At 32.4% G+C, this 57,671-nt stretch carries 63 protein-coding genes (1 of these 63 running past the window's edge); 19 read left to right on the top strand and 44 right to left on the bottom strand.

Annotation, left to right across the window (positions count from 1 at the left end; all coding sequences use genetic code 11):
- Positions 1-414: 414 nt before the first annotated feature.
- The 6 genes from ltaS to ACJTHF_RS02365 form a co-directional block, all read right to left on the bottom strand.
- Entirely contained in the window at positions 415-2,355 is a 1,941-nt protein-coding gene (ltaS, locus tag ACJTHF_RS02340) for a polyglycerol-phosphate lipoteichoic acid synthase LtaS (protein WP_048539950.1), read from the bottom strand.
- A gap of 200 nt (positions 2,356-2,555) precedes the next feature.
- Complete coding sequence (locus tag ACJTHF_RS02345) at positions 2,556-3,560, bottom strand: biotin-dependent carboxyltransferase family protein (protein ID WP_078355503.1); 1,005 nt, start codon at positions 3,558-3,560, stop codon at positions 2,556-2,558.
- The gene (locus tag ACJTHF_RS02350) at positions 3,551-4,252 is read right to left on the bottom strand and encodes a carboxyltransferase domain-containing protein (protein ID WP_208182771.1); all 702 of its coding nucleotides are present in this window, start codon (positions 4,250-4,252) and stop codon (positions 3,551-3,553) included. Before ACJTHF_RS02350 ends, ACJTHF_RS02345 begins: the two co-directional genes overlap by 10 nt.
- Before the next feature lie 40 nt (positions 4,253-4,292).
- Positions 4,293-4,505 carry a hypothetical protein gene (locus ACJTHF_RS02355; RefSeq protein ID WP_058591631.1) on the bottom strand — a complete coding sequence of 71 codons (213 nt, stop codon included), beginning with the start codon at positions 4,503-4,505 and terminating at the stop codon, positions 4,293-4,295.
- Positions 4,506-4,566: 61 nt separating this feature from the next.
- A complete protein-coding gene (locus ACJTHF_RS02360; protein WP_232156601.1) occupies positions 4,567-6,315 on the bottom strand; it encodes a chorismate-binding protein in 1,749 nt (582 codons plus the stop codon).
- The gene (locus tag ACJTHF_RS02365; RefSeq protein WP_058591633.1) at positions 6,293-6,895 is read right to left on the bottom strand and encodes an anthranilate synthase component II; all 603 of its coding nucleotides are present in this window, start codon (positions 6,893-6,895) and stop codon (positions 6,293-6,295) included. The genes ACJTHF_RS02360 and ACJTHF_RS02365 overlap by 23 nt, the downstream gene beginning before the upstream one ends.
- Before the next feature lie 203 nt (positions 6,896-7,098).
- Here ACJTHF_RS02365 and queC point away from each other — a divergent pair, with 203 nt between their 5' ends.
- From queC to queE, 3 genes are read left to right on the top strand one after another with little or no spacing between them, the layout of a single operon-like run.
- Complete coding sequence (gene queC, locus ACJTHF_RS02370; protein WP_058591634.1) at positions 7,099-7,767, top strand: 7-cyano-7-deazaguanine synthase QueC; 669 nt, start codon at positions 7,099-7,101, stop codon at positions 7,765-7,767.
- Complete coding sequence (gene queD, locus ACJTHF_RS02375; protein WP_078355501.1) at positions 7,767-8,198, top strand: 6-carboxytetrahydropterin synthase QueD; 432 nt, start codon at positions 7,767-7,769, stop codon at positions 8,196-8,198. Before queC ends, queD begins: the two co-directional genes overlap by 1 nt.
- Positions 8,191-8,901, top strand: coding sequence for a 7-carboxy-7-deazaguanine synthase QueE (gene queE / locus ACJTHF_RS02380; protein WP_088592492.1), 711 nt, complete (start codon positions 8,191-8,193; stop codon positions 8,899-8,901). The genes queD and queE overlap by 8 nt, the downstream gene beginning before the upstream one ends.
- A 102-nt stretch (positions 8,902-9,003) precedes the next feature.
- On the opposite strand, the gene ACJTHF_RS02385 is transcribed toward queE, so the two are convergent.
- Together ACJTHF_RS02385 and ACJTHF_RS02390 are read right to left on the bottom strand one after the other, a co-directional pair.
- Positions 9,004-9,672 carry a DUF1129 family protein gene (locus tag ACJTHF_RS02385; protein ID WP_058591637.1) on the bottom strand — a complete coding sequence of 223 codons (669 nt, stop codon included), beginning with the start codon at positions 9,670-9,672 and terminating at the stop codon, positions 9,004-9,006.
- Positions 9,665-10,003: a PadR family transcriptional regulator gene (locus ACJTHF_RS02390; protein ID WP_025904753.1), complete on the bottom strand. Its 339-nt coding sequence runs from the start codon at positions 10,001-10,003 to the stop codon at positions 9,665-9,667. Before ACJTHF_RS02390 ends, ACJTHF_RS02385 begins: the two co-directional genes overlap by 8 nt.
- Before the next feature lie 185 nt (positions 10,004-10,188).
- On the opposite strand from ACJTHF_RS02390, the gene ACJTHF_RS02395 reads away from it, so the two are divergent.
- Together ACJTHF_RS02395 and ACJTHF_RS02400 are read left to right on the top strand one after the other, a co-directional pair.
- The gene (locus tag ACJTHF_RS02395; protein WP_208182770.1) at positions 10,189-10,830 is read left to right on the top strand and encodes a hypothetical protein; all 642 of its coding nucleotides are present in this window, start codon (positions 10,189-10,191) and stop codon (positions 10,828-10,830) included.
- A 51-nt stretch (positions 10,831-10,881) separates the two neighbouring features.
- Positions 10,882-11,130 carry a GlsB/YeaQ/YmgE family stress response membrane protein gene (locus tag ACJTHF_RS02400; protein WP_025904751.1) on the top strand — a complete coding sequence of 83 codons (249 nt, stop codon included), beginning with the start codon at positions 10,882-10,884 and terminating at the stop codon, positions 11,128-11,130.
- A gap of 55 nt (positions 11,131-11,185) precedes the next feature.
- Here the strand turns inward: ACJTHF_RS02400 and ACJTHF_RS02405 are convergent, their stop codons facing one another.
- The 9 genes from ACJTHF_RS02405 to ACJTHF_RS02445 form a co-directional block, all read right to left on the bottom strand.
- The gene (locus ACJTHF_RS02405) at positions 11,186-11,908 is read right to left on the bottom strand and encodes a YwiC-like family protein (RefSeq protein WP_232156603.1); all 723 of its coding nucleotides are present in this window, start codon (positions 11,906-11,908) and stop codon (positions 11,186-11,188) included.
- A gap of 85 nt (positions 11,909-11,993) precedes the next feature.
- Complete coding sequence (locus ACJTHF_RS02410) at positions 11,994-12,821, bottom strand: aldo/keto reductase (RefSeq protein ID WP_232156605.1); 828 nt, start codon at positions 12,819-12,821, stop codon at positions 11,994-11,996.
- A gap of 13 nt (positions 12,822-12,834) precedes the next feature.
- On the bottom strand, positions 12,835-13,557 hold the full coding sequence (locus tag ACJTHF_RS02415) for a pseudouridine synthase (protein ID WP_058591642.1): 723 nt from the start codon (positions 13,555-13,557) through the stop codon (positions 12,835-12,837).
- 208 nt (positions 13,558-13,765) lie between these two features.
- Positions 13,766-14,080, bottom strand: a complete 315-nt coding sequence (locus ACJTHF_RS02420; RefSeq protein WP_232156607.1) for a DUF3817 domain-containing protein — start codon at positions 14,078-14,080, stop codon at positions 13,766-13,768.
- A 3-nt stretch (positions 14,081-14,083) separates the two neighbouring features.
- Positions 14,084-15,430: a hemolysin family protein gene (locus ACJTHF_RS02425; protein WP_048539964.1), complete on the bottom strand. Its 1,347-nt coding sequence runs from the start codon at positions 15,428-15,430 to the stop codon at positions 14,084-14,086.
- A gap of 234 nt (positions 15,431-15,664) precedes the next feature.
- Positions 15,665-16,453 (bottom strand): alpha/beta fold hydrolase, encoded by a 789-nt coding sequence (locus ACJTHF_RS02430; protein ID WP_048539965.1) that lies wholly within the window; start codon positions 16,451-16,453, stop codon positions 15,665-15,667.
- 198 nt (positions 16,454-16,651) lie between these two features.
- The gene (locus tag ACJTHF_RS02435; RefSeq protein WP_084755144.1) at positions 16,652-18,583 is read right to left on the bottom strand and encodes a fructose-specific PTS transporter subunit EIIC; all 1,932 of its coding nucleotides are present in this window, start codon (positions 18,581-18,583) and stop codon (positions 16,652-16,654) included.
- Between the two features lie 18 nt (positions 18,584-18,601).
- Positions 18,602-19,513 carry a 1-phosphofructokinase gene (pfkB, locus tag ACJTHF_RS02440; RefSeq protein WP_058591645.1) on the bottom strand — a complete coding sequence of 304 codons (912 nt, stop codon included), beginning with the start codon at positions 19,511-19,513 and terminating at the stop codon, positions 18,602-18,604.
- A complete protein-coding gene (locus ACJTHF_RS02445; protein WP_107609209.1) occupies positions 19,510-20,271 on the bottom strand; it encodes a DeoR/GlpR family DNA-binding transcription regulator in 762 nt (253 codons plus the stop codon). The genes pfkB and ACJTHF_RS02445 overlap by 4 nt, the downstream gene beginning before the upstream one ends.
- A gap of 173 nt (positions 20,272-20,444) precedes the next feature.
- On the opposite strand from ACJTHF_RS02445, the gene ACJTHF_RS02450 reads away from it, so the two are divergent.
- Complete coding sequence (locus tag ACJTHF_RS02450; RefSeq protein ID WP_058591646.1) at positions 20,445-21,638, top strand: M20 metallopeptidase family protein; 1,194 nt, start codon at positions 20,445-20,447, stop codon at positions 21,636-21,638.
- A gap of 69 nt (positions 21,639-21,707) precedes the next feature.
- Here ACJTHF_RS02450 and ACJTHF_RS02455 read toward each other — a convergent pair whose 3' ends face one another.
- On the bottom strand, positions 21,708-22,616 hold the full coding sequence (locus ACJTHF_RS02455; protein WP_232156609.1) for an aldo/keto reductase: 909 nt from the start codon (positions 22,614-22,616) through the stop codon (positions 21,708-21,710).
- Positions 22,617-22,627: 11 nt separating this feature from the next.
- Positions 22,628-23,557, bottom strand: coding sequence for a CobW family GTP-binding protein (locus ACJTHF_RS02460; RefSeq protein ID WP_078355495.1), 930 nt, complete (start codon positions 23,555-23,557; stop codon positions 22,628-22,630).
- Positions 23,558-23,760: 203 nt separating this feature from the next.
- Between ACJTHF_RS02460 and ACJTHF_RS02465 the strand changes: the two genes are divergently transcribed.
- Positions 23,761-24,207 (top strand): MarR family winged helix-turn-helix transcriptional regulator, encoded by a 447-nt coding sequence (locus ACJTHF_RS02465; protein WP_025904738.1) that lies wholly within the window; start codon positions 23,761-23,763, stop codon positions 24,205-24,207.
- 95 nt (positions 24,208-24,302) lie between these two features.
- Here ACJTHF_RS02465 and cydC read toward each other — a convergent pair whose 3' ends face one another.
- Positions 24,303-25,970, bottom strand: coding sequence for a thiol reductant ABC exporter subunit CydC (gene cydC / locus ACJTHF_RS02470; protein WP_232156623.1), 1,668 nt, complete (start codon positions 25,968-25,970; stop codon positions 24,303-24,305).
- Complete coding sequence (locus ACJTHF_RS02475; protein ID WP_078355966.1) at positions 25,967-27,580, bottom strand: ABC transporter ATP-binding protein/permease; 1,614 nt, start codon at positions 27,578-27,580, stop codon at positions 25,967-25,969. Before ACJTHF_RS02475 ends, cydC begins: the two co-directional genes overlap by 4 nt.
- Before the next feature lie 160 nt (positions 27,581-27,740).
- On the opposite strand from ACJTHF_RS02475, the gene ACJTHF_RS02480 reads away from it, so the two are divergent.
- The 3 genes from ACJTHF_RS02480 (at position 27,741) to ACJTHF_RS02490 (ending at position 29,962) form a co-directional block, all read left to right on the top strand.
- Entirely contained in the window at positions 27,741-28,586 is an 846-nt protein-coding gene (locus ACJTHF_RS02480; RefSeq protein ID WP_058591649.1) for an undecaprenyl-diphosphate phosphatase, read from the top strand.
- 84 nt (positions 28,587-28,670) lie between these two features.
- Positions 28,671-29,507 (top strand): hypothetical protein, encoded by an 837-nt coding sequence (locus tag ACJTHF_RS02485; protein ID WP_232156625.1) that lies wholly within the window; start codon positions 28,671-28,673, stop codon positions 29,505-29,507.
- Complete coding sequence (locus ACJTHF_RS02490) at positions 29,507-29,962, top strand: YaiI/YqxD family protein (RefSeq protein ID WP_058591766.1); 456 nt, start codon at positions 29,507-29,509, stop codon at positions 29,960-29,962. The genes ACJTHF_RS02485 and ACJTHF_RS02490 overlap by 1 nt, the downstream gene beginning before the upstream one ends.
- An 18-nt stretch (positions 29,963-29,980) precedes the next feature.
- On the opposite strand, the gene ACJTHF_RS02495 is transcribed toward ACJTHF_RS02490, so the two are convergent.
- Positions 29,981-30,232: a hypothetical protein gene (locus tag ACJTHF_RS02495; RefSeq protein ID WP_078355492.1), complete on the bottom strand. Its 252-nt coding sequence runs from the start codon at positions 30,230-30,232 to the stop codon at positions 29,981-29,983.
- A 75-nt stretch (positions 30,233-30,307) separates the two neighbouring features.
- On the opposite strand from ACJTHF_RS02495, the gene ACJTHF_RS02500 reads away from it, so the two are divergent.
- Positions 30,308-30,877: a TIGR00730 family Rossman fold protein gene (locus ACJTHF_RS02500; protein ID WP_058591650.1), complete on the top strand. Its 570-nt coding sequence runs from the start codon at positions 30,308-30,310 to the stop codon at positions 30,875-30,877.
- Here ACJTHF_RS02500 and ACJTHF_RS02505 read toward each other — a convergent pair.
- The 10 genes from ACJTHF_RS02505 to ACJTHF_RS02550 all read right to left on the bottom strand — a co-directional run bounded on the left by ACJTHF_RS02505 (position 30,852) and on the right by ACJTHF_RS02550 (position 40,319).
- Positions 30,852-31,322: a DUF523 domain-containing protein gene (locus ACJTHF_RS02505; RefSeq protein WP_078355491.1), complete on the bottom strand. Its 471-nt coding sequence runs from the start codon at positions 31,320-31,322 to the stop codon at positions 30,852-30,854. The two genes, ACJTHF_RS02500 and ACJTHF_RS02505, sit on opposite strands and share 26 nt — an antisense overlap.
- A gap of 12 nt (positions 31,323-31,334) precedes the next feature.
- Positions 31,335-31,874: a GNAT family N-acetyltransferase gene (locus ACJTHF_RS02510; protein ID WP_058591652.1), complete on the bottom strand. Its 540-nt coding sequence runs from the start codon at positions 31,872-31,874 to the stop codon at positions 31,335-31,337.
- 68 nt (positions 31,875-31,942) lie between these two features.
- Positions 31,943-32,275, bottom strand: coding sequence for a DUF779 domain-containing protein (locus ACJTHF_RS02515; RefSeq protein ID WP_025904728.1), 333 nt, complete (start codon positions 32,273-32,275; stop codon positions 31,943-31,945).
- On the bottom strand, positions 32,276-33,796 hold the full coding sequence (locus ACJTHF_RS02520; protein ID WP_232156626.1) for an aldehyde dehydrogenase family protein: 1,521 nt from the start codon (positions 33,794-33,796) through the stop codon (positions 32,276-32,278).
- Between the two features lie 318 nt (positions 33,797-34,114).
- The gene (locus ACJTHF_RS02525; RefSeq protein ID WP_106417416.1) at positions 34,115-35,686 is read right to left on the bottom strand and encodes a Gldg family protein; all 1,572 of its coding nucleotides are present in this window, start codon (positions 35,684-35,686) and stop codon (positions 34,115-34,117) included.
- Between the two features lie 86 nt (positions 35,687-35,772).
- Positions 35,773-36,066, bottom strand: a complete 294-nt coding sequence (locus ACJTHF_RS02530; RefSeq protein ID WP_049319685.1) for a hypothetical protein — start codon at positions 36,064-36,066, stop codon at positions 35,773-35,775.
- A 68-nt stretch (positions 36,067-36,134) separates the two neighbouring features.
- Positions 36,135-36,986, bottom strand: coding sequence for an SA0632 family lipoprotein (locus ACJTHF_RS02535; protein ID WP_048541870.1), 852 nt, complete (start codon positions 36,984-36,986; stop codon positions 36,135-36,137).
- Between the two features lie 70 nt (positions 36,987-37,056).
- A complete protein-coding gene (locus ACJTHF_RS02540) occupies positions 37,057-39,099 on the bottom strand; it encodes a cation:proton antiporter (protein WP_058591656.1) in 2,043 nt (680 codons plus the stop codon).
- An 18-nt stretch (positions 39,100-39,117) separates the two neighbouring features.
- On the bottom strand, positions 39,118-39,555 hold the full coding sequence (locus ACJTHF_RS02545) for a GNAT family N-acetyltransferase (RefSeq protein ID WP_078355488.1): 438 nt from the start codon (positions 39,553-39,555) through the stop codon (positions 39,118-39,120).
- An 11-nt stretch (positions 39,556-39,566) separates the two neighbouring features.
- Positions 39,567-40,319, bottom strand: coding sequence for a sulfite exporter TauE/SafE family protein (locus ACJTHF_RS02550; RefSeq protein WP_065380982.1), 753 nt, complete (start codon positions 40,317-40,319; stop codon positions 39,567-39,569).
- A 143-nt stretch (positions 40,320-40,462) separates the two neighbouring features.
- Between ACJTHF_RS02550 and ACJTHF_RS02555 the strand changes: the two genes are divergently transcribed.
- A complete protein-coding gene (locus ACJTHF_RS02555; protein ID WP_025904720.1) occupies positions 40,463-41,146 on the top strand; it encodes a DUF1129 family protein in 684 nt (227 codons plus the stop codon).
- Between the two features lie 201 nt (positions 41,147-41,347).
- Here the strand turns inward: ACJTHF_RS02555 and ACJTHF_RS02560 are convergent, their stop codons facing one another.
- From ACJTHF_RS02560 to ACJTHF_RS02585, 6 genes are all read right to left on the bottom strand, one after another.
- On the bottom strand, positions 41,348-41,863 hold the full coding sequence (locus ACJTHF_RS02560) for a hypothetical protein (RefSeq protein ID WP_407812517.1): 516 nt from the start codon (positions 41,861-41,863) through the stop codon (positions 41,348-41,350).
- A gap of 57 nt (positions 41,864-41,920) precedes the next feature.
- Positions 41,921-42,448: a GNAT family N-acetyltransferase gene (locus tag ACJTHF_RS02565; protein ID WP_078355485.1), complete on the bottom strand. Its 528-nt coding sequence runs from the start codon at positions 42,446-42,448 to the stop codon at positions 41,921-41,923.
- 114 nt (positions 42,449-42,562) lie between these two features.
- On the bottom strand, positions 42,563-43,267 hold the full coding sequence (locus tag ACJTHF_RS02570; RefSeq protein WP_232156628.1) for an amino acid ABC transporter permease: 705 nt from the start codon (positions 43,265-43,267) through the stop codon (positions 42,563-42,565).
- 5 nt (positions 43,268-43,272) lie between these two features.
- On the bottom strand, positions 43,273-43,968 hold the full coding sequence (locus ACJTHF_RS02575; RefSeq protein ID WP_058591661.1) for an amino acid ABC transporter permease: 696 nt from the start codon (positions 43,966-43,968) through the stop codon (positions 43,273-43,275).
- 11 nt (positions 43,969-43,979) lie between these two features.
- Complete coding sequence (locus tag ACJTHF_RS02580) at positions 43,980-44,807, bottom strand: transporter substrate-binding domain-containing protein (RefSeq protein ID WP_107603059.1); 828 nt, start codon at positions 44,805-44,807, stop codon at positions 43,980-43,982.
- A gap of 10 nt (positions 44,808-44,817) precedes the next feature.
- Entirely contained in the window at positions 44,818-45,561 is a 744-nt protein-coding gene (locus tag ACJTHF_RS02585) for an amino acid ABC transporter ATP-binding protein (RefSeq protein ID WP_058591662.1), read from the bottom strand.
- 189 nt (positions 45,562-45,750) lie between these two features.
- On the opposite strand from ACJTHF_RS02585, the gene ACJTHF_RS02590 reads away from it, so the two are divergent.
- Positions 45,751-47,034, top strand: a complete 1,284-nt coding sequence (locus ACJTHF_RS02590; RefSeq protein ID WP_058591663.1) for a homocysteine synthase — start codon at positions 45,751-45,753, stop codon at positions 47,032-47,034.
- A gap of 142 nt (positions 47,035-47,176) precedes the next feature.
- Positions 47,177-47,932, top strand: a complete 756-nt coding sequence (nfsA, locus tag ACJTHF_RS02595) for an oxygen-insensitive NADPH nitroreductase (RefSeq protein WP_106417419.1) — start codon at positions 47,177-47,179, stop codon at positions 47,930-47,932.
- 53 nt (positions 47,933-47,985) lie between these two features.
- Here the strand turns inward: nfsA and ACJTHF_RS02600 are convergent, their stop codons facing one another.
- Together ACJTHF_RS02600 and ACJTHF_RS02605 are read right to left on the bottom strand one after the other, a co-directional pair.
- Positions 47,986-48,663 (bottom strand): ABC transporter ATP-binding protein, encoded by a 678-nt coding sequence (locus ACJTHF_RS02600; protein WP_048541848.1) that lies wholly within the window; start codon positions 48,661-48,663, stop codon positions 47,986-47,988.
- Positions 48,664-48,665: 2 nt separating this feature from the next.
- The gene (locus tag ACJTHF_RS02605; RefSeq protein WP_232156632.1) at positions 48,666-49,718 is read right to left on the bottom strand and encodes an ABC transporter permease; all 1,053 of its coding nucleotides are present in this window, start codon (positions 49,716-49,718) and stop codon (positions 48,666-48,668) included.
- Positions 49,719-49,899: 181 nt separating this feature from the next.
- Here ACJTHF_RS02605 and ACJTHF_RS02610 point away from each other — a divergent pair, with 181 nt between their 5' ends.
- Entirely contained in the window at positions 49,900-50,319 is a 420-nt protein-coding gene (locus ACJTHF_RS02610) for an OsmC family protein (RefSeq protein ID WP_048541845.1), read from the top strand.
- A 55-nt stretch (positions 50,320-50,374) separates the two neighbouring features.
- Here ACJTHF_RS02610 and ACJTHF_RS02615 read toward each other — a convergent pair whose 3' ends face one another.
- Positions 50,375-51,274 (bottom strand): DNA-3-methyladenine glycosylase family protein, encoded by a 900-nt coding sequence (locus ACJTHF_RS02615; protein ID WP_232156634.1) that lies wholly within the window; start codon positions 51,272-51,274, stop codon positions 50,375-50,377.
- A gap of 135 nt (positions 51,275-51,409) precedes the next feature.
- Here ACJTHF_RS02615 and ACJTHF_RS02620 point away from each other — a divergent pair, with 135 nt between their 5' ends.
- Both ACJTHF_RS02620 and ACJTHF_RS02625 read left to right on the top strand, forming a co-directional pair.
- Positions 51,410-52,309 (top strand): ABC transporter substrate-binding protein, encoded by a 900-nt coding sequence (locus ACJTHF_RS02620; RefSeq protein WP_232156636.1) that lies wholly within the window; start codon positions 51,410-51,412, stop codon positions 52,307-52,309.
- A gap of 324 nt (positions 52,310-52,633) precedes the next feature.
- Positions 52,634-53,191 carry a TetR/AcrR family transcriptional regulator gene (locus tag ACJTHF_RS02625; protein WP_058591667.1) on the top strand — a complete coding sequence of 186 codons (558 nt, stop codon included), beginning with the start codon at positions 52,634-52,636 and terminating at the stop codon, positions 53,189-53,191.
- 81 nt (positions 53,192-53,272) lie between these two features.
- Here the strand turns inward: ACJTHF_RS02625 and ACJTHF_RS02630 are convergent, their stop codons facing one another.
- Entirely contained in the window at positions 53,273-53,602 is a 330-nt protein-coding gene (locus ACJTHF_RS02630) for a hypothetical protein (RefSeq protein WP_048541837.1), read from the bottom strand.
- Between the two features lie 63 nt (positions 53,603-53,665).
- Complete coding sequence (locus ACJTHF_RS02635) at positions 53,666-55,099, bottom strand: sucrose-specific PTS transporter subunit IIBC (protein ID WP_106417421.1); 1,434 nt, start codon at positions 55,097-55,099, stop codon at positions 53,666-53,668.
- Between the two features lie 236 nt (positions 55,100-55,335).
- On the opposite strand from ACJTHF_RS02635, the gene ACJTHF_RS02640 reads away from it, so the two are divergent.
- Both ACJTHF_RS02640 and ACJTHF_RS02645 read left to right on the top strand, forming a co-directional pair.
- Positions 55,336-56,277: an agmatinase family protein gene (locus ACJTHF_RS02640; protein WP_058591670.1), complete on the top strand. Its 942-nt coding sequence runs from the start codon at positions 55,336-55,338 to the stop codon at positions 56,275-56,277.
- Positions 56,278-56,305: 28 nt separating this feature from the next.
- Positions 56,306-57,529, top strand: a complete 1,224-nt coding sequence (locus ACJTHF_RS02645; RefSeq protein ID WP_058591671.1) for an Nramp family divalent metal transporter — start codon at positions 56,306-56,308, stop codon at positions 57,527-57,529.
- A 61-nt stretch (positions 57,530-57,590) separates the two neighbouring features.
- On the opposite strand, the gene ACJTHF_RS02650 is transcribed toward ACJTHF_RS02645, so the two are convergent.
- Positions 57,591-57,671: the final stretch of an AAA family ATPase gene (locus ACJTHF_RS02650; RefSeq protein WP_078355478.1), read on the bottom strand. The gene runs 504 nt beyond the window's last position; the window shows 81 of its 585 coding nt (coding positions 505-585); its start codon lies beyond the right edge, outside the window; it ends in the stop codon at positions 57,591-57,593.

Here is a 57,671-nt window from a genome sequence, read left to right on the forward strand (position 1 = left end):
AGGGTTGGAGGTATGGGCGTTGTGTAGATTGGGTGAATTAGAGATGTCGATGATTTTGGGAATGTCTTGGCTTTATTCAGGCGTTAAGCTAGGACATGGGCTATCTCTTGGCTTTATTCAGGCGTTAAGCCATGACTTGGATGATCTCTTGGCTTTATTAGGAAGTTAAGCTATGACTTGGATGTTTTTTAAATAATCAAAAGTGTTCATTTCTATATAATCATTTTATATTTTTGAAAAAGATGTGAGTTTACTACAACTTTAACTCACCTCTTTACCAATCTTGTGAGTTTACTACAACTTTAACCCATATTCCTCACTAAAAAGTATATTTTCAGACTCTCACATCTCCCATTTCCAACATAAAAAAGTACCACAAAATCTCATGATTTTGTGGTACTTATCTACTCATAATTATTTTTCTTGATAACCGTTACCGGATTTGTATTCATAGTTTGATGGCTTAACTTTCTTGAAGTCAGGGTTATCATAGAACCTGAATAAGTCTCCGTGTAATAACTGGTCTGATAATTCGAGTTCTTTTTCGACGTTATTTTTATTTTCTTCTAAATCTTTAGGTTTCGTCTTCATAGGTTTATTAGTCTTATTGTCGTACACAGTGCTACCGATTGATTTATATTCTGGCGTTATAAAGTCACCATTTCTAAATGCAACTGTTTGATCGTGTCCTTTAGCTAATAAGTCTGTACCAAACATAATGTAGTTGTTTGACTTAATACCTAATACGTCTAATAGTGTAGGCATTACATCTGTTTGGCCACCGTATGTTTCATCGACGCCACCTTTAAGACCTGGTACTTTCATAAAGAATGGCGTTCTGTTTAAGTCCATGAATTTAGCTGGAGTGATTTCATCTTCACCAAGTAAATTAGCCATTGCTTTATTATGGTTCTCAGAAATACCATAGTGGTCTCCGTATATGATGATTACTGAATCATCATATAAACCTTCTTTTTTAAGTTCTGTCATGAATTTTTCTAATGATTCATCTAAATAACGAGCTGTTTGAATATAACCATCTAATGTTGCACTTCCTGTGTCTGGTTTCTCGATTGTTGCATCTTCTTTACTCAATGTGAATGGGTAATGGTTAGTCAACGTAATTAAATGAGAATAGAATGGTTGTTTTTGTTCTTTTAGATGTGCAATAGATTCATCAAAGAATACTTCATCTTTTAAGCCTAAGTTTTCAAGGTTTTTTTGTTGCATATCATAATAAGTTGCATCATAGAACTTATCTACACCAAAATGCTTGTACACTTGATCTCTGTTCCAGAATGTTTTGTAATCACCATGCATGACTGATGTTTCATAGCCACCTTGTTGATTTAAAATTGCTGGTAGTGATTGATAAGTGTTGTCACCTTTTAATGAGAATGCTGAACCTTGTGGTAAACCGAAAATACTATTATCCATCGTTAACTCTGAATCGGCTGTTTTACCTTGTCCCGTTTGATGGAAGAAGTTTGGATAGTATTTGTAACCTTTATCACCTTTAGCTAAAGAGTTTAAATAAGGTGTTACTTCTTCACCATTAACTTTGAAGTTAATTAAGAATGATTGGAAACTTTCTAAGTGAATTTTAATAACGTTCTTGTCTTTAGCGATACCAAACGTTTCTTTGTTAGGTTCTTGATACTTCTGTTTTGTATAATTTTTAACTTGTGTTAAATCATCTTCACTTGCCAATGCTTTTTGCGAATTATTTTGAATCGTTTTAACCCCATCATAAACCGTAAAGTTATAAGGTCCTAAATATTTAACTAAATATTTATGGTCAAATGTACGTGTTAATAATTCTGGTCTATCTGATTCAGCAAATGCTAAGTTTAGGAAAAATAGTGCTACTGCTACACCCATAACAACTGGGACAAATTTCTTTGGAAATGCTTTTACTGATAAATTATTTCTCTTAAAGATCAACACAAATAAGAATATGATCGTATCTGTGAAATATATAAAATCGTACCAAGAGAATGAACTATATACCGCACCAGACATTGATTCTACGTTGCTTACTTGATTCAAAGTACTAAATGTTAAGAAATCTGAAAAGAATCTAAAGTACACGACGTTCGCATATAGTAAGAACGATAGTACAAATCCAGCGATAAAAATAAACCAGAACGACTTTCTTCCCTTAAAGAATAAGAATACGCTCAATATTAGCGCAATCAAGCTGTATGGGTTCATTAATAAAATTAAATTCTGTACGAGTCCCTTTACCCCGAGTGACAAATCTACATAATAGGCAAAATAAGTCTTTAACGCTATTGCTAAAATCGTTAGCAAGAAGAATGTAAAGACGCCTATCTTCCTATTTTTAGTTTTCATACCGTTCCTCCGTATCTCAACTCATATCAATTTTCATTATTATTTCATTACATATTATTGAAGGTTGTAATATTCTTGTAATATTTAATGTACAGTATTATAATTTATACTATTTTACAATAAATTTCAACTAAAAACCTAAAATACAAATAAGAAATGTGTAAAAAGTGCACACAATAGACACAATTCACACATGAAAATTACTTGTTTAATTCTTCATTTAATTTATATCTGATGCCGGTTTTAATTTGCTTAACGAATTGAGCATGTTTTCTCATATTGCGTTCCGCTTCTTGTATTGTTATTTTCTTAAAGATGAGTTTTGAACCTTGCTTTTTTTGTGCTAATTTATCGATATGATAAGAAGCAATTGTTCCAATTTGAGGATAACTGGATAATGATTGATGATCATTCAACATCACGACCGGTTGATTCCCTTCATTTAATAGAACAGTACCTTTTTTAACACTTAAAAATGACTGATCGACGATTCTACGATTAATAACGGAGTTTCCTTCTAATGTTAATCCTGTTCGATTAAAGCGATTAGATACTTTATAAACTTGGCTCTCAAGATGCTTAATCTCTGCTTCATTAAAGTGTGTCATACCTTCTCCCGATATAACATGGAATATATCTGTTAAATAATTTAAGGCTAACGTATATTGGTCTACGCCCCATGAAGCTGTTTTGCATTCTTCTAGATTTTCAAATAGCTTTTTTTGTAAAGGGGTGTAGTTACGGCAAATTTCGATTTCATCGCCTGCTTGTAAAGTACGACCGTGGTAGCCACCCATTTCTAAGCGGATACTCGTAGATTTTGAACCTAACCATTCTTCAGCAACAATACCACCTGCAATTGCTAAATAACCTCTCGTACCTTTTGAAGCTTCGCCAAATTTTAATACTTCACCTTTGTCCATCAAATGAATTTTATATGGTGCTATTTTCTTACCATCTACAAATGCTGGGAAGTTAGCCCCTGTAAATGCAATTAAAGTTGGTTCTGTAAATTGAATAGATGGCAACTTAATCGTCATTTCGATTATAGCTTCGCCTTCTTCATTACCAACAAGCATATTAGCGAGTCTATGGTTTAATTGATCGATTGAGCCATTTTTAACAATACCAATATGTTGCTGTTTTTGCCTTCCTAAATCTTGAATCGAAGAGTATAGTCCAGCTTCTCGAATAATTAATGACATGGCTTATACCCTCCATCCTTGCTTTGTAGTTGATCTACAATATTTAAGATGACATCATCACCAAAATTAAGCTTACAAACATTATTTTGTCTATCGTATATTTCAATATTCGTCCAACCAATGACTGGCCATTCACCACTTGTATCAGTTGTCGTAATAAATAATTTATTTCTTTCAATACACAATGATCCTTTAGGGATAAAATGTTTGAACTGTGCATTACCTGAATGCAATCGATGACTTAATCCAGATAAATAAGGACATCCTGGTGTATGACCTATCATTGAAACAAAATAAGTTCTAGATTCCAGCACTTGACTTTGTTCTTCTTCTGACAAGTCAGTTAAAGTATCGAAATCTGGACCATATTCGCCACCCACAATAACATCTATCATAATCGATTCCTTTATAACTTCTCTATCATTAATGTCTTGTTTTTTCTGATAAATAATACGTTCTACAAATTCAGTCATATATTTAAATGGCTCATTAATATTGTGATTCATCATCATGCTATATGGATGATACACAACCATCAAACTATTTTCGCTTGGTATAACCTCATCTATAAAAGGCATATCTTGATTTAATATTTCTAATCTAAATTCATTAATTTCATGCGTTAGCTGTCTCGAAGGTTCACGATCGCTCATTACAGTTAATGCAGAATCGCCCTTAGGATATATGCGCATTTAAGACACCTCATTCTATTCTGCTATATATAAAGCATCATTATTTACGATAAAATACATCTGTTAAATCAATAAATACATGTGTTAATTGATTTACAAATAAGCCTACAAAAACAATTGTAACGGCAAATCCAATATATAAATACGCAAAACTTTGCTTATTTTTCTCTTTTCTCAATTCACCTAAAACGATTCGCTTTAAGTAAAATACAATAACAATCACTATTACTAAATATAATAATGTTAAGAACATCTTTATTCACCCGTCCTTATATGATGTTTACTATTTTACTATTTGTATCTTTATATTGCCATCATAATTTTAAATCTATTTTTGTCCATTCTCGCAAACTGTTAATCATGTATATTTCACAATTTAAACTTTCGATATCGTTGATTAATTTTTTCACAGTAATATTTTTTTCTTCAATGAGGTTATCCTTTAATAATGCTTGCCTCATACAACCGTTTAAAAATTGTCCATGATATGGAGGTGTGATATATGCATCACCTATTTTAATAACGACATTACCAATATCAAATTCTGTTATTTCATTCTCTTCATTATAATACAATATGACATCTGTATCATGATTATGTTGAAAATGCTGACGTTCAGTTGTTTTGTGTATCGTATAAATAGAAGAAACTGGTGTACTCGGTAACAACTGAGCGGTTAAAGATTGAGATGAATCAGTTATTGGTGAAGCTTCAACATTAAATGTACCATCTGAATTTAATTCTACTCTTAATTTATATGTGCCATCTACATAATGATTAACCATGTCATTAAGCATAATATCCCACTTATCTTTATTGAATTGAATATTTAAAGCTTCAGCACTTGTAGAAATTCTGTGCGTATGTTCGTGACTTCTTTGGACTATTCCATTTTCTAATCTCATCGTTTCAATAAGATTTACATGTCTGCTTTCTAATATTTTAGATTTCATTTTGAATTCCTCAATTTCAGCTTCAGCATTTGAATCTATTGTGATACCAGCTCCAACACCATAAACTGCTCTTTCTGAATTTGAATGTATCGTTCTGATTGGAACATTAAAAATCATTCTGTTATCAGGTAACAACAAACCTATCGCTCCACAATATATACCTCTTGGTCTATTCTCTAATCGTTTGATAATGGCCATCGTTGATTCTTTTGGTGCACCCGTTATCGAGCCACATGGGAACAGCGCTTGAATTAGATTAAATAATGAATGCTGTGCTTTCAATTGACTTCGAATCGTGCTGGTCATTTGATATACCGTTTGATAAGGTTCGATTTTAAATAAATCAATGGCATTAACCGTACCAACTTCAGAAATTTTACTTAAATCATTTCTAAGTAAATCTACAATCATGACATTTTCTGCTCTATCTTTTTTAGAATGCTTAAGTTGTTCATAATTTGTTTGATCTTCTGCTTTATGATTTCCTCTTGAAATTGTACCTTTCATTGGTTTCGTTAATATTGTGTTTGGCCTTTGTTGATAAGGACCATATTGAAAGAAAAGTTCTGGTGAAATCGACATAATAGTTTCATCTTCAAGTTCAATATATGCTTGATAATCTCCATTAGCATCCTCTGTGAGTGATTGGTAATATGCATATCCATGACGAATCGGTTCTGATTCAAGTTGTGTCGTATAATTAACTTGATACGTATTTCCTACTCTAATTTCATCTTGAATAGCAAGTATATTGTTTGCTAAACGTTCATCTGAATCTGTTCTTCGCCATTCAATATGTTCATTTATATATGTATGATACGTTTTATTATTAAAGTGTGAGACGGGTTGTTCGAATACTTGAATACTCCCATAATGATGAGACGCTTTATAAACATTTAACGCTGAATCAAAAGCAGCTGCGCTTTCATATGGTAAAGTCATGACTACATAGTATCCTTCCTTTTGATAGCGCTCTGCTTCATGTACAAGGTCTGATACTTCTTCAATCGTTCTTGCATATTTAATAACAACAGGATTCTCAAATTTATAATCTAATTTCTCTTCTATTTGACTGTCTGTAATATACTTAAATTGTATATGTGTCTTCAATCTCTACACCTGCCTTTACTAAGAAATTCGCAATTTGTTCTAATCCATATTCACTTAATATTGCTTCCGGATGATACTGAACCGCTTCAATAGGTAAATGTTGATGTCGTATAGCCATCGGGATACCTTCTTCTAACCATGCCGAAACCTTAAACCCTTCAGGTATATGGTGTTTATCAGCTATTAAAGAATGATATCTTGCCACTTCAAATGATTCAGGCAATCCTTCAAAAATACCTTTCCCATCATGTTTAATCGTAGCCGTATGTCCATGTACCGGACGCGGTCCTTTTACGACTTTGCCACCAAAAGTAGATATTAATAATTGAAAACCAAGACATACACCTAAGATGGGGACATCTGTATAAATAGATTGAAGAAATGCCTTTAACTGTACATAATCATCTGGATGACCAGGGCCAGGTGAAATGATCATCGCATCTGGATTGATTGCATGTACAACATCAGAAGTAACCTCTTCAGATTTCAAAATTTTTATTTGTTCATTTTTTGTCAGTATATTAATATACTCGATAATGTTATATGTAAATGAATCGTGGTTATCTATCATTATAATCATATGTTTATTCGCTCTTCTTTCCTTAATTTCATGTCAATCATACCATATACTAAACTTGCTTTTACAATTTGATTATATTATCATTTGTATATTCAATAAACTAAGAGGTTACTAGCTTACACCCTCTATAAAAAACTAGACACCTACGTCTACCTTTTTATAGAAGGCAGGCTTTTTTTATGCCTTTATAAAGGAGAAACACTATGTCAGAAACATTAAAAAATGAAAAAGCAGTTGTTGTGTTCAGTGGCGGACAAGATAGTACAACATGCTTATTCTATGCGAAAAAACATTTTAAAGAAGTAGAATTAGTTACCTTTCAATATGGCCAACGCCATGATTTAGAAATTAAAGTTGCTGAAGACATTGCGAAAGAACAAGGATTAAAGCATCATATTCTAGATATGTCACTACTTTCACAACTATCTCCTAACGCACTAACAGACCATTCAATGCAAATTGAAAATGACGAAAATGGTATACCTAATACATTTGTGCCAGCACGTAATTTGCTATTCTTATCATTTGCCGGTGCATTAGCATATCAAATTGGTGCTAAACATATTATTACAGGTGTTTGCGAAACAGACTTTAGTGGGTATCCAGATTGTAGAGATAGCTTTATTAAATCTATGAACTTGTCACTTAACTTATCAATGGATAAAGATTTCGTCATTCATACACCGCTTATGTGGTTGAATAAAAAAGAAACTTGGGCACTAAGTGATCAATTAGGTGCATTAGACTATGTTAGAGAAAAAACATTAACGTGTTATAACGGTGTGATGAGTGATGGTTGCGGTGAATGTCCTGCTTGTAAATTAAGAAAACAAGGATTAGACCAATACCTAGAAACGAAAGGAAGTTTATAATGTTACAACAAATTTATCCGAGCGTTCAACACCCTTATGCTTTCGAACTGAATAAAGACTTTAATTTTTCAAGTGCACATTATATTCCATACGAAGAAGCCGGTAAATGTATGAATGTACATGGACACACATATTTTGTTAATTTAACAATTGCTGGCGACGAATTAGATAAAATGGGATTTTTAGTAAACTTTAGCGAATTAAAATCATTAATCCATAAACGTTATGACCATCAACTTTTAAATGACTTTGAAGAATTCAAAGATTATAGTCCTTCAACTGAACAAGTAGCTCAAACAATTTATAATATCGTTCAAGCATCTCTAGATAAGCGCGATAACAAACCTAAATGTGTACAAGTATTTGTGAGAGAAACACCTACAAGTTATGTCGTTTACCGTCCAACTAAGAAAGGTGACAACAATGCCTAAAATACCAGTGTTAGAAATCTTCGGTCCAACGATTCAAGGTGAAGGTGCAGTCATTGGTCAAAAAACGATGTTTGTTAGAACAAGTGGTTGTGATTATAGATGTAGTTGGTGCGATTCAAGTTTCACATGGGATGGCTCAGCTAAAGATGATATTCGATTACTTGAACCAGAAGATATTATTTCTGAATTAGATCAACTCGCTCCAAATAAATATCAACACGTTACGATATCAGGTGGTAACCCTGCTCTGATTAAAAATATAGGTCCGTTCGTAGAAGCTCTTAAAGCACGCAATATAAAGACCGCACTTGAAACTCAAGGGTCTAAATTCCAAGAATGGATGACGCTAATCGATGACTTAACGATTAGTCCTAAGCCACCAAGTTCTGGTATGAAACCTAATTTAATAATTCTAGATGAAGTTATCGCACAATGTGTAAAAGAAAGTCTTTCACTTAAAGTTGTGATTTTCGACGAAGATGACTATCAATTTGCTAAAGATATACACAAACGATATCCTTCTATCCCGTTCTATTTACAAGTAGGTAATCCGTATCTAGACGATAGCGTTTCAAACCATACTGAGAAATTACTCGAAAAATATGAACAACTGATTGATAAAGTAACGAATGATACTTTAAATGATATTTTTGTTCTACCACAGCTACATACGCTGTTATGGAGTAATAAAAAAGGTGTTTAATATTTCCTAGGAAATATTAAACACAGTATAAAATAAGCACGTCACTAACTTGAAAATGCTCTTTAAGTGATGTGCTTATTTATTTTGGTTTATTATTCTTATTTATACAGCTTTTGGCTGTCTTTTCATGACTTTATATATAGCATAAATTGCTATACCTAATATTAGAAAGATCCACCAAGGAATATAAACTTTCATCATATCTTTAAATACAAGGTTAGGTACTAATATTAGAATTGCTGGTATAACACCAACTAATAGTCCAGCATATGCTGATTCTTTTATCTTCTTATATTTAGATTTATCAAAGATATATCTTTGGATAATATTGAATAATGCTTTAACAATAAAGAATCCACCTATTGGTACGATAAGTAAAAGGAAAAGTGTAGATATAAGTGGTGTCTTATAATCAACAAATATACCTACTATACCTGTAATAACAAAATATACACTATAGAAGTAAGCTACACCCATTCCTACCATTTTTAAAATTGCTTTATTAGATTCATTCGGTAGTTCATTTAATATATCATCAGCATGACCTTTAACATCATGACCGAAAAATTCAATTGCAGTAGTGCCATTCGAAACAGCTTCTAATAAATGATCAAGGACATCCATTAATATGACTTCTGATTCATGTTCATTTACTCTTAAATCCGTTCTAACATATAATAAGAAATCTTCATAAACTTCTAAATCTGCTTCATTTAGCTGCTTTCTCTTCTCGTTGTTTTCTTTGACCAGTTGTTTAGTTGTTCTAGACATCTTCATTGCTCCCTTTTAACAATTTAGTAATAGGATCTTTAATTTCAAGCCATTCTTTTCGTACGATTTCTAATTCTTCGCGACCTTTATCTGTAATATAATAATATTTTCTTTTAGGTCCTTGTTCACTATGCTTAAACTCACTATAAATAAAATCCTTCTTTAATAATCTAAGTAAAATAGGATATATCGTTCCTTCACTTACATCGGTAAATTGATGTTCATTTAATTTGCGAGATAATTCATAACCGTATACTGGTTGAGATTGTATGATAGATAAAATACAAGCATCTAATAAACCTTTTCTCATCTGTGTCTTAATTGTCGACATCTTAATAACCTCTTCCAATTTTCACAGCTATATTGTATTACAAGATAGCTTGCTTTTATACTATTAAAGTTTATTCCATTTGTCAAAGGGTCTTTAAATTTTTCTTCTAAACATATATTTAGTGATTATATGTTTAGAAATTGTTATAATTCTTAGATGAGACTATTTTAAGGCAGGAGACAGATATGGCATTCCTCGTTTCAATTAATATCATTCTGTGTATCGTCTTGATGTCATATAACTTTGTAGTAATGAATAAGAAATCGCGTATCAATCATTACGCAATTTCAATCACAATTGCTTTGAATGGTTTAATATCCTTTATAATCATCAAAGAAATCAACTTCATCACGATTGCAGTAACGACTATGTTACTTATATGGGCATTTTTACATACATGGATTCAAATTAAATACTTTCCAAACTACATTAAAAATCAATATTTCGTACTTTATATTATTACAATTGTATTTAGTATGTCTTTAAACATTGTTTACTTAGATAGTACACTTTCAATTTATCAATCAGTACCTTATTTAGGTGTCAGTTTATTTATATTTGGACAAATCATTGCTTATTTATCGTTATTCACAGAACCTATTGAATCAGACGGTAAAAGGCTCGCAAAAATCTACCAAAATGGTATATATCGATACTTTATTCACCCACGTTTAGTTGGTGAGATATTATCGATTGTAGCATTAATATGTATGATTGTCCTTACGCCTCATTGGTTTCTATTAATACCAGTGTTCCTTTTTTATATTATGTTTATTTTATGGCAAAAGTTATTCAAAACTTCTTATTATGTTTCACATAGCGAATAACAGGGTACTTAAATATAGTAATGAGAAATATAATTAAGGAGGTACACTCAAATGGGCTTTATATTAATGTTAATCGTAGGTGGACTAATAGGTTGGCTAGCAGGTGTTATATTAGGTAAAGATATACCTGGCGGCATAGTAGGTAATATTATTGCCGGTTTAATTGGTTCAGCGATTGGTGGTTCTTTACTTGGAGATTTAGGTCCAGTATGGGGTGGCGTCGCAATCATACCAGCACTAATCGGTTCAATTATTTTAATTCTTGTATTATCATTTATTTTGAAATTGATCAAAAAATAATCAATCTTCAATTAATAGATAAAGTTAAAGCAACCATTTGCGGATGGTTGCTTTTTTAATATAAAAATATAGATCCTACTACTAATACAAATACTGAATTAGCTATTTCAATTAAGCCTACATGCATAATTTTTATTTTCTTACCATATAAAACGACTGATCGTATTAAACTCGGTATATACATCAACATAACTAGTGGATGTATAAAGAACCCTACAACAACTATACATAAGTGATAAATCCAAGATGACCATTTATATTTTACGGATTTTTTCTCTCTAATCATCGTCTTAACGTATAAAATTGTACCGAAGAAATATAAGAAACTTAATATAAAGACTCGTAACCAAGATTGTACATCTGTTATAGATACATTTAATAACGCACTGATCACACCAAATAAACAAAATATCAAAACAGCTATTAAATCATTAGTAAATGCTCTTTCATTTTTCTTTTTAGCAAAATAGGCATTAAATAATGATGAAGGTACCATCAGTAGAAAAATCCATATCGTAATAGGTTTATGTAATACGATTGGTATAAAAGATATGACGACAATCAAAGCAAATATGCCTGCCGTATAAATATAACCTATTGTTTTCTTCCTTTTCTTTAAGTAGAAGAAGATTTGATCACTCATGAAATAAGATGCTAGTACACCTAAATACAATAATAAATGAAAGTATGTAAAACCAGTTGCTGCAATTCCGAATGCGATTGGTAGTACAATCATTGACCATACACCATGTTGATTTGGTTTTTTAAATTTAAACAAATAAAGCACCTCCACAGTTTCATTTTACTAAAAGATGCATATGAAATACATCTTAATTCAAACAAATCTGTGAAGGTTCTATATTTTACTTCATATCTCCAATTTTAACTTCATCTGGATCTCTAAATTGTCGTTCATCTGTATTTAATTGGTCGATTTTGTCTAAATCTTCATCACTCAATTCAAAATCAAATACATCAAAATTCTCTCTGATTCTATTATCGTTTTGAGATTTTGGAATAACGAGTCTACCTTTTTGTAGATGCCATTTAATAATAACTTGTGCAACAGTCTTATTATACTGATCTGCTATACTTTGTAAATCTGCGTTTTTTAACCATTCGCCACCTCTCATTAGAGGACTCCATGCCATTAATTTAATACCTTTACTTTCACAATATGCTTGTAATACTTTTTGATTAAATAATGGATGAAATTCAACTTGGTTAACTGCAGGTACAATTTCAGTTTCAGCTAATAATTTATCTAAATGATGTTCTTTAAAATTACATACACCAATCGCTTTAATTTTACCTTCTTTATATAACGTTTCTAATGCTTTATACGTCTCAATAAATAATCCGTCTTCAGGACATGGCCAATGAATTAAATACATATCGATATACGTAAGTTGCAATGATTCTAATGAGTCATTAAACGCTTTAATAGTCGCATCATAACCTTGGAAGTCATTCCATAATTTAGTTGTAATAAATAAATCTTCTCGATTGATATTTAATGTTTTTAAAGCTGTGCCTAATGCTTTTTCATTTTTATAAAACCAAGCTGTGTCTATCGCTCGATATCCTGCATCAATTGCTGTATGGACAACTCTTTCAACATCAGCATTTTCGATTTTGTATACGCCTAAACCTAATTCTGGTATCTCTACATTGTTATTTAATTTAACCATTTTATTATCCCCTTTATTTAGATGTCATACGGTCTCTTTTAGGTGTATAAGCGAGCGAACGTGTCAGTTCTTCAAATTCTTCTTTCGTTAAATCACGCCATTCACCATATTTAATACCATCTAGCTTAATGTTCATGATACGAATTCTTTTTAATTTTTTAACATTATATCCTAACGTTTCACACATACGTCTAATTTGACGATTCAAACCTTGTGTTAAAACAATCTTAAATGTTCTATCATTAATTTGTGATACTTTCGCTGGGAGCGTCTTTTGATTTAAAATTTCAACACCTTCAGACATTTGCTTTAAGAAGTCTTTCGTTAATGGCTTATCTACTGAAACGACATATTCTTTTTCATGATGATTTTCAGCACGTAATATTTCATTCACTATATCACCATCACTTGTCAGGAGTAATAATCCTTCTGAATCTTTATCTAATCTACCAATATGAAAAATTCTTTCATGATGATCAACGTAGTCTACAACGTTACCTTTAACATGTCTTTCAGTAGTAGATGTGATACCACGTGGTTTATTAAGTGCTATATATACATAACCTTTATCAATTGTAATAACTTCACCATCAACCTTCACAACATCCGTACTTTCAACTTGAGACCCTAGTGTCGCATATTCGTCATTAATTTGAACGCGATTAGCACTTATCCATTTATCAGCACCTCTCCTCGAACATACACCAGCTTCACTTAGAAATTTATTTATTCTCATAAAAATGGTTCCTCTCTCAATCTATCTACTATATTCCCTATTTTACATGATGATCTTCATTAAAACAAAACAGTATGCGTCTATTTTGGACTTCTGACGACATTTGTATGGGCGGCGTTAGTTACACTTCCATCGACTTTTGTAATTCATGCAATAAAAAAAGAGCACAGGAACTAAATATCTGTCCCATGCTCTTAATATCAATTTATTATTGCGTTATCTTTTCATAAGATTTGCCATTTACAAAGAAATGATCAAATATAAATGTTCCAAAAGGAATAAATGCTACTATAAAAGCAATGACTGGCCACTTTATATGAATTCTAACAATAAGTGCCATTACCAATATCATGATGACATAAATTGAAAATAATCCGCCATGTATCATGCCTAATACTGAAACTACATTTGGATTACTCAACATATACTTGATAGGCATTGCTATAAATACTAATAACAGTAATGATCCACCTTCTAAATATCCTGTAAACCTAAATAATGATGTTAATGTAGTTTTGCTCACTTTTTAATCCTCGTCTTCTTCGTCTTCGTCAAATATACTTTTTCTTTCTTTTATAAAATCTTTGTGTAAAGCAACTGTCTTAATTTGATGATTTTCAACATCAATGACAACCCATTTATCAAATTCTGTATCGACATAGTCGTCTTTTTCAATTTCTGGGTTATGCGCTTGTAACCAACCACCGATTGTATCAATATCGTCTGAATCTACGAAATCAATTCCAAATTTTTCTTCTAGTTCTGATAAAGTTACACGTCCATTAATTTGGTAAGTATCTTCACCAGTTTGAATGATATCATTTACTTCATCATCATCAAATTCATCACGAATTTCACCAACGATTTCTTCTAATATATCTTCCATCGTGATGACACCAGCTGTACCACCATATTCATCAATAACTAACGCCATATGCACATGATCTTTCTGCATTTTTACTAATGCATCACTAATTCTTGTAACTTCGTGAATAAGCGGCAAGTCATGTACGTAGTTATTAATTTTAATTTGTTCACCTGAAGCATATTCTGTTAAAAATTCTTTAACATTTATAAATCCTTTAATATGGTCTTTATCACCATCTTCAGTAATTGGGTAACGTGTATAATGATGCTCATTTATAATTTCTAATAATTCTTCAATATTAAATGGTTCTGTTAATGTAACCATTTGTGTTCTAGGTACCATGATATCTTTTGCTAATCTTTCATCGAATGAGAAAATATTTTGCATATAAGCTAATTCAGTGTGATTGATTTCACCACTTTGATAGCTTTGAGTCATGATAAGCTTTAATTCTTCTTCTGACATTGCTTGTTCTTCGTTAGTAGGTTGAATACCTATTGTTCTAACTAGAATACGTGCTGCACCATTCATTGACCAAATTAACGGTTTCATAACAATACCGAAATAATATAATGGTCGGCCGAAGACAAGTGTAAGTCTTTCTGCCTGTTGAATTGCTACCGTTTTTGGTGCTAATTCACCAACTACTACATGGATAAACGTTACAATTAAGAAACTGATCGCTATGGAGAAAGTTGTTGTTAATGCGTCTGGTAAGTTAAAGAAGTCTAATACAGGATGTATTAATACTTCAAATGTTGGTTCACCAATCCAACCTAATCCAAGTGATGTTACAGTAATACCAAGCTGACATGCAGATAAATAATAATCTAGTTCTTTGATCATTTTATGTACAATTTTAGCTGATTTACTTCCTTCAGAAATTAATTGTTCAATTCTAGTTATACGCACCTTTACAAGTGCGAATTCAGATCCTACAAATACCATTGTAAATGCAATTAATATAAAGAATACAATAAAGTTTATTATGGTCGAAATTTCCAATTAGTTCCCTATTTCTAGGGATTCACCTCCAAATATTTTGCGGTGACGCTATGGCCACCTTTGTATGATTTTTTTCAATAAGTTTATTTACGGTATACGTTTTCAAAACTAAATCCTTCCCATTTAGCGTCACCTCCCCCGATATTAGCATATTATTTTTAGTGTAGCATATTTTTATCACAATTTAAATGATATAAGAAAGAATGTAAATGTAGAAGTCTACACATACATTCTTTATATAGCCGTAGTTCCAACATGTTGCATGATAAATTTAGAACTAATTTTATTAAAAGCATCAGGTTGATCAATATTACATACATGACCAGCTTGCTCTATTATTTCTATTGAAAAATTTTCATTCTCTTTAACGAGTCTTTCAACTGGAGGCATAAACAAATAATCTTCTTCCCCCATGATAAAGAGTGTCGGAATATCTCTTGTTGCAACTTGTAAATGTGCTAAATAAGGATTTACAAGCTTCGTTAATTTAACCCATTTGATAAATTGTTTTTGAGACACTTTCTTAGCTTCATTCACAAATCTTAAGCGAGATTCTTCATGAGCTTTCCTAGGCATAATAATGTAAGCAAATAATTTATAAAGCAACATATACGGCACAAAATTCATAATTGTACGGCCGATAGCTAACAAGAATTTAGTCCTTAAATTTACATTAATGATAGCGCCACCTAACACCAATGTCGTAATTCTCTCTGGATATGATTGCGCCATTGTTTGGCCAACTATTGTGCCAAGGCTCATGCCAATAATATGAGTCTTATCTATTTTCAAATGGTCCAATACATCTACAACTTCTTTTGCTAAATGTTCAAACGAATCATTTTTCTTCCATTCTTTATTCGCAGATTTCCCGTGCCCCCTCAAATCTACGAGTAATATATTAAAATGTTTCCTATAATATCTCATTTGTTTAAACCAAATCGAAGAACTACCACCAGCTCCGTGTATCAACGTAACCCATTCTGCGTCATTTGATTTGATAATTGTCTTGTAATATAACATTGTTCACATCTTTCCCTATGTTTACCATTTTCTACATATTATAATAATTTAATCATATAAAAATTTCCCCAACTTTTCAATTTTAAACATGTTAAATCAGCATCATACTTTTGGCCGAGGATTTAAAGCACTGACTAAAAAAGCTGTCTACAAAGTCACAACTCTGTAGACAGCTTTTAATTTAACACGATATATTGATTATTCTACTTCTTCTGCGATTTCAAGTTGCTCTTTCGTTAATTTAGGTTTAATAACACCATAAATAATTGCTGCAACTAATGCACCGACAACTACTGCTAGTAATGTTTGTAACACATGACCGAAGTCAGTTGCAAATATAACAAAGATACCGCCATGTGGTGCTTGAATTCTTGAACCTAATCCTAAAGCTAACGCTCCACCAATACCTGAACCAACCATCATTGATGGAATGACACGTAATGGATCTGCTGCTGCAAATGGAATAGCACCTTCTGTAATGAATGATAACCCCATCACATAGTTTGGAATAATAGAACCTTTTTGTGCTTTAGTAAATTTCTTTCTAAATATTAACATCGCTGTTGCTATTGCTATTGGCGGAATCATACCACCGACCATAGCTGCAGTAATTGCTGCTGCGTTTCCTTCAGTTAACGCTGCTGTCGCAAATACATATGCCGCTTTATTAAATGGACCACCCATATCAATTGCCATCATTGCACCAAGTACTAAACCTAATAACATAATATTAGAACCAGATAAGTTATTTAATCCGTCTAATAATAAATTGTTTAACCATGCTGTTGGTGGATTTACCACATACACCATAAGTAACCCAGTAAGTGATACTGATAAAATTGGATAAATTAATGTAGGTTTTAAACCTTCAAACATTTGAGGTAAGTTCTTAAATACATATTTGATACCTTCTGTTAAGTAACCTGCAAGGAAACCAGCGATAATACCACCTAAGAATCCTGAACCACCTGCTACTGCTAGCATACCACCGACTAAACCAGATGCAAAACCAGGTTTATCTGCAATACTTCTAGCGATGAAACCTGCTAAAATAGGCACGATTAATTTAAATGCACTTTCACTACCAATCGACCATAAATTAGCTGCAAATTCGTTATATTGTCCGCTCTTTGGATCGAATGAGTTTTCACCAAATAAGAATACGATTGCCATCAAGATACCACCAGATATAACAAGTGGTAACATATTAGAGACACCATTCATTAAGTGTTTATATATCGTCTTAGACACACTTTGTTTTTCATTGCTAGAAGCACTACTTTGTTTCACACCTTTAGCTACGAATGGTTTGCGTGATGTGTCTTGTGCCATATTGATTAATTCTTCTGGGCGTTTAATACCATCAGCAACCGGAACTTGAATCACATTCTTACCATCGAAACGATCTGTTTCAACATGTACATCTGCTGCTACAATGATACCTGATGCTTTTTCAATTTCTTCATCAGTTAAATGATTTTTAATACCACCTGAACCATTTGTTTCAACTTTAATAGGTACACCCATTTTTTTAGCTTGATTTTTCAATGCATCTGCAGCCATATAAGTATGTGCAATACCTGTAGGACATGCTGTTACAGCTAATACAAGTCCTTTTTCTGAATCCGCTTCTGCATTCGTTACAGCTGCTTCTTCTGAAGATTCATCTGAAGCTTCATCATCATGCTTATTAATGATATTTAACACTTCTTCTTTACTTTTTGCTTGTAATAACTCTGCTCTTACATCTTCATCCATCAAAATGCCTGAAAGTTTAGCAAGGGCATCTAAATGTGTTTGTGCACCACCAGCTGGCGCTGCAATCATAAAGAATAAATGAGCTGGTTGCATGTCTAATGATTGATAATCTACACCTTCAACAGATTTACCAAAAGCAATCGCAGCGGATTGTACAGCATCTGTTTTAGCATGAGGAATCGCAATACCTTCACCAATTCCTGTTGTACTTTGTGACTCTCTTGCATGAATCGCCTGTTTAAAAGTTGCTTCATCGCTTAATTTCCCAGCGCTGTTTAATTGCGCAACTAACTCATCAATGACTTGATCTTTACTTGTTGCAGAAAGATCCATTGCAATAGTTTCCTTCGTTAATAGTTCTGTAATTCTCATTTTAATAACCTCCCTATTTTAAACATGTTTAATGATTACTTTAGAAATTATTTTTTCTATATCTTCTATATTAGCTAAGTCCGCATTAAATGCTGTTGCTGTACCACAGCTTACCGCTAATTTAAATGCTGATTCTATGTCTTTGTCTGCTTCTAATCCTGCTACCATACCAGCAACAGTACTGTCACCTGAACCAACTGTATTCACAACTTGACCACTTGGTACGATAGCTTTTAATCGTGTTTGTTGATCCACATAAATAGCACCTTCTCCACCGAGTGAAACGATGACTGCTTGAGCACCTTCATTTAATAATTGCTCAGCACATTCAATGACTTCTTGATCCGTTTCAATTTGTGTATCAAATATTTCTTCTAATTCATGTTTATTTGGTTTAACAAATTTCGGATTATATGCTAGTACTGATTTCATCAAATCTTTCTCAGCATCCACGATTAAATTCGCACCAGTCTGTTTAAGTATTTCTGCTACTTCTTGATATACTGGATTTTGTAGTGAACTTGGTACACTGCCCGCAATTATAACCGTATCTTCTGATTGCGTATTTTTCATTTTCGTTAAAAATTCTTTGTAGTCATGAGGTTCAATATTTGGCCCCGGTCCATTGATTTCAGTTTCTAAACCAGATTTCAATTTCACATTTATTCTTGTATCATCTTTAACTTCTACAAAGTCAGTTAAGATGTTTGCTTGATTAAGTGCATCTTTAATAAAATCTCCAGGAAATCCACCTATAAAACCTGTCGCTGTGCTTTTGATATCTAATGTTTGAAGTACTCGAGAAACATTAATACCTTTTCCACCAGCAAACTTGTTTGTTTCATGTGCTCTGTTTAATTCACCTACTTCAAATTGATTTGTAAACATTACATAATCAATTGATGGATTAAACGTAACTGTATATATCATTTTAGTCCTCCGTTAATTTTATATTTTTCTTTAAATTGATTTAAATTAGTTAATGTTTGAATCGCTTTGTGAGAAGTTAATATTTCTATTGATTTCTTATATGTCACTTCCGCAAACGATACTTCATTAAATTTAGAATGATCTATCAAGACATATACTTGAGATGCTAAATGAATAGCCTTTTCTTTCATTTCAGATTCGTACGGGTCTGGTGTCGTTAACCCATAGTTCAAATCAATGCCATTCATACCAATAAAAGCTTTGTCAAAACGATATCTTTCAAGGGATTTAACTGCATTGACGCCTATATTCGCAAATGTCGTTGCTTTTACTTCTCCACCTGTCATATAAACCGAAATGCCTTTTTCTAATAACGGTCTTACATGTGTTAAACCATTTGTTACAACGATAATATCTTGTTGTGTAATAAATGGAATCATTTCTAAAGTAGTTGTCCCAGCATCTAAATATATCGTATCTCCGTCTGAAATTTGACTGACAGCTAATCGTGCAATCTCTTGTTTTTCATCTTGATGTCGCGATTCTTTATCTGTCATATTACGCTCTTCATGGCGCTTTGCAATTTGAGTTGCACCACCATGAACTCTTTTGAGCAAACCTCTTTCTTCAAGTTGAGATAAATCTCTCCTAATTGTTGATGTACTTGAATTCGTCAAATTAATAAGTTCTTGTAGAGATACTGTTTCCCGTAAATTAATCTCTTCTAATATTAATTGGTGTCTTTCAGTCGTTAACATACAATCTCCCCTATTCCTCTACATAATAAAACGTTTTCATTTCAATGTCAATCACTTTCGTTCACTTTCAACCAAAATCAACCAAAAATTTTTAGTTGTTTTATAAGTGCAATCATTTTATACAGTAAAAGATTACTGTTATACTTTTCTAGTATAATTTTAGGAGGTAAATCATGAACAATTTAAAAGAAAAGCTTTTTAACCTAATTGAAAAGAAAGAAAGTGACATGATTGATATTAGAAGGCATTTGCACCAACACCCAGAACTCTCATTTGAAGAAGCGCAAACTGCTGAATATATTAAATCATTTTACGAAGGCAAAGATGTTAAAGTAACACAACCTTTAGAAAAAGAACATGCTATTATTGTAGAAATTAAAGGTGGTCAAGAAGGTAGAACGATTGGTTTAAGAGCTGACTTTGATGCTTTACCTATAACTGAAGAAACAGATGTTCCTTTCAAATCACAAAATGAAGGTGTTATGCATGCTTGTGGCCATGATGCTCACACTGCTTATTTAATGGGACTTGCAGATGCACTTATTGAAATTAAAGAAGAATTACCTGGCACAGTTAAAATCATTCATCAGCATGCTGAGGAGAAACCTCCTGGTGGTGCTAAAGCACTTGTAGAATCTGGCGCACTTGATGATTTAGATGAAGTTTATGGTATCCATATCGTTCCAGTAGCTGGACCTGAATTTATTGGTTACAATAAAGGACCATCATTCTCAGGAAGTTCAACATTCAAATTGACGATTAATGGTTTAGGCGGACATGCAGCAAGTCCACACAAAACACATGATGCATTAGTTGCTGGGACAAACTTTGTAAATGCTATTCAAACGATTGTATCAAGACGTATCGATCCATTAGATATGGGTGTCGTTACGATTGGCGCATTCGAAGCACCAGGTGGATACAACGTTATTCAAGATAGCGTTACAATCAAAGGTACTGCTAGATATTTAAACCCTGAATTAGAAGAAACAATGTATCAAGAAATCAAAAAAATTGCAGATAGTGTTGCAGTTGGATTCGATATTGAATATGACTTAGATTATCAATTTGGTTATCCTGTACTTTACAACCATCCAGAACAAACTGATAAAGTAGCAGAAATATTATCAAATAGTAACGGCGACTATTTCCAACAGTTAGTTGAAATACCTCAAGTTACAGGATCAGAAGACTTCGCCTACTATCTACAAAAAATTCCTGGTTCATTCTACATTGTAGGCAGTAAACCAGAAGGCGTAACAGAACCATATATGAATCACCACCCTAAATTTGATGTGAATGAAGATTGCTTGCAAGTAGCAGCAAAATCTTTAGCAGAAATTACATTAAATAGATTAGAAAAATAAATATTAATATAAAAAATGAGGCTGGAACCTGTATATTGGTTCCAGCCTCATCTTTATATCATTATCATACTATAGTATATCTTCACCACGTGATGCGACATAAATATCGAACCACTCTTGATCTGTTAATTGTAATTTCGTAGCATCTACAGCTTCGTCGACTCTTTCTATCTTACTTGAGCCTACAATTGGCATTACTTTTGATGGCAATCTGAGTAACCAACTGTAAATGACCGTGCTTACTGATACGTTATATTTTTCTGCTAATGGTTGTATAACTGCCATAATGCGTCTTGCTTTTTCATCAGTTTGATCAAATAATTTACCGCCAGCTAATGGACTCCATGCCATTACTTTAACATCATGTTGCAACATTCTATTTAATGTACAATCTTCAATATTTTCAAGTTGATATGGTGATACTTCAACTTGATTGACTGAGATATGAGACATTTCTTTCTTCAAACTTTCATTTAATAATTCATATTGATTGCATTTAAAGTTTGAAACACCGAACGCTTTTATTTTTCCTTGTTCAACTAAATGCATCACTGCACGCGTCATTTCATCTGGATCCATTAATGGAGATGGACGATGAATCAGTAGTGTATCTATGTAATCTGTCTTAAGATTTAAAAGCGATTTATCAACTGATTCAATAATATGATTATAACTTTGATCATATCGATGACCAGTATTTTTAGCGATTTGATCATTCGGTAAAATAATACCGCATTTTGTGACGATTTCAATTTTCTCTCTTAAATTAGGTGTTAATGCTAATGCATCACCAAATAATGATTCACATGTATAATTACCATATATATCAGCATGATCCATTGTTGTAATGCCTCTATCAACAATTTCATGTATAAAATCATTTAATTGTTGATTGTTATAACCCCATTCATTCAATCTCCAAAAACCATGTACAATTCTAGAATAACTAACATGTTTATTTATACGAATTCTTTCCATCCCATCATCTCCTAAGAAAAATTCAACATATCTAACTTGTTGCGAATACTTGCTTTATCTATAGATTCACCTATTATGACAATTGTTAAAGGCATATTCATTATTTCTGGTTCATATTGAGGTACCCCAAATGCATATTGAAATAAATAGGTTTGTTCTGGTTCTTCCCTAAATTTGAGAAATCCTTTAATTCTAAGAATCGAATCAGGTAATTGTCTTAAGAAATTCATTAATAGTTTCATTTCTATGGGACCACTAAATGTATAATTTATGGATTGAATACCGTGATGATGACTATGTTTAGCTTGAAGTGACAAAACTTCATTTACAGGTATTTCAACACCATCAATATTTGAAAACTGCGTAAAGTGTAGCACTGGTTGATGTTTGATTGTTTGTAATGACGTTTCTAATGATGCTTTTTCTTCAGCAGATAATTCATCAGACTTATTAATAATAATCAAATGAGAATATAACATTTGTTCTTCCATTAATTGTTTCGTCTGAACGGTATATCTCGATCTTTCTAAATATCTTTTCCCGTCCATTACACCAATAATTGTTGGCATTTCAACTTTATCTACTAATGTAGGGTTTTGACATGCATCCACTACTTCTACAGGATGCGCAATACCAGTAGCTTCAATTAATACAAGATCAGGCTGGTCTTTATGATATAAATTATGTAATACAACTTCAATATCATCTTTCAATGAGCAACATATACAACCATTTAATAAACTTTGAGTAGAGACATCATCACCTAACAAATTACTATCAACATCAAAAGAACCAAATTCATTCATAATGATTGCGACCTTTTGGCCAGAGTTTTTTGCTTTCATGATGAGTCTTTGAAGTAATGTTGTTTTACCACTTCCTAAAAAACCTGTCAAAATTGTTACTGCCATTTTATTTTTATTCTTCATACTTTGACTCATATTCAAACCACCTTTCTGTAATTATATGATATAAGTTCAGAAACTACAAAGACTTAAAGTTCATCCTATAACTTATACTTTAAATATTCATAAATTACACATCACTAAAATATTTACAAAATAAAAATATTCATTATATAATGAATTAGGAGATTTCAAAAAAAAATAATGAACCATTGCATTTGTAGTTTGGGGGAAAGATTATGCCGGATAAATTAGATATCCAAAACCAATTGTGTTTTAATTTGTATAATGCGCAACGACAAGTTAACCGCTATTATTCAAACAAAATTTTCAAGACGTACAATATTACATATCCACAATATTTAGTATTAACGATTTTATGGGAAACTGCACCGGTCAATGTCAAAAAGCTTGTAACAGACTTAGCCCTAGATACAGGTACTGTATCCCCTTTATTAAAAAGAATGGAAAATTTAGATTTAATTAAACGTGTACGTTCTGAATTAGATCAAAGAGAAGTGTTTGTTCATCTAACTGAAAAAAGTGAACAAATGAAACCACATTTACACCAAGCTTCACATTTAATTCAAGATGTATCAGAGTTAAATGATGAAGAAACCAATCAATTAAACAACTTATTACAAAAATTGATCAATAATGTAGATAAAATCAATCAAGAAAAATAATACAGCAAGCCTCTATCATCTTGCTCAAAATAAATAAGCATATCACGCAACTGAATTCTCAGTTTAAAGTGATATGCTTATTTTTTATCTATTATTTAATCTAATTGCTCATTATATTGAATGACTTTATATAAATAACCTTGTTCTTTAATGAGTTGTGTATAACTACCTTGCTCTATGATATGTCCTTCATTCATAACGATTATATAATCGAAGTATTGTAAATATTTCAAGTTGTGCGTCACAATTACAATCGTATCGTCTTTATTTAATAAGAGATTCATAACATTTTCTTCATTTTCTTCATCTAATGAAGCTGTTGGTTCATCAAGTAACCATATTTGTGCTTTCCTTAACAACAATCTTGCTAAAGATAAACGTTGGCGTTCCCCACCTGAAATATTCTCAGCATTTTTAGTTAGCTGCTGATCTAAGTTTAAATGCTTTAAATTCACAGCAGCAAGAACGTTAGTCATAAGTTCATCTTCCACATCAATTAATAAATTCTCTCTTACTGTGCCTTCGAAATAATGATTATGTTGCAACATTGTATTGATTCCATTCACATAATCTTCCTGAATCATATGAGACAACTGTTCACTTTTATAGGATAAACTGCCATCATTCACACTATATAATCCCATTAATATATTGAGCATCGTTGTCTTACCTGAACCTGAAGGACCTATAATAGCTACATGATCCCCTTTATTTATTTCAAAGTTAATTTGAGATAACGTTTCTCTTTCTTGGAAGTCATATTTAAACATTACATTCTCTGCTTTATACAATGCATGATTTTGAACTGAACGTTCTTGAGGCACCTCAAATGATTGATTGATGACTTCTTCAATATTTTTAAGACTTCGCTCTGTATCCGCTTTGTAAAATGCAACATTAGTCATCGGGATAGCTTGTTCAAATAACGTAATTGTAATCATTAATATACTCGCAAAGAATACAGCGTTTAATACACCGTCTTGTATTTGCCAAAGACATAAAATGGTCATACACCAAATACTCACCATAGATGATAAATTCAGCATAAAGTCATAAGAACTTAAAAATTTCTGTTCTTTATATTTTCTATCTTCATATTGGTATTGTTTATTTAAAACTTTCTCTTTAAATGCACGATATTGTTGGAATCTTTTTAATTCTGAACGTCCTTTTTCAAAATCAAAGTATTCAGCCACATATGCTTCTTCACTTTGTTGAACAGCTTCAGCTAAGCTTTCAGCTCTTTTAGCTGATAAATAAGGGATGACTATGACTGACATTAACATTGAAAGTCCTATAATCACACCGACATATATATTGAAATTAATCATCACGAGTATTGTTATAAATGTCGTAATGATAATAACAATTGGTGGATAATATACTCTTAGTAAAATATTTTGTAATCGTTCAACATGGTTTACCATTTGCGTTAATAAATCACTCGAACGGTATCTTCTAAATACGTTTGGAACAATTGGGATGAGTTGATTAAATAAGTTAACACGTATATCCCTCAACATTGTAAATGTAGAACGATGCGAATATAATCTTTCGAAATATCTAGTAATTGCACGAACAAAACCAAATAACTTAATAGATACAATTAAAATCATTAATGCATATAAAGGTGTTCCAAGTGCACTTTTAGATATCATATATCCACTTAATGCAAACATTCCAAGTGCAGTTAGCATGCCAAAGACGCCTATTACAATAGAAAGATAGAAGTCTTTATCAAATTTAATTTTTATTTTTTTCATGACATACCACCACCTTTTTGAGATGCGTCATATGATTGAACTGTTCCATTATGAATTTCTATAAAATCAGTGGCATATCTCAACACTTCTTTTCGATGCGCGATTGTGAGAATAGTCTTTTGATGCGCAAATTGGTTAACAGTTTGCACGATAAGTTGTTCGGTTTCAATATCTAATCCAGTTGTTGGTTCATCAAAAATAACCACATCTGGATCAAGTAATAGTAATCTGGCTAGTTCTATTCTTCTCATTTCTCCACCAGACAACATTTCATAACCATCACCAATCATAGTATGCATACCTTTAGATAATTGTTTTACTTTTTCAAGTAAGCCCACTTCAGTTAACACTTCATTAACACGTTTTTCATCATAATTTTGGAACATCGTGACATTTTCATACAAAGTTGCGCTAAAAATATAAGGTCTTTGAGATAAATAACCCATTTTTAGTGGTTTTTTATAAATAATCTTACCTTCATTGAGATTTAATTCATTTAACATAAGTTTGATTAATGTCGATTTACCAGCACCACTCGGTCCAATAATTGCTGTATGATGATTTTCTTTTATACTTAAATTGATTTGATCAAATGAAAAATCTTTACGCTCTGGGTAAGTGAATGATACATGATCAAATTGAATGAGATCTTCATCATTAATATTTGAGTCAATATGAATGTTTGAAGCTTGTATAGATTCTTCATTACTCATTTCTTCAATCAATTCAATATAACCTTCACTTTGTTTACCCGTATGGAAAGCTTGTCCTAGGTCTTTAATCGCATTATAAAATTCTGGTGCTAATAATAAAGTAATGATGGCAACTACAAAAGATACATCGTGAAATACGATTAATCTTAGGCCAACTTCAAGTGCCACAATACCTATTCCAAGCATTGAGATAAATTCCAACATTAAGCCTGATAAGAAGGCACTTTTCAAAATTTCCATTGTTAAATCTCTAAATGACGTACTTGATTTATAGATTTTTTCAGTCGTTTGATGTGTTCGATTGAATAGTTTTAACGATACGAGACCTTTTGTTAAATCTATAAATTCTGCTGCAAATTGATCTAAAGATTGCATTTGGTCTTTCGCTTTATCACGAGTTCTTAGTCCAAAGACAATATAGAACAGTGGAATAAATGGCGCTGTAATCATCATAATTAAAGCAGCTGGCCAATGAATAAAGAGTAATGTAATGATAATCGTTACTGGGATAATGGTTGATTTGAAGACTTGAGGCAAATAAGATTCATAAAAAGGATGTATACCCTCAACCACTTCAGTAATCATTGTTATTTTAGTTCTATCTGTTTCATTATTTATCAATTGATGTCTAACATCTCTTTTAACTTTATAAGAAAGTTTTTGTCCTGATAATTGATTAAGGTAGTTAAAGCATGCTCTTAAAAGCAATACAATGAGCAAGATTGCTAGCCATAAATAAAGTTGTTGACCATTTGATTTTACGACGAGCATTTGGTTAATAATTTTCCCTAAATATATATTTTGAAATACGACTGTTATACTTAATAAAAACGAAGCGAGAAACATAAATATTTGCAACGTTTTATAATGCATACTATACTTTGTTAAATCTTTCACAATCTCACCACCTTGTTCCATTATAACGCCTTTATGAAAAAAATAAACTAAAATGTATTATTAAATATTAGCATATTACATTGTAATATTTGGTACAATAATGATACGGTGATTGTCTCTAGATAACCACAGACTTTCATAAAAATAGAGGAGCAAAGCTATGTTTATATTAGAATTAATAAAAGCCATTATATTAGGTATTGTTGAAGGTTTAACAGAATTCGCACCTGTTTCATCTACAGGACATCAAATTTTAGTAGATGATATGTGGTTAAAGTCTAAAGCCTTTCTTGGAAGCGAATCAGCATTCACATTTAAAGTTGTGATCCAATTAGGTTCGATCCTTGCAGCAGCATGGATATTTAGAAATCGATATTTTGAAATGTTACATATTAAACAAAACGAACAGAAAAAAAGAAAATTAAAATTGTCACATATTATTGTCGGGCTTGTACCAGCTGGTATTCTTGGACTATTATTTGATGACTTTATTGAAGAACATTTATTTAGTGTTCCAACTGTATTAATCGGTTTATTACTTGGGGCTATATATATGATTGGTGCGGATATGTATTCTAAACGCGTCACAAATCCACACAAAGTAGATGATATGAACTATCCAAAAGCATTTGTAATTGGTCTATCTCAAGCAATTGCATTATGGCCAGGATTTAGTCGTTCAGGTTCAACCATTTCGACAGGTGTCTTCTTAAAGTTAGATCATAAAGCTGCTTCTGACTTTACGTTCATAATGGCAGTACCCATTATGTTTGCAGCGAGTGCAAAAGCATTACTTGGAAATCTACAATTTATAACATTGGATCAAATACCTTTCTATATTGTAGGGTTTATCGCATCATTTATATTTGGACTTATTTCTATTAAATTATTCTTAAAACTGATTAATAGAGTTAAATTAATACCTTTTGCGATTTATCGTATTATTTTAGTTATTATTATTGCCATTGCATATTTCGGTTTTGGAATTGGTCAGAATATCGGCTAACGTATCGTACCAATCGTTTGAAGATTATGATATAGGGTATTGGAATAAGATATATTATAAGAAATGACTACGGAGGAATGACTCATGAATGATAAAGTTAAATTAATTGTTAACACATTACCACTTGTATTAGTTCCATTAATTAGAGAACGCAAAAAAATAAAAGAACATCCAGATGTTAAACATGTAACTGAAACGACTGTTGATTTTTCACATAAAGTAAAAGATAAAACAATCGAAACGAAAGATAAAGTTGCAGAAAAAACACAACCTGTAAAATCATATGTTGTTCAAAAGAAACGTTTATATGAATATAACAAACAAATGAAACAACCTTTTAAAGAAGAACAAAAAGAAGCAAAACAACAACAAAAAGAAATTGATCATTTAGATAAAAAACTTCAAAAAAATATCGATGCTCGTAATAAAGAAGAAGAAAAAGCACAAAAAGAAAATAAAAAAGCGCGTATTAAAGAATTGACTCATTACCAAAAAGCTGAAGAACAACAAGCTAAAAAAGGTGAAAAACTTCAAAAAGAAAACGAAAAAGATGTGACGAAGTTAGATAAAAAGTTACAAAGTAATATCGAAGCGCGTGAACAAGAAGAACAAAAATTAGAGCAACAAAACAAAGAAGAACGTATTAAAGAAATAAAGAAATATGAGGGACATCAAATGAACACAGCAACTACACAAAGCAGTAATGCAAAATCAATCAACGACGTAAGCTCTAAACAAGCAAAACCAAACATTCAAGAATTAGTCAATGAAAGAGTTAGAAATGAGAAAAAAGAAAAATCTAGTCATCTTCTATTTAATCAACATAAATCGTCAATGTCTCAACATATCAGTCAATTTCCATATGATGAACATACGACTGAACACCAAAAATCTAAGAAAAGATTTCGTCGCAATAAATGATTAACAGAATTATTATAGATGGAGATGCTTGTCCAGTTACGGATGATATCATTCGCTTAACTCAACATACAAGCATCTCTGTTCTTATTATTAGAAGTGTTAACCATTTCTCACTAAGGGAATATCCCGATTATGTTTCAACAATATATGTTGATCATGGTTCAGATAGTGCAGACTTTAGAATTGTCAAATTGACGCAACCAGATGATATCGTTGTGACGCAAGATTATGGACTAGCGAGTCTTTTATTAAATAAAGCCCTTCATGTTATCCACCATAAAGGTTACGAGTATACGCCTCAAAATATTGAACAACTGTTAACACAAAGACATATTTCTGCTCAAGTACGTCAACAAGGTGGTAGAACGAAAGGACCTAAAAAACTCACACAAGATGACCATAAAGTTTTTTCAGAATTTCTATCAAAATTAATAAAAAAACATTCTGGACAATGATAATCGTCCAGAATGTTATTATTCTATCATTTGTTTTTTAGCTTTTTCTAAATTAACTTTATCTATTTCTTTCATTTGTTCTAATTCTAAACGCATCTTATCCGTCTCTAATAGATAGTTCTCATGCTTTAATTTTTCAAGCTCTAATTCATCTTTAACACGTTGGGATTTAATTTTTTCTATTCTAACCGTTTTACTTTGGTGGTTTTTTATAAGACCTGCTACTGATGAAATAAGCACAATAAGCACGACCATTAAAAATATATTCACAGTTATACCCCCTTCTTAAATAAATAGAAGTATCTTTTAAGTTATTATACTACATATGCGAGAGGAGTAATATATATGAAGAAAATTGCTGTTTTCTGTGGCGCAAGTAAGGGAAATGACCCAATTTATACAGAACAAGCTTATGTGTTAGGTAAATATTTAGCCGAAAATAAATATGAGTTAGTATACGGTGCCGGATCAACTGGTATGATGGGAGCAGTTGCCAATGGTGTCATTGACCATGATGGTATTGCTATTGGCGTAATGCCAAGATTTTTAGGAGAACGTGAAATCGCTCATGAGAATTTAACAGAATATCATGTTGTCGAAACAATGCATGAAAGAAAACAAATGATGTCTGATATGGCTGATGCATTCATTATGTTACCTGGTGGTGCTGGTTCTTTAGAGGAATTCTTTGAAATTTATACATGGTCTCAAATAGGACTACATCATAAACCAATTGGTGCATTAAATACTAAACAATTTTTCAATCCATTAAGTTTAATGATTGATCATTTAATATCAACTGAATTTATCAGTTCAGATTATAAAAATTTAGCGATTATTAAAGAAAATATCGATGATTTATTTAGTGCTATGAAAATGGCACAACCCGTTAAACTTCGTGATTATCAAAAATAGTTAAAAATGTTTTTTCATCATAGACGTTAATACCATTTAATGTAAAGAGGGCTGTCGTAACACCGACACCTTCTTTTTTATTTCCCGTAAATGTACCATCGTATATAACAGTACTACCACATGAAGGACTGTCACTTTTCAGAATAACTGTATCGGCATTTAAATCTTTAATAATAGAGAGTGCACGTTTAGCGCCTTCTTTAAATTGTATTGTGACATCACGACCTGCAACAGTCATGACCTTTGCTTGATCATTCCACACATCATAACCATCTCCTCCGATGATTTCTGCTGGTTCTCTAGGAACTTGTAAGCCACCTAATATTTCAGGACAAATACTAATTGCTTTCTTCTCATCTATTAGATTCTTATAGAACAAATCTAACTTATGGTTGCCATCATACCTTACTTTTTCTCCAACTAAACATGCACTAATAACGATCATATCATCTACTCCTTACAATACTTTATGATATAAAACATGTGCTGCTAAATCATCATCATATATGACTTTTGGATGTAAGAAATTCCTAATATGGTTCATTTCTAATTTTTCCATGACTCTTCTGGAAGGTTTATTAATTTCCGACGTAAAACTATACACTTCATCGATACCTTTTGATTTAGCATATGTTAATACTGCTTCCGCCGCTTCTGTTGCTAACCCATTACCCCATACATCCTTATCCATGCGCCAACCTATTTCATAAAAAGGTAATTCTGGGAAACTTAATTCGCTACCTTCTGGAATATAATTCAAACCTACCATACCAATAAAGCTTTTAGTTTCTTTTAATTCCACAGCAAATAAACCAATTTCATGTTGATCGATGACCGATTTCATTTGGTCAATCATATTTTCAGTCGCACGATAGCTCAATATATCTGGAAAGTACCTTCTCACTTCAGGACTTGCATTCATACTTTGAAATAATGCAACATCCTCATCTTTCCAATTTCTAAGTATTAAACGTTTTGTTTCAATGTAATGTTTCATTTCATTCACCCAACCTTTATCATATTCAAAAAAGGATGTACTAATATTTTAGCACATCCTTCAAAAAATTATGATCTTACTGAACTCCTAATGTGAAATCTCTTCCCAGTTGGGCCTTCTATACTAAACATACCGCCTCTTCCATCAACAACATCGACTTCTAAATTCGTATGTTTCCAATATTCATATTGCTTATTATTCATATAGAATGGGACACCTTCAATTTCACCTAATTTCACGTCAACATCTCCAATAATTAATGTTCCTTCAACAAATAACATTGGAGAGCTACCATCACAACATCCACCTGATTGATGAAATATAAGGTTTTCACCATGTGTTTTCTTTAATTCTCTAATGAGTGATTTGGCTTTTTCAGTAGCAGTGACTTGTTCAGTCATTTAGAACAGTCCTGCAGGCTTCTCGTCATAACTCACGAGTAAGTTTTTAGTTTGTTGATAATGTTCTAACATCATCTTATGGTTCTCACGGCCAATACCACTCATTTTGTAACCACCGAAAGCAGCGTGAGCTGGATAAGTATGGTAGTTATTCACCCATACACGACCTGCTTGGATTCCTCTACCAAAGCGATAAGCTTTATTTTGGTTTCTAGTCCAAATACCCGCACCTAAACCATATAAAGTATCATTCGCCATTTCTAAAGCTTCTTCATCATCTTTAAATGTCGCTAATGATAATACTGGTCCAAAAATTTCTTCTTGGAATATTCTCATATTTTGTGTGCCTTTAAATATTGTTGGTTCAATATAGAAACCATTTTCTAATTCTCCAGCTTCTTCTCTTACATTACCACCAACTAATACTTCTGCACCTTCTTGTTTACCAATATCTAAATAACTTTTAATTTTTTCAGCTTGTTCTTGTGACGTTTGTGCACCCAGCATTGTTTCTGGATCTAGAGGATTACCTGTCTTAATTTGTTTTACACGCTCGATGCATTTTTCGATAAATTTATCATAAATATCTTCATGTACCAATGCTCTTGATGGACATGTACATACTTCACCTTGGTTAAGTGCGAACATCACTAATCCTTCAACAGCTTTATCTAAGAAGTCATCATCTTCATCCATAATATCTTTGAAGAAGATATTTGGTGATTTACCACCTAATTCAAGTGTTACTGGAATTAAGTTTTGACTCGCATTTTGCATGATGATACGACCAGTAGTTGTTTCACCCGTAAATGCAACTTTATTAATATTTTCATGTGTCGCTAAAGCTTGTCCTGCTTCCGCACCAAAACCATTTACAACATTAATCAAGCCTTCTGGTAATAAGTCTTGAATCAGTTCAATAAAATGTAAAATTGAAACAGGTGTTTGTTCTGCTGGTTTAAGTACAACAGCATTACCTGTAACGATTGCTGGCGCTAACTTCCAAGTAGCCATTAATAATGGGAAGTTCCATGGAATAATTTGACCAACTACTCCAATAGGTTCCTTAAAGTGATACGCTACTGTATTGTCGTCAATTTGAGAGATTGCCCCTTCTTCTGCTCTGACAACTCCAGCAAAGTATCTAAAATGATCTACAACTAATGGTAAATCAGCTGCTAGACATTCTCTAATAGGTTTACCATTATCAAATGTTTCAATAACTGCTAATTCTTCTAAATTTCCTTCAATACGATCTGCTATATCTAAGAGTAATTGCGAATGTTCAGCTGGCGACTTTTTCGCCCACTCAACTTGTGCTTTATGTGCTGCTTTAACTGCTTCATCTATATCTTCTTTTGTAGAACGAGGAATTTTTGCATATACTTCACCAGTTACTGGCGATCCATTATCAAAGAATTCACCATTTTTAGGATCCACCCATTTACCACTGATAAAGTTCTGATACTTGTCTTTAACTTTGTATTTTGCATTTGCTGCAGTTGGATATTCAAAAGCCATATTAAAACGCCTCCCTTAAATTGATTACAGTTTAATTTTAATCTACGGAAACGCTTATATCAACTAAAATGCATTTTACATTATTAATAAAAATTTAAATAAAAAGTTACAAATAACTATATATAAATAGCGTCTGGAGCATAATCATATGCCCAGACGCTTTAATGTCGTTATATGAAATTTATTGAGATACTGCTAACTGCCAAAATTCCAAATTATGGTAATTAGAATGCTGTAACTTCCATTATTCTGAATTGTGGTAGTTAGAGAGTACTCATTAAGGGACATTTCTCAGAATTATGTCCCTAACGACACCTGTTATTGTATATTTAATGTGGTTTTAGCTATCACGTTGCCGCCTGATAAGACTTCAACTTCTACTTCGTTGTCTGCTTCGTTTGCTATTTTGGATTTAAAATACCAATCTGTTACACCGTTTTTAATTTTTGGTGATACTGAACTTGAAACTCCTGGTGCTTGTCCGTCGAACATACCTACTTCTCGCCCGTCTTTATTTTTGATCGACATTTGGAATTTATTATTTACTAATTTCGATTCATCGACATGGACTGTTATTTCAAATTTCTCTTGTTTTTGAACGGATGATGGCATTTCAAATGTACCTTGTTCGCTATTGGATGTTTGATTATTATTTTGTTGCTTAGAACTAGACGTCGTTGATTGATCAGCTTTATTATTTTTACTTTCTGCTTTTGCACCATAGCTTCCAGATGCATAAGTTGAGGAATCATACCATTTATAGCCTTGTTTAGGTGTTCCCCAAGGTTCTTTTTCATTTTCTCTACTATTCTCAGGTTGTTCAAAATTCAATAAATCAGTCTTTTCATCAAGTTGAACATTCATGGATGATAAATCTTGGTCATCATCTTTTTTATTTAACCAATCTACAATTTGCATAATCATTTTTTGGTTATCTTCTTCTTTAAATCCATCATAAGTCTTTTTAGTTTCTCCGTTGTCTTCACGTTTATACTTTGGTGACTTGTCTTCTACCATTGAAGAATCGCCTATAAATGCGCCTTTACCTTTAGAAACTTTACTCACAGCAATATATGGACCTTCATTGCGGCCACCACCATTGTATATGCCTTGGTCTACTGCATGATTCCATGCATCATCTTTGGATAATTTAGGAACAAAAGCGACACCTTTTGCTTTATCAGGATCTGTAATAGCGATTGTTGAACCGGCATGCATCGATACTGCTTTAACACCTTTAGTAATTCCAAAACTATCTTTTTCATCTGCCAAATCATCAACTTTAATGTTACCTAATGCATTGTATCTAAATCTCAAGCCAAACACTTCGTTTAAGAAATCTCTACTTTGAACATCTTTCATCTTATCTGAGGAGCTTTCTTCAGCGTTCATGCCTTTTGTAGGATTATCAAAAGCACCTCTTCTATAACCATTCATCACTTCTGAAGAATCATATCGATTAAAGTTTCTATCGGCATTATAATGATCACTAATCATTAATATACTTCCACCAGACTTCACATATTGCTCTATAGCATCTTGTTCACTCGCTTTAAGTGGATTATTAGCCTCTGGAATAACAACGACTTCATAATCTTTCATCTTATCATAATTTAATAATTGGTTATATCCTAAATCTGTTACTTCATAGTTTTCTTTCGTTAATGCATCAGCAAAATCAGAAAAGCCACCATTAATGACCCAATCTGCACTGCCTGCTGTTTGACCATGTGCACTATCAAACAAGACTTTCCCTTTAATGTCATCACTTTTAGGTGATAATACAATTTTTCCTTCTTTGCCTTCTTTCTCAGTTACGTCATTTGAACAACCCGCAATAACAAAGACAAGCAATGTTATTAAACTCCAGATCGACAGTTTAGACCTCATTATATTTCTCCTTATGTATAAAATATGGAGCGAGTGAGAAATCTTTTATACTTAAAAGATTTCATCATCCCGCTCCGTTATGTGTACTATGCTTTTCTAATATATGTTAGCAGTTTAATTGTTACAGGATCAGTATCATAATTTTTAAAGCCTCTAGGAACTTCAATCGTTGCATCAATCAAATCATTAACTTCGTTAAAACGATATGTGACTTGATTAATATTAGATTTGCGATTAAAAATTACTGCTTCTGATGGCCAACTTCTAACCTCACCTGTTGTTGATTGTAATGTTCGACCTGTGATTGTTTCGATTTCATGACCTAATTCTAATAATGTCATTTTTCCGCCTTCAATCAGAACAAATTCTTTTTCGTGCACGATGACATCCCTCTTTTCAAATAATCCTTTGTTGTTTATTCCCTAATACAATTCAATCTAAACGCGACCTATAAATCTAATTTAAATGATTTTACTTTATCAGTTGCATCATCAAATGTAGCAGTTTTACTTACGCCACCGTGTATATTGAAAGTAGCACGGTTATTTTTAAGCGCTTCATAGGCTTTTTGAGAAATTGGAATAGATTTTAAACTTTTTGTCTTTTCTCCTGGCTGATATTCATCTGTATTTTCTTTAGACTTTTTCATGTACTTTTCATTGTGAGAGTCTGGTATAAATGATGCATAATCAGATCGTTGTTTATGACTACCATCTTGAATAGACGCCGTATTATCATAGTATAACTTATGATTAGAAGTATTTTCAGTTAATACTTCATACATCACGACATAACCATTTTTTGCACCATTAAAAAGTAAGACCTGTCCTTCAGGCATGTTATGCACTTGGAAAATTTGCAAATGATCAATATTGACTTTCATGCCACTGTCTTCAAATTGAAAATGTTTATCTCTAAGATCATGAATGAGTTCAACATCTCCATTTGTTGATGTTCGAATTGTATTAGGAAATGGCTTTTTTGCTGAGTCCTCTTTACTTTCAGTACTTGAAGTTTCTTTTTTATCTTTAGAATCATCTTTGCTTCTTTTAGATTCTTCTGTATCTGTTTGGTTGCTTTTCACTTCATCTTCAAGCTTTTTTAATTGTTCTTCTTTATCTTTAATACTTTCTTTTAACTTTTCATTTTCTTTTTCTAAAGACTTTTTATCTTTTTGATAATCTTTAGTCGATTTCTCTAAAGATTTAATTTCTTGTTCTAGATTTTTCTGTTCATCATCATTGCCACACGCTGCTAGAATAATTGATGAGCTCACCATAAGTAAAAGTGCCTTCTTCATAGGTGTCGCCTCCTATATATAGTCTTAAACATTTTACCACACAACATGTAAGCTATCTATTGAAAACAAACTATATGCTGTTACCGAGAACGATCATTTCATCATAATTAACAGATTCTCTTAGTTTGATTGCCATTGAACGACTGACTTTACCTTCTTCTGTTAACTGATTAATCATTTCTCTTTGAATTCTTAATGCGTAAATTTCCATTTCTGTATATACAGCAGTGTGATTGCCTTTGAAGTAATCAGGCGTTAATCTTTCAACTTTGTTCAAGTAAGAATCACATACGATGCTAATTTCAAATTCGTTGTTGTCATTCATTTCTTCTGTTAATCTTTTAACAACATTGAAATGCACTTCTTTACTTATAAATCTCATCTCTTTAATGTTACTTTCAATTGAAAGTGAACTTGTAGCACTGATGAATGTTTTAATTTTTCTACGTCTAATAAACAATTTCAACATTAATTTTGCTTTTGTATATAAAGAAGCATTTTTAAATGTTGATGAACGTTCTGTAATTTGTCTGTAGTTATCAAATGTACTTTGAGATATTTTATTTTCTTTAATGAGTTTATCCAACGTATTGAATTCTGTATCAATCGCAATGCGTTGCATACGTTCTAACTCTTTAATATCTTCATCTTTTTCTTCATTTTCTCTTAAGAATGATAATTGCATATGATAACTGCGTGTGATTTTACCGTAAATATAGCTTGTTTCTTTACTGTAAAATTCTTGTAGATTTTCTAATGCACTTTCAATTAATAAAATTTTAGCTTCGTTAAATGTTAGTAAACTTTGATCTTTCGGTTTAGCTTTTGGTGTAACGAGCGGTAATATTAATTGTGCGAGTACAAGACTGATTAAAATAACACCTGTTGCGATAAACAATAGATGATCACGATAAATAAAATCAGTGTGTTCTGACAATTTAAATGGCAACATCAATGCAATTGCTAATGAAATGGTACCGTGAACACCACAAACCGTCATAATAAACGCATATTTAAAGCGATTTGGTTTATCTACTTGAGATTCTGGGGCAATATCTTTACCCGTATTTAACATTTTAGAAAATCGACTTTCTGGTAAATAGAAATATGGATATGAAATAAGCACCCAAATATATCTAAATAGATACACTAATGCAGCTACAAATAATGTAATACCTATCACATGCATAATTTCATGTTGTGGTTCTTCTAATATATTAATCATGACTTCAGGTATTAAGAAGCCTAATAAAATAAATACAAAACCGTTTAATAAATAACTCAGTAAATCCCAAGTATGATTATATGTTACTTGCTCTTTCGTTGTTGCTTGAGCAATTCTATCTTTTTCGACACCGTGAATTAAACCTGCAATAACTGCAGCAATAATACCTGATGAATGGAATGTTTCAGCAATAATATAAACTAAAAATGGTGTAATAACCTGGATGAACGTAAGCATATTACCGTTATTAATACCATTTCGTGTTAAATAAACACGTAACTGTACAACACCATAACCAATGATTAGCCCGACAATTGCGCCACCGATTGCAGTTATAAAGAACTGTCCAACTGCACCGGTTAAGGAGAATGAACCACCTACTAATGCGGCTAATGCAATCTTAAATGATAAGATACCTGCAGCATCATTTAGTAAAGATTCACCTTCTAATATGGTCATAGCTCCTTTAGGCAATAATTTACCTTTCGCAATAGCTTGAACTGCTACCGCATCTGTAGGTGAAACAATTGCACCAATCGCGAAACATGCAGCTAATGGTAATTCTGGCCAGATAATATGTAATAAGAAGCCAAGACCAATAACTGTTGAGAATACAAGCACTAATGCCATTGACATAACGGGTTTCAAATACCTCGCTAAATGAACACGCGATACCGAAATACCTTCTAAAAATAGCAACGGTGCAATAATACCTACCATAAATACTTCTGACTCAAAATTTAATTCAACTGGAATTGGAGATAAGAATATAACAAAACCAATTATAATTTGAACAAAACTTAAAGGTATTTTAGAAATATAATGATGTATGATTGAACTTAGGATAATACCCATGATGAACCATAAAAAACCTTCAAATATGGCCATAAAATTCCTCTCTTCTGTTTAAAATAGCTTTTTACGCATAATAACTTTTTCAACTTCGTAGTCCATTGATTCATTTAAATGAATCATTGTTTTATTGTGAGCATGGACTGTTGAAACGATGGTATACGCACCCATATCTTTCGCCCACTTTTCTATTTCTCGTTTCAAAGCGGTTGCTATACCTTTATTTCTTTGACTTTTATCTACGAGAAGGTTGTATATCTTAACCTCTCGATCATGAACATTATATTTCGCCCATATAAAACCGATACATTCATCTTGAATTAAAGCACCTTTCAAAACACTCTTCTCATATTCAAGAGACCGCTTTATCGCCTCATATTCCAATGATGTAGCAAGTTTCAAACTTTGATTTTCCTCTTTAAATGATGAAGCAGCCATTTCACTAATGTTATAAATCATTGCGTCATCTTCTATATTTTTTATGACAACCATTTTTAACCTGCCTAATTATTCTCGATTAGTAACTTAATTGCTAAAATAAATATGATAATAAACATCACAATTTTCAGTTTCTTTTCAGGTAAAGAAACCGTTAAACGACCACCAATAAAGCCACCTAGACCTGAACCAAGTGCTAAACTTATGGCAAATGGCCAATTAACATAACCTTGAAAAATAAAAACAAAGGTAGATAATGATAAGTAAATCGTTATAACTAACGTCTTCATACATTGAACTTCTGCATAAGTCAGTCTTGGCATAATTAAATTTAAAGCGATAATAAATAAAAATCCTACAGCAGCTTGAACAATGCCACCATAAATACCAAGTGCTAGAAAAACAATAATAAGAAGGAAAATTCTAAAGGTAGATAATTTTTCAGATTGTTTTTGTGTATCTTTCCATCTGGTAGGAATAATCATAACGATTAAAACGAGAAGCATAATAATACCTAACATGCGGTTAAAGACAGCATCCGGGAGATTTATAGCGTAATGAACGCCGATAAAAGAGCCAATTATAGCAGGCACACTTAACATCAAACTCAACTTAACATTTTTCATGCCTTTTATGTAAAACACATATAAGCCTAATAAATTTTGAACTAAAATCGCAACCCTGTTCGATGCATTCGCAACAGTAGTTGGTAATCCAAAAAATATAAGTAACGGCAAGACAATTAACGAGCCACCAGCCGATACAATATTAATCGTTCCTGCAAAAATCCCTACTAAAAAGATAATAAATAATGTCATAATCTCCAAGACTACACCACCTGTTACATTTAATAATATCGAAAAATTAATCATCTGTAAAAAGTATAAACCTCAAATTTGTAATGTTTTATTAGAAAATACTTGTTAGAATAAAATTATTGATAACAGAAAGGAAAACGCTGATGAAAAAATCAACACGCGACCTTATAATAGAAAACAACGTAAAACGATTAAGACTCAATAGTCACGATAGAGAAGTTTACGAAAATTATATAACATATGTACGCGCAAATTTGAGCATCAATGAATATGACTCAGAGAAAATGCTGCTCAATATACTCAATCATTTATTAAGTGCCGAAAAAGATGGTATGCATGCCATGGAATTTTTTGAACACGATCCAAAAAAACATGCCGACACGATGATTAGAAATATGCCAAATAGAACATTCCAGAATATATTTAAATTCATCGGATTACACATCCTTATATTGTTAGGTGTCTTCTCATTCATAAGAGGATTCACAGGATTCTTCACACAAGTTGAATTCACTTATCTTTACACATTCCTCATAACCTTTGTAACAGGATTTACGATGATTTTTATATTTATATGGATGATATTTAAAGTCGTTCAAATACGAATATATAGCGAATCCAATTGGACAACCATGATTACTAATATATTGATATTCGGGACATTAGTTGTGACGATACTAGCCTTTTATTTACCAGGCGTCTATTTACAATTAGGACCTAAAATATATACATCGAATTGGGCATATATCATACTTTCGTTCATACTAACACCACTCGGATTATATATAGATCACCACAGAAAAATAGACCAGCCCGATTCAAGGTAGGTAAGACAATAGAGCAGAGCAAGCGGAACCATCTTTGGATATGGTTCCGCTTGTTTCATTTAATGTGGTATTAGGAAATTACCAGGCCGATAATTTATTTTATCGGCCTGGTAATCTCGTTTCTGGACCGGTAATTTTATTTATCGGTCCACATTTCTTATTTCTGGACCGTAAATTTTTTTATCGGTCCAGAAAGTCACTTCATATAATAAAAGTACCTATATATAGAATTAAAAATATCAATAGTGTTTCAATATTTATAAAAAATACATTTGGAATAATACCTTTTTTGTATCTTGTTACATAATATATAAGTATGCCAATATAATAGACAATCAATAATCCCCATATTAGAAATAATAAGCCTATCCCATATTCATTATTTTGAATTAAATGTATACCAAATAGTAATAGCCAAACTGATTTCAGTATATTACCTACTACTTCTAATGGATCAGACACTATTTTGAACATTTTATCTATAGTTTCTGCTCTAAACAAATTCGTATAAGATATTAAATCACAAATCACTTGAAGAAACATGGATACACTCATCAGTATTGTAAACATCAATCCAAATACCAATACAATGCCATTTAAGTCCCCATCAAGTTTTGCATAATAATTTAAAGGAATTTGGCTAAAACAGATAAAGATTATTGTAAACATCGTATGAATAATATAGAATTTTTCATTTTTAATTAAGTAATTAGCCAATAATAACAAACATATATAAACGCCCAACCCTACTACCACCATATTACTGACCTATCTTTAATAGTTTTCATTTACGATGGCATATAGGTAATGATCTTTCCATTCGCCATTTATTCTTACGTTAGATCTGTTTAGTCCTTCGCGAGTCATACCTGCTTTTTCTAATACTCTAACTGAACCGATATTTGTTGGTTGTACGCCTGCTTCAACTCTATGAAATCCTAACTCATTAAATGCGATACGAATGACTTCTTTTGCTGCCAATGTTGTAATACCTTTTCCGTTGTATGCTACGTCTAATGCATAACCCATCATACAGCTTTGAATATTGTGTCTGACGATTGCAAATAAATCTATCGTTCCGATTACTTTATTATCTTCTTTATGTACAATGACATAGTGATAGCCTTTATCTTCTGTCATATCTTGTAAATGTTTATCTATAATTTTTCTATAATTATAGAGTTGATAGTCTGAATCTTTGCGATCTGCTGCTGAATACGATTCAAATAGTGCTCTATTACGTATATCTATATCTAACAATTCATTTGCGTCTTTCATTTCAACTGGTCGGATTTCAATCATGATGCACCCCCGTTATTTATTTATCTATTAGTATACACTTATACGATGTAAAGTTATAAAAAATAAGGTCATAGATTAAATTTCCTAGGAAATGATAATCTATGACCTTGCGCTTTATGTTTGATATAAATATTTTCCAACTCTGTTTTCCATCTTGCCAAAAATCCATTCGAAAATGATAGCCATAATCCAATATATTGCACTTGCTATAATATATACTTCAACAAAACGATAACCGTCGTTAGCAATAATTTGGCTGATTGCGAGTATTTCTGTTACTTGCACCACAAACGCGATTGCTGTCCCTTTAATTAAAGCAATAAATTGATTACCTAAGTTTGGAATTGCATAACCTAAAGCTTGAGGTATCACAATTCTCATGAGTATATGTCGCTTTCTAAGTCCAACTGTTAGTGCCGCTTCTATTTGTTTATCATCAACACTTCGTAAACCGCCACGCATCACTTCTGTCAAATACGCAGCTGAATGTAATGTAAATACAAATAATACGATTGCTAAAGGATTGATACCATCAGGATCAATGTTCCAGTGCCACATTTTGTTTAACCACTCTATTACTACAGGTGTTCCATAATAAAAAGCAAACAACTGAACGATGAGTGGTGTTGATCTGAAGAATGAAACAAATATGACAATGAGTTGATTAATAACTGGATACTTAGCTTGTCTTATTAATGCAAAAGCAGTACCAATCACTAATCCAAATACCATACTGACAACTGCTATTAATAACGTTGTCGGCACACCTTTTAAAATATCTCCAACATGTTCATACATAAAAGGAAAATCTATCGTCAAATTGCTCACCTCATTTGTTCAGTTTGATATGGAATATTGTATTTCTTTTCTAAAAGCATCACGATAAACTCGACTATGATACAGATGACCCAGTAAATGATACAAATCGCGACATATACGGGAAACATACCTAGTCCGTAGTTATTACCGATAATTAAATTCACTTGTCCCATCATATCGATTAAACCGATTGTAAATGCTAATGATGTGTCTTTAATCAGTTCTATAACTTGATTACCGATGTTCGGTAAACTATTTCTAAATCCTTGTGGAATAATAATTCTTAATAAAATTGTACGATCATTAAGACCAACTGTTTTCCCTGCTTCAATTTGTCCTTTATCAACAGAGTTATAACCAGCTCTCATCACTTCTGATAAATATGAACCAGTATGTAGCGTGAATGTCAAAATAACAAAGAAAAGTCTACTAAAATGATTAATATCAATGTAAACCCACTGCAATATGATCGGTAACGCAAAATATACTAAAAATAGTTGTAATATAAGTGGCGTACTTCTGACAAAGGATACATATAATTTTACGATTTGGGATAGTGCAGGTACTTTTTTGATTCTAATAACTGCTAATACTAGCCCCAATATCATCGCAAATAAAAGAGAAAGAACAGTAATAAACAATGTAATTGGTAGTTTATCCAGTATTTGCGCAAACAAATCTGGCCAAGTGGTAGTTCCCATATGTCTCCTCCTTATAAGCGGTCTTTAATATCATTTAATGACTCTTTATCATCAAATATATTAAATCCAAACCATTTTTTAGATAAGTTCTCTAGCGTACCATCTTCTTTTAATTCTTTAGTTGCTTTGTCTATATCTTTTTGTAATTGCGTATTTTTCTTGTTATATAAAATATGAACAGATTCTTTTGAAACAACGCCACCAACTTTCACGTCAGCATTGAGTTCTTTTTGAATTGCTTGGTAAGTTGTTAAGTTTAAGAACATGGCATCTCTTCTTTGAGATTCAATCATTTTGAAATTTTCACCATTTGAAACTTTATGGATTTCATCAATGTCGATTTGATTTTTATGAGTCTTGTTGTAACCTGTTAAGATTGAATATAAGCCGCCACTCGGTGACATAGGCGTTAGACTTTTATGTTGTAAATCATCTAAAGTTTCAATATCATTTGTATCATTATGTACAATAAGTGTTGTTAAAGAATAAACATAAGGCTCCTTCTGATACAAAAATTTCTGTTCTCGCTCAGGGGTTTTGAAGAACCAATTAATGCCCATATCAAATTTACCAACACCAATACCAACAACGTTAGATTCTTCTTCTCCAAATTCATATTGGAAATCATATTGTGGTAATTTCTTTTCAAGCTCTTTCATATAATCCATATCGTATCCGACTGGTTTATTATCACTATCTGTATATAAATAAGGCGGATTGACTTCAGCAGATAAAGCCACTTTGACAACTTTTTTGCCGTTATTTTCTTTCGTGATTGTGCCGCAACCAGATAAAGAGATGATGAGCATCATCAAAATCAATAATTTAATATATTTCATTCTTTACCTCCTACAATCCGACTGGTGTTAAACGACTTAAGAATCTTCTCGTACGCTCAGACGCTGGATTATCAATAACGGCTTCCGGTGTCCCACTTTCAATAATTTCACCTTTATCCATAAACACAACTTGATCAGATACTTCTTTCGCAAATTGGATTTCATGCGTTACGATAACCATCGTTCTACCTTCGCTTGCAATTTCTTGAATGATATTTAACACACCTTGTACAGATTCAGGATCAAGTGCTGAAGTTGGTTCATCTAATAACAACACTTCAGGCTCGATACTGAGCGCTCTCACAATACCAACTCGTTGCTGTTGTCCACCTGACAGTTGAACAGGATAAACATCCGCTTTATCATCTAAAGATACTTTTTTAAGATATTTCATAGCTTTCTCTTTAGCTTCTTTCTTCTTCATTCCTTGTCCGTATATCAAACCTTCTGTAATATTTTCTAAAATTGTACGGTTTTTAAACAAATTATAGTGTTGAAAAACCATTGCAGATTGACTTCTTAAGCGTGTAACATCCTGCTTTTGATAATTTTCTACATTGAACTTACAATTCCCGAGTTCGATTAATCCTTTATATGGTGTTTCAAGCATATTTAAACTTCTTAGTAGTGTCGTCTTCCCCGATCCACTTGGTCCAATAATTGTTGTGACGGTACCTTTTTCTTGTTCAAAATTTATATTCTTCAAAATTTCTTGTGTACCAAATTTATGATACAATCCTTCAACTTTAAGCAAGTCATCCACTCCCGAACATAATAATATGTTGAATTTATCACAACTATTCTTATAAGTAAAGTCGGTTTTAATTCAAATACGCATTTTAACAGCCTTAATGAATTTTTCTTAGCTTTTAACTCGGATTTAATTGAATTTTTTAAATTGTCTGACTATAATGGCATATATAACTTAAGGAGGTAATTATGAATGACACAAGAAAATTGGAATAAAGAGACATTAGCAATTCACGGTGGTCAAGTACCTGATCCTGTAACAGGTTCTACAGCTGTACCTATTCATCAAACAACTTCATATACGTTTAAATCTACTGAACATGCGAAGAACTTATTCGCATTAGCTGAAGAAGGGAACATATATTCTCGAATTATGAACCCAACGAATGATGTATTCGAGAAACGTATCGCTTTATTAGAAGGCGGACTAGCAGCATTAAGTGTTGGTAGCGGTCAAGCAGCCATTACTTTGAGTATATTAAATATTGCAGAAAGTGGCTCTGAAGTAGTCGCATCTACTAACCTATATGGTGGTACATATAATTTATTTGCTGTAACTTTAAAGAAATTCGGCATTAAAGTACACTTTGTAGATCCAGATGACCCAGCAAATTTTGAAGCAGCAATCAATGAAAACACGAAACTTATTTTCGCTGAAACAATTGGTAACCCACGTATCGATGTATTAGATATTGAAGCTGTTGCTAAAGTGGCTCACGATAATGGCATTCCATTAATCGTTGATAATACATTTGCTACGCCTCACCTACTACAACCAATTAAATTTGGCGCTGACATCGTTGTTCATTCTGCGACTAAATTTATTGGTGGGCATGGTACATCAATTGGTGGTGTGATTATAGATAGTGGTCAATTCAACTGGGATAATGGCAAATTCCCTGGATTAGTTGAACCTGATCCAAGTTATCATGGTGTATCTTATGTCAATGACGTTGGTGCAGCTGCATACATTACGAAAGCACGTGTACAATTGCTGCGTGACATTGGACCAGCACTATCACCATTTAATGCACAACAATTCCTAATCGGACTTGAAACTTTACATTTAAGAACAGAACGTCATTCTGAAAATGCTCAAAAAGTTGCAGAGTTTCTAGAAAATCACGAAAAAGTAAGCTGGGTTAATTATCCTGGACTTAAATCTAATCAATATCACGAACTCGCAACTAAATACTTACCTAATGGCCAAGGCGCTATCTTAACATTTGGTGTTAAAGGTGATTCAGAAGCTATTCCCGAATTTGTTGAAGCACTGAATTTATTCTCTTTATTAGCAAACGTTGGTGATTCTAAATCACTTATCATACACCCAGCAAGTACGACACACCAACAATTAACAGACGAAGAACAACTTGCATCAGGTGTTACGAAAGACTTAGTACGCTTATCAGTTGGTACAGAATCTAGTGAAGACATTATTAAAGATTTAGAACAAGCGTTAAATAAAATTAAATAAGCTTCACTTAATAAGCGTTTGGGATGTCATATGATATCCTAAACGCTTATTTTTCTACTCTTTAAAGCACCTTATATGAATATTTTTAATATTTTTGATAACATTTATATATCATAAGTATTATAAAGGAGCACTGAACACAATGAATCAAAGCGTATTTGACTTAACTCAACAGCATCGATCTGTTAGACAGTTTAAAGATGAACCTCTTTCTAAAGAGACTGTAGAAAAATTAGTAAAAGCAGGACAAATGGCTTCAACTTCAAGTTACGTTCAAGCTTATTCTATTATTGGTATTACAGACCCAGAAATTAAACAAGCATTAAAAGAAGTATCAGGGCAACAACATGTTGTCGATAACGGTTATTTATTTGTGTATGTGATAGATTATTACCGTCATAGTTTAATTAACCAAGAAACACAAGGCAATATGCAATCTAGTTTTGAGTCAGCTGAAGGCTTGCTCGTTGGTACGATAGATGTTGCACTTGCTGCACAGAATGTTGCTTTAACTGCTGAAGATATGGGACTAGGTATTGTTTATTTAGGATCATTACGTAACGATGTTGGTCGAGTGAGTGAGATATTAAACTTACCTGAGCATGTCTTCCCACTATTTGGTATGGCTGTCGGTGTACCGAGTGATGACGATCAAGGTTCACCTAAGCAACGTTTACCATTTGAACATGTCTTCCACGAAAATCAATATAATGCCGACAAAGAGCAACAACTTACTCAAATTAAACAATATGACAAAGATATCCAAGAATATTATGAAAAACGCACACAAGGTAAACGCTCAGAATCTTGGTCAGAACAAATTAAAAATATGATGAGCAAAAAAACAAGACCAGATATTCTAGAAAAATTAAATCTCAAAGGTTTCATTAAAAAATAAGCACACAAAAAGCGGCTGTGAGATGATTAACATTCTCCAGCCGCTTTTCCTAATTATGATACTTGTTCCTCAATTCTTCCGTCACTTAATTTAATCACTTTATCTGCAAATTCAAATATTCTTTCATCATGTGTAATCATAATACCAATCGAATTATTTTCTTTCACACTATTTTTAATCATTTTTGCTACTTCTATTGCACGTTTTGAATCTAAACTTGCAGTAGGTTCATCTGCCAAAATCATTTTTGGATGATTCATCCAAGCTCTCATAATTGCAACACGTTGTTTTTCCCCGCCTGACAATTCATTTGGATATGATTTGAGTCTATGAGATAAACCAATTTGTTTTAATAATTTTTCAGCTCTTTCTTTAGCATCTTTCTTACGCATGCCAGCCATTTCTCCAACATAAACAAGTTGATCTGTAACATTTAAATATGGTATTAAGTGTGATGATTGAAAGATAAACCCTATTTGATTCAATCTCATATCTGTTAATTTTTTATCTGATAAGTCTACATAATCTAAATCGTCTAATGTTATTTCTCCTGAGCTTTTGCCAAGTAATCCACCAATAATAGAAAGTAATGTAGATTTCCCTGAACCAGAAGCGCCATTCAAAATAACAAGCTGTCCTTTTTCTGCTGTAAACGTAATATCGTTTAATACTTGTGTTTTTGCTTCTTTTTCTCCGAATGATTTTGTAACATGTTCAACAACTAATCCCATTATTATTCTCCTCCTATAGCTTCAAGTGGTTCGATTTTTGTCACTTTAATCAGTGATAGTACGGCGCCGATTAATGAAACAACGATGAATACGGCTACCATTAACATCATTAAGTTTGCGTCAATATAGAATGGCATTGAAACTGGCATCACACTGTTGATGATGAATATAACGGCAATGGATAAGACCACGCCCACTAATGTGATCATCAGAATTTGCAACATTAATGATGCGATAAGTGATTTGTTTTTTGTACCGATTGCTTTTAAAATACCAAATTGGCTTGTTTTTTGAATTGTCATAACATAGAAGAATGCCGTGATAACAATAGCTGAAATAACGAATAAGAATACAATCATCAAGTTCAATGGTTGTTGTTCAGCATTATAACTTGGAATGGCATTTAACATGTCATCTTGTGAAATGACTTTAACATTGTCTACATCGTTGATTTCATTTTTTTGATGATCATTCAAGTTGTCATATGCAATGACTGAAATATGATGACCTTTCAATGTATCCATGCCATTTTTATTTACATAAGCCATAGATGTATGTGAGAACATGATATTATCAATAAATCCTGAGATTTCAAATGATTGATCGCCTTCTGATAATTTAATTTCGTCCCCTACTTTAAAGCCTTCTGATTTTAATTTCTCATTCAATAACACTTCGTTTTTATTTTGAGGTAAATGTCCTTCTGTTGGTTTCGGTTTAATGTTATTTGTCATTTGTGTAAACATTAAATTCGTTTTTCCACTTTTAGTATCAATTTTTTGCATTGCTGTTTTGACTGTGTCGCCTTTAGCTATTGTATTAACAGCTTCATCAGTTTTCGTCGTAATATTAGACTGACTTAAGTTATTGTCAGCATCACTGGCTATTACGTACGTACTTTTATTCCATTGTTCAATTCCCGATACATTCTCTTTAGCCAATCCTTGTGCTAACGCTGATATAAATAACACTAAAAATGCTAATAAGAATAAAATTAATGTTACGAGTAAATATTTAAATTTGTAATAAGTAAGTTCTTTAAGTGCTAGTTTCATGTCTATCCGTTCCTCTCTCTTTAATGTATATATATATCATAACGAGGCAATATGAACTGAATATGAACAAAAAGACATAAAAACAAATTTTTTTATTTTAATGAATAATTATGGGAAAGACGATTTACTAGTCTATATTATTTGAAGTTGATACAATTTTAAAAAAGAGGAGGAGAGCTTAATGATTAAGTCTACTTGGCAAGGTAAGAAAACTTTTAAAGCACAATCCAAATTTGGCCACGACATCATTTCTGATGCACCAACAGAATCAGGTGGAGATGACAATGGACCATCTCCTGTTGAACTTATGTTAAGTGGTTTAGCTGGGTGTACTGGAATTGATGTTACCAATTTAATGAAAGAACGTTTAGCTCAAGTTACGAAATTGGAAATCACTGTAGATGATGAAAGAGAAGATACAACATCTCGATCAGTGAAACATGTCACATTAACATTCGATGTTGAAGGTGAAGTGGATTTAAAAAAATTAAAGCGTTCCATAAAACTGAGTGTCGATAAATATTGTACGGTTGCACATTCTTTAAAAGCAACAATTGAACCAAAACTTATCTTTAATGGTGAAGAACAAACTTTAGACTAAAAAATAAGAGTTGGATGAAATACCCTATTTATCGTAGAGATTTCAATCCAACTCTTTAATTTTGATTATATGGTGCTCGCCATATATAAAATGTTGCATAAGAACTCCACTCATGCCAACCTTCATTTAAACTTAACATTTGTTCTTTAGATGGTTTCTTATCTAAATTCAAGATGTCTTTCAATGCGTTTTGTAAACCAACATCTCCGATTGGAAAAGCATCCTGAACACCTAATGCACGCATCATAACATAATGTGCAGTCCATGGACCAATCCCTCTAATTTTAATCAGTGAACGCTCAATTTCATTCGTATCCTTAATATCCATCAACATGTCTTTAGATAACATTTGAGAATGCATTCTTTTGGCAATATCTATTAAATATTCTGCTTTTCTTCTTGAGAATTTCAAATCCATCAACTCTTGTACTGAAACATTCGCAATCACTTCAACTGTTGGATGGATATAATACGCTTTATGATTATACGTGATTTTCTCGCCATAAGTTTGAACAAGTCTCTTTTTAAGTTGGTATGCAAATGTTAAATTAATTTGTTGACCAATTATGCCCCAGGAAATAGCTTCAAATAAATTTGGAAGTCTAATCAATCTTAAACCATATAATTTACGGATTAATGGCTTTAATATTTCATTTTTCCTGCCATATTGGTAAAACGATGATAAATCTGCTGAGAAATCAAACCATTCTTCTATATATGCAATTATTTTTTCGGTAAGTGCTGGATTTACAGAAACATCATTTAAAACCTCAACAATTAAGTAATGACTATGATAATAAATACATATCAACAGTCTCTCGCCATCTAAATTAATTGCACGATAAATTTTATGATCTTCAACTTCAAATAACACTTCATTCTCATCTCTTTTTAAATAATCTAAGCATTTTTCATAGTCGAATATTTTGGGACATTCTATTCTAATTTCATGCATGATACATCACCTCCATCGTTAAAGATATTATGCGTTATTTACAATTAATACACAAATTTAAAATATAAAAATTGATACTATTTAAAGAAATAACATGTTATAATTGAAAGTAATTATCAATTAGGAGAGAGAAAAATGACCAAAAAATTACTTGTATTCCTCGCTACATTGTTACTTGTATTAGCAGCTTGTGGCAACAAAGATGATGACTCATCTAAAAACAAAAGTCACAAATATAAAACAGATGAAGGTAAAACAGTTGAAATTCCTAACAATCCAAAACGTGTAGTCGTATTAACAACTAACCAAGGTAACTTCCAAAAACTTGGTGTTGATCCAGTCGGAACAGATGCTGATTTCCCTAAATCAAAATATGTTGACGATAAAGACGGGAAACGTGTTGGTTCTGAAGATGTTGAAGCTGTTACAAAGCTTAAACCTGATTTAATCATTACTTATAATGCTAACCCACAAATAAAAAAATATGAAAAAATAGCACCTACTGTACCATTCGACCACAGTAAACGAACTTTTAAAGAAGTACACATCGAAATCGGGAAATTATTAGGTAAAGAAGATAAAGCTAAAGAACAAATTAAAGAAATAGAAGATATCATGGCTAAAGATGGGAAAGAAGTCAAAGATAAAATCGGCAAAGACAGCACAGTTTCTATAATGGAAGTTGGACCTAAAGAACTTACATTAATCGGTAAGAACTTTGGTAGAGGTTCTGAAGTTATTTATCAAGGATTTGGATTTAAACATCCAGAAGCAGCACAAAAAGACATTCCTAAAGAAGGTTGGTTATCAACTTCATTCGAGAACTTTAATAAATACACTGGTGATTATTTATTAATCCCAACTGAAAATGGAAAAGCACCAAACTCTTCATTAACTAAAGGTAGCATTTGGAAAAATACACCGGCAGTTAAAGACGATCACATATACTACTATCCAAGAAATGAATTTATGTATTCAGATCCAATTTCAGTCGAAAAACAATCTAAATACTTTAAAGATATGTTAACGAAATAATAAAGCAGAGACTAGGTCATAACGACCTAGTCTCTTCTATTATATAAGTATAAGTTATAGAAACTGTTGTGAACACTTCTGGCTAAACTTGTTCATAACGATGGCCTTGTGAACACTTCTGGCCAAACTTGTTCATAACGATGGCCTTGTGAACACTTCTGGCCAAACTTGTTTGTAACGGAGTTGTTAGTTACAAAACTACTGAGAATTGTAATTACTGGTCTCCTTATTTGCACTTCTAGCCAAAACTGCTAATAACGCACTCAGTATTTGCATTTCATGAATTTTATGCATACACTGTATATTAAAGGAGTGGAATTTATTTTGACTAAACAAACGGATTTACGTGTGATTAAAACTAAAAAAGCTCTCACAGAAACATTAGTCTCAATACTTAAAGAGAAGAATTTCTCAGATATTACTGTAAATGAAATTTGTCATGCATCTCTTATACATAGAACAACATTTTACAAGCATTTTATGGATAAGTTTGATCTTTTACAATATGCATTAAGCGAATATACGAAAGATTTCTTTGAATTAGATTTATACGATCGTCTGCACCATCCTTTTCAATCGATGGAGAAGGCATTTATCAGTGAGCTAAGTGACGTATTTGAAAAGCAAAAAGATAATAGTGATACTGCATTTATGGATGAACTTATTAAACACTTCATTGAAGTATTTAGTAAAGATTTCAAAAATAATATTGATAAAGTTACGACTCCTACCCACCTACCTCAATCTTTACTTCCGTTTATTTATGGATCTAATTTAGCGGCAATTATACATTGGTCTGAATTAGCAGATGGTGATATAGACTTTGAAAAGCTAGATAAAATATTTAACGAAATCAATATAATTAGCATGAATAACGGTTAATCAATTTCATCATTTGTATATAAAAAACCTTTCAATTTAGACCTGTTATGGTCTTCATTGAAAGGTTTTTAACGATGTTATTTATTGTTGAACGAGATTGTTAACGTAATCTTTGAATGCTTCTTTGTCGCCTTCTTCAATATCAATCATTGCAACTTTTCCTTGTGGGAATTCAATAAATAATACACCTTTATCTTCTATTGTAACAGCTTTGATGTCTTGATAACTAAATACTCTTTTATAAGGTTCACCGTTCATATCAACGCTCATAATGACACGTTCGTTTGTTGTAATATATGCCCCTTTAAATTGGCTTTGTTCGCCTACTTTATAAATGATTGTTCCTAATACACTTGGACCAACTTTTTCTGTAGGATATAATTCATTTTCATCAATTTCATTTAATTTCATGTTCAATACCTCCATTTAATAACTACTTCTATTGTACGAAATAATGAGAGGTCGTAACAAATATTATGATTGCACATCTCTATATGCTTTTCTTCTAGATAATAAAATTGTGACAACAAATGCGACAACAATTGCGATCGCCATACCGATAATATAGTTAAACCAACTACCTGGAGCTATAGAGATAAATCCTGGTAATCCCGCCGTGCCGAGTGCAATGGCTTTTACTTTTGTTGCAGCTACATAACAAGAACCGGCACCTGATCCTATTATTGCACCGATAAATGGATAACGTAATTTTAAGTTTATACCAAACATAGCTGGCTCTGTAATACCTAATAATGCAGAAATACCTGCTGCTGAAGCAGTACCTTTCATTTTAAGATTCTTCACAATAAAGAATGCTGCGAGTGTTGCTGCCCCTTGTGCTACGTTAGACATTGCTGCAATTGGGAATATAAATGATCCGCCTGTATTTGCTTTATCTGCAATCAATGTTGTTTCTATAGCGATAAAGCTATGATGCATACCAGTAATAACAATCGGTGCATATAGTAATCCAAATAATAATCCACCGATTGCGCCACCCGTTTCATATAACCAAGTTAAACCGTCAGATAAGAATGTCCCTGCAGTTCGTGTAACTGGTCCAACTACTAAAAATGTAACAAATGCTGTAAAGAATAATGACAGTAATGGTGTTAATAAATTATCTAAAGTAGAAGGAATGACTTTTCTAAATCCAATTTCTAACTTAGCAAGTATGTAAGATGCGACTAATATAGGTAACACTTGTCCTTGATAACCAACCATTTTGATAGAAAGTCCAAATATTTCCCAAGTTGGGATTTCGTCGCCTTTTACTAAAGCTTTAGGATAATCATAACCATTCATTAAACTAGGATGTACAAGTATCATACCAAGTGCTGCACCGAGAAATGCGTTTCCTCCAAACCGCTTCGCTGCACTAAACCCTATTAGAACTGGTAGAAACACAAATGGTGCATTCGCGAAAACATTAATCATATTGGCTAAACTTGCAAACTGATCATGAACATCAATAAATGACGCTTTATCATAAAATAAATCTTTAGCAGTTAAAATATTGTTAAGCCCCATTAATAAACCACCTGCTACAATTGCAGGAATAATCGGAACAAATATATCTGATAACATTTTTACAAATTGCTGAATCGGATTTAATTTCTTAGTCGACTTTTCTTTTACTTCTGATGTCGTAGATGCCTCTAATCCAGTTAAAGATTCCATTTCCGCAAAGACTTTATTAACCGTTCCAGAACCTATAATAATTTGATATTGCCCACCCGTTGAAAAAGTCCCCTTAACAATATCCATATCATTTAATTGGTCTTCATTTACTTGAGACTCGTCTTTTAATACAAGTCTTAATCGTGTGGCACAATGCGCAATAGCTTCAATATTATCTTTACCACCTATTGCTTCAGTAATATTCTGAGCTTCCTTTTTATAATTCATTGATTTCACTCCTTATTTATCCCATTCTTTTTGGTACCGGTACCAAAAAGGTTTAAAAAAATATATTAACCTGATATGATTGTAATCGGTTCCATTAAAATTGTCAACGCTACAAAATTAATCATACTAATTTTAATAAATATGTTCATTTTATAAAATTAATATTCAGAAAAATTTGAAAACAAATGATTACTTTTATATAATGTGAATAAATAATTGAAAGGAGAACTTTTACAATGACAGAACGAATTTATGGCAATACACCTTGCTTTTTAGGTGGTAAAAACTTAACAAAAGAAAAAGATTATTCCACAGACGTTCTCGTATATGGCGTCCCTTTCGAAGGACCTTGCACTTGGGGAGATTATACAGGGTGTGAATTAGGACCGAAACAAATTAGATTATCTTCTGCTAGATATAGCGGATATTTACCTGAATTAGATCACATAGATGTACATAAGCATTTATCCATCGGGGATGTAGGTGATGTTTCAACCGTACCACATGATGTTGATCAAACGGTTCAGAACATCGAAGTATTTGCTGAATATTTATGGAAATCCAATAAATTTTTAGTCGGTTTAGGAGGCGATCACGGTATCACATATCCGATTTTAAAAGGATTAACGAACACCGGGAAAAAAGTAGGCATTATTCATTTAGATGCGCACTATGATAATATGCCTCACTATGAAAATGAACAATTTGCACGTAATACACCATTCATGAGGTTATATGAAACAGAAGGCATTCGAAACGAAAGCTTAATTCATACTGGTATTCATGGACCTCGTAACCAGCCTGAAACGGGACAATTCGCCAAAGAAAATGGTGCGGTTACCATCACGATTAATGAAATTAAAGAAACAACTGATTTACGTCAGTTTGCGCGTGATATTTATGCACAGGCAAGTAAAGATGTTGATGTTGTTTACTTAACGATCTGTAGTGATGTACTCGATTTTGCTTTTAATCCAGGCGGACCTGTTGATGGTAATGGTTTAACAAGTTATGAACTTTTAACAATGATTTACGAATTTGGAAAGTTAGGTCTTATTGGTATGGACTTTGTTGAAGTTTATCCAATGCAAGATGCGAACCAAAACTCTGCTCACTTTGTATCAACTGCTGTACTTTACGTATTAGCCGGCCATATTAAGTTTTTAAACAAAGTTTAATGCCTTACAAACGAAGGGATGACAAGATATGACTGAAAAGAGAGAAAGAAGTAGGTTTAGTATTTTTGGTCCTGGAATGATTATTACTGCATCATTTGTTGGTCCTGGTACCGTTACAACCATGACTCAAGGTGGTGCTGGATTTGGATACAGCTTACTCTGGGCAGTAGTCTTCTCAATTATCGCAACGATAGCGCTTCAAGAAATGGTTGCTCGATTGGCTCTTGTTACAAATGAAGGTTTAGGAGAAGCTATACGGGATATTTTTAATCACAAATTACTTAAACTCATCACAGTTTGGTTCAGTATGATTGCTGTAGCAGTTGGTTGTGCAGCATACATATCTGGGGATTTATTAGGGACGTCGTTAGGTGCTTCCTATTTACTTGGCATTCCAGAAAATTATATTGCCCCTGTCATTGGTATCGTTATTTTGTTAATTGGGTTAAGCGGTAGCTATGGTTTAATAGAAAAAGTTATGACTGTACTCGTGCTCATTATGGGTGTCATCTTTATTACAACAGTTATTGTCATTCAACCAGATTTCGGCGCAGTATTAAAAGGTGCATTTATACCGAGTATACCTAACGGATCATTATTAACAATTATCGCACTTATTGGTACAACAGTTGTACCTTATAATTTCTTCATACATGCTAGCTCCATTCACGAACGATTTAATGGCATTAAAGACTTAAGAATTGTAAGAATTGATACAATTGTTGCGATAGGATTAGGAGGACTTATATCTGCTGCCATACTGATTACAGCAGGAACACTCATCCATGGTAAAGAAGTCACAAGCTTAGTAGAACTATCCGAACCACTTAAACCGGTATTGGGAGACTTTGCACCTATATTCATGAGTGTCGGATTATTTTCAGCAGGTCTATCTTCAGCAATTGCTTCTCCAATGGGTGCTGCAGCAACAATCAGTAGTTGTCTCCGTTGGAAAGGTGGCGTAAAAAGTAAAAAGTATAGACTCGTGTTCGCAATCGTCATTTTCATTGGTATCATTACCTCTTCACTCGGGTTCGAACCATTAGAAGTCTTACTAATCGCACAAGCATTAAATGGCATCATTTTACCACTCATCGCAATATTAATCTTTGTAATCTTAAATAAGAAGAATATGATGGGTAAATTTGCAAACGGCATCGTCCTGAACATCATCGGAATATTCGTCGTACTCGTCGTATCATTTTTAGGCGTCTACAGTTTAATAGATGCTATTCAAAGCTTTATTAGATAAATCAAAAAACCCTTCACTATCACATTAGTGAAGGGTTTTCGTCTTAAAATATAACATTTAATCATCTAATATGCTTAAATGTCGTTAAAATTCTATCGAGTTTTCTCTTTATCCAATTTCTATTTTTTAATAGCTTTAATTG

The organism is Mammaliicoccus sp. RAM2, from assembly GCF_045897195.1.
In the GTDB taxonomy this organism is placed as follows: Bacteria; Bacillota; Bacilli; order Staphylococcales; family Staphylococcaceae; genus Mammaliicoccus; species Mammaliicoccus sciuri.

Bases quoted from the DNA above. Each gene is read 5' to 3' on its own strand.
- ACJTHF_RS02445 (WP_107609209.1), bottom strand. From the start codon at position 20,271: ATGTTAACGACTGAAAGACACCAATTAATATTAGAAGAGATTAATTTA.
- ACJTHF_RS02510 (WP_058591652.1), bottom strand. From the start codon at position 31,874: ATGAAACATTACATTGAAACAAAACGTTTAATACTTAGAAATTGGAAA.
- ACJTHF_RS02450 (WP_058591646.1), top strand. From the start codon at position 20,445: ATGAACAATTTAAAAGAAAAGCTTTTTAACCTAATTGAAAAGAAAGAA.
- ACJTHF_RS02540 (WP_058591656.1), bottom strand. From the start codon at position 39,099: ATGGCCATATTTGAAGGTTTTTTATGGTTCATCATGGGTATTATCCTA.
- ACJTHF_RS02645 (WP_058591671.1), top strand. From the start codon at position 56,306: ATGACTGAAAAGAGAGAAAGAAGTAGGTTTAGTATTTTTGGTCCTGGA.
- ACJTHF_RS02435 (WP_084755144.1), bottom strand. From the start codon at position 18,583: ATGAGAATTACAGAACTATTAACGAAGGAAACTATTGCAATGGATCTT.
- ACJTHF_RS02365 (WP_058591633.1), bottom strand. From the start codon at position 6,895: ATGATTATAATGATAGATAACCACGATTCATTTACATATAACATTATC.
- ACJTHF_RS02520 (WP_232156626.1), bottom strand. From the start codon at position 33,796: ATGGCTTTTGAATATCCAACTGCAGCAAATGCAAAATACAAAGTTAAA.
- ACJTHF_RS02545 (WP_078355488.1), bottom strand. From the start codon at position 39,555: ATGGTTGTCATAAAAAATATAGAAGATGACGCAATGATTTATAACATT.
- pfkB (WP_058591645.1), bottom strand. From the start codon at position 19,513: ATGATATATACAGTTACGTTTAATCCATCAATTGATTATGTAATGTTT.
- ACJTHF_RS02565 (WP_078355485.1), bottom strand. From the start codon at position 42,448: ATGATTGAAATCCGACCAGTTGAAATGAAAGACGCAAATGAATTGTTA.
- ACJTHF_RS02355 (WP_058591631.1), bottom strand. From the start codon at position 4,505: ATGTTCTTAACATTATTATATTTAGTAATAGTGATTGTTATTGTATTT.
- ACJTHF_RS02390 (WP_025904753.1), bottom strand. From the start codon at position 10,003: ATGTCGACAATTAAGACACAGATGAGAAAAGGTTTATTAGATGCTTGT.
- ACJTHF_RS02480 (WP_058591649.1), top strand. From the start codon at position 27,741: ATGTTTATATTAGAATTAATAAAAGCCATTATATTAGGTATTGTTGAA.
- ACJTHF_RS02620 (WP_232156636.1), top strand. From the start codon at position 51,410: ATGACCAAAAAATTACTTGTATTCCTCGCTACATTGTTACTTGTATTA.
- ACJTHF_RS02525 (WP_106417416.1), bottom strand. From the start codon at position 35,686: ATGAGGTCTAAACTGTCGATCTGGAGTTTAATAACATTGCTTGTCTTT.
- queD (WP_078355501.1), top strand. From the start codon at position 7,767: ATGTTACAACAAATTTATCCGAGCGTTCAACACCCTTATGCTTTCGAA.
- queE (WP_088592492.1), top strand. From the start codon at position 8,191: ATGCCTAAAATACCAGTGTTAGAAATCTTCGGTCCAACGATTCAAGGT.
- ACJTHF_RS02455 (WP_232156609.1), bottom strand. From the start codon at position 22,616: ATGGAAAGAATTCGTATAAATAAACATGTTAGTTATTCTAGAATTGTA.
- ACJTHF_RS02350 (WP_208182771.1), bottom strand. From the start codon at position 4,252: ATGCGCATATATCCTAAGGGCGATTCTGCATTAACTGTAATGAGCGAT.
- ACJTHF_RS02415 (WP_058591642.1), bottom strand. From the start codon at position 13,557: ATGAGAATAAATAAATTTCTAAGTGAAGCTGGTGTATGTTCGAGGAGA.
- ACJTHF_RS02615 (WP_232156634.1), bottom strand. From the start codon at position 51,274: ATGCATGAAATTAGAATAGAATGTCCCAAAATATTCGACTATGAAAAA.
- nfsA (WP_106417419.1), top strand. From the start codon at position 47,177: ATGAATCAAAGCGTATTTGACTTAACTCAACAGCATCGATCTGTTAGA.
- ACJTHF_RS02575 (WP_058591661.1), bottom strand. From the start codon at position 43,968: ATGGGAACTACCACTTGGCCAGATTTGTTTGCGCAAATACTGGATAAA.
- ACJTHF_RS02410 (WP_232156605.1), bottom strand. From the start codon at position 12,821: ATGGTTAAATTAAATAACAATGTAGAGATACCAGAATTAGGTTTAGGC.
- ACJTHF_RS02605 (WP_232156632.1), bottom strand. From the start codon at position 49,718: ATGAAACTAGCACTTAAAGAACTTACTTATTACAAATTTAAATATTTA.
- cydC (WP_232156623.1), bottom strand. From the start codon at position 25,970: ATGAAAAAAATAAAAATTAAATTTGATAAAGACTTCTATCTTTCTATT.
- ACJTHF_RS02630 (WP_048541837.1), bottom strand. From the start codon at position 53,602: ATGAAATTAAATGAAATTGATGAAAATGAATTATATCCTACAGAAAAA.
- ACJTHF_RS02465 (WP_025904738.1), top strand. From the start codon at position 23,761: ATGCCGGATAAATTAGATATCCAAAACCAATTGTGTTTTAATTTGTAT.
- ACJTHF_RS02485 (WP_232156625.1), top strand. From the start codon at position 28,671: ATGAATGATAAAGTTAAATTAATTGTTAACACATTACCACTTGTATTA.
- ACJTHF_RS02395 (WP_208182770.1), top strand. From the start codon at position 10,189: ATGGCATTCCTCGTTTCAATTAATATCATTCTGTGTATCGTCTTGATG.
- ACJTHF_RS02580 (WP_107603059.1), bottom strand. From the start codon at position 44,807: ATGAAATATATTAAATTATTGATTTTGATGATGCTCATCATCTCTTTA.
- ACJTHF_RS02550 (WP_065380982.1), bottom strand. From the start codon at position 40,319: ATGACATTATTTATTATCTTTTTAGTAGGGATTTTTGCAGGAACGATT.
- ltaS (WP_048539950.1), bottom strand. From the start codon at position 2,355: ATGAAAACTAAAAATAGGAAGATAGGCGTCTTTACATTCTTCTTGCTA.
- ACJTHF_RS02600 (WP_048541848.1), bottom strand. From the start codon at position 48,663: ATGGGATTAGTTGTTGAACATGTTACAAAATCATTCGGAGAAAAAGAA.
- ACJTHF_RS02610 (WP_048541845.1), top strand. From the start codon at position 49,900: ATGATTAAGTCTACTTGGCAAGGTAAGAAAACTTTTAAAGCACAATCC.
- ACJTHF_RS02590 (WP_058591663.1), top strand. From the start codon at position 45,751: ATGACACAAGAAAATTGGAATAAAGAGACATTAGCAATTCACGGTGGT.
- ACJTHF_RS02460 (WP_078355495.1), bottom strand. From the start codon at position 23,557: ATGAGTCAAAGTATGAAGAATAAAAATAAAATGGCAGTAACAATTTTG.
- ACJTHF_RS02640 (WP_058591670.1), top strand. From the start codon at position 55,336: ATGACAGAACGAATTTATGGCAATACACCTTGCTTTTTAGGTGGTAAA.
- ACJTHF_RS02345 (WP_078355503.1), bottom strand. From the start codon at position 3,560: ATGTCATTAATTATTCGAGAAGCTGGACTATACTCTTCGATTCAAGAT.
- ACJTHF_RS02430 (WP_048539965.1), bottom strand. From the start codon at position 16,453: ATGTTATATTACAAGACAATTATCAAATCAAATGACGCAGAATGGGTT.
- ACJTHF_RS02555 (WP_025904720.1), top strand. From the start codon at position 40,463: ATGAAAAAATCAACACGCGACCTTATAATAGAAAACAACGTAAAACGA.
- ACJTHF_RS02515 (WP_025904728.1), bottom strand. From the start codon at position 32,275: ATGACTGAACAAGTCACTGCTACTGAAAAAGCCAAATCACTCATTAGA.
- ACJTHF_RS02500 (WP_058591650.1), top strand. From the start codon at position 30,308: ATGAAGAAAATTGCTGTTTTCTGTGGCGCAAGTAAGGGAAATGACCCA.
- ACJTHF_RS02400 (WP_025904751.1), top strand. From the start codon at position 10,882: ATGGGCTTTATATTAATGTTAATCGTAGGTGGACTAATAGGTTGGCTA.
- ACJTHF_RS02635 (WP_106417421.1), bottom strand. From the start codon at position 55,099: ATGAATTATAAAAAGGAAGCTCAGAATATTACTGAAGCAATAGGTGGT.
- queC (WP_058591634.1), top strand. From the start codon at position 7,099: ATGTCAGAAACATTAAAAAATGAAAAAGCAGTTGTTGTGTTCAGTGGC.
- ACJTHF_RS02505 (WP_078355491.1), bottom strand. From the start codon at position 31,322: ATGATCGTTATTAGTGCATGTTTAGTTGGAGAAAAAGTAAGGTATGAT.
- ACJTHF_RS02385 (WP_058591637.1), bottom strand. From the start codon at position 9,672: ATGTCTAGAACAACTAAACAACTGGTCAAAGAAAACAACGAGAAGAGA.
- ACJTHF_RS02535 (WP_048541870.1), bottom strand. From the start codon at position 36,986: ATGAAGAAGGCACTTTTACTTATGGTGAGCTCATCAATTATTCTAGCA.